The organism is Streptomyces violascens, from assembly GCF_014649955.1.
GTDB classification, from domain to species: domain Bacteria; phylum Actinomycetota; class Actinomycetes; order Streptomycetales; family Streptomycetaceae; genus Streptomyces; species Streptomyces violascens.
In genome coordinates, this window is the sequence record NZ_BMUA01000019.1 from 56,463 (window position 1) to 113,623 (window position 57,161).

A 57,161-nucleotide genomic window follows, 5' to 3' on the forward strand; every position below is an offset into this window, starting at 1 on the left:
GCTGCCCTTCACGATCAACGCCGAGGACGGCGTGAACGAGGAGCGGCGCCTGGAGTACCGCTTCCTGGACCTGCGCCGTGAGCGCATGCACCGCAACATCATGCTGCGCAGCGCCGTGATCGCCTCGATCCGCTCGAAGATGGTCGCGCTGGGCTTCAACGAGATGGCCACCCCGATCCTGGCGGCGACCTCCCCCGAGGGCGCGCGCGACTTCGTGGTGCCGTCCCGGCTGAACCCGGGCAAGTTCTACGCGCTGCCGCAGGCCCCGCAGCAGTTCAAGCAGCTCCTGATGATCTCCGGCTTCGACCGGTACTTCCAGATCGCGCCCTGCTTCCGCGACGAGGACGCCCGCGCCGACCGCTCGCCGGGCGAGTTCTACCAGCTCGACGTCGAGATGAGCTTCGTCGAGCAGGAGGACGTGTTCCAGCCCATCGAGAAGCTCATGACCGAGCTCTTCGAGGAGTTCGGGGGCGGCCGCCACGTCACGTCGCCGTTCCCGCGGATCCCGTTCCGCGAGTCGATGCTGAAGTACGGCAACGACAAGCCCGACCTGCGCGCCAAGCTCGAACTCGCCGACATCACCGACGTGTTCGAGGGCTCGGAGTTCAAGGCGTTCGCGGGCAAGCACGTGCGCGCCCTTCCGGTGCCGGACGTGGCGGGCCAGTCCCGCAAGTTCTTCGACGGGCTCGGCGAGTACGCCGTCTCGCTCGGCGCGCAGGGCCTGGCCTGGGTGCGGGTCGGCGAGGACGGTTCGCTGTCCGGCCCGATCGCGAAGTTCCTGACCGACGAGAACGTCAAGGTGCTCACCGAGCGCCTCGGCCTCGTCCCCGGGCACGCGGTGTTCTTCGGCGCGGGCGAGTTCGACGAGGTCTCCAAGATCATGTCGGGCGTACGGGTCGAGGCCGCCAAGCGCGCCGGGCACTTCGAGGAGGGCGTGTTCCGGTTCTGCTGGATCGTCGACTTCCCGATGTACGAGAAGGACGAGGAGACCGGCAAGATCGACTTCTCGCACAACCCGTTCTCGATGCCGCAGGGCGGTCTTGAGGCCCTGGAGAACCAGGACCCGCTGGACGTCCTGGGCTGGCAGTACGACATCGTCTGCAACGGCATCGAGCTGTCGTCGGGCGCGATCCGTAACCACGAGCCCGACATCATGTTCAAGGCGTTCGAGATCGCGGGGTACGACCGGGAGACCGTGGAGCGCGAGTTCGGCGGCATGCTCAAGGCGTTCCGCCTCGGCGCCCCGCCGCACGGCGGCATCGCGCCGGGCGTCGACCGCATGGTGATGCTGCTCGCGGACGAGCCGAACATCCGGGAGACCATCGCGTTCCCGCTGAACGGCAACGCGCAGGACCTGATGATGGGCGCGCCGACGGAGCTGGACGAGTCCCGCCTGCGCGAGCTGAACATCGCGCTGCGCAAGCCGGTGTCGGAGAAGTAAGGGGGCTTCCCCCCTTTCCAACCCCCTGGGCCGCGGCTCGGGGGGTTGGTTCGTCCGAGGCGTGCGGAGAGGGGGCGCCGGTTCCTCCCGGCACCCCCTTGCTCCCTCAGTTCTTCGAGCGGGCGAAGAACTCCACCTCCGCTATTGCTACTTGCTTGTCCTTCGCCGCGCCGAACGCCGAGCGCAGGATGATGCGGACCGAAGCCGCGTTGCGTACGCGGACGTCCACGCGCTGCACTCCGCCGTCGTTCAGGGTGCGGTGCGACGTGTGCTGCTTGCCGCTGGAGTCGGTCACCACCAGGTCGAACTCCTGGGGGCGGGCCTGTTCCGACTGCTGGCCCTGGCGCTTCGACGTGCCCGGGGTGATCAGCAGGGCCAGGAGGTCGGTCGGCTGGCCGAACGTCGCCTCCAGGTACGTGCCCGCCGCGTCCTCCGCGTAGCCCGTGCCCCACCACGTGTTGGAGTAACTGTCGCCCGCCAGGGCCGCCTTGTGGTTCGGGTCCTCATGGGAGGCCGTCCACAGCGTCGGGTGCACGGCCACGCGCTTCGCGAAGTGGTCCTGTACCGCCCTTGCCGCCGGGGGGCCGCCGATTACCCCTCCTACGACGACGGCCACGACTGCCGCTGCTATCAGCGCCCTTGCTATCCAGCGCTTCCTGTCCCTGTGCAGCGCGGGGCGCTGGCCCGCGTACGGGCCCGTCGCGTTGTCCTCGCGGCGCGGGGTCAGCGGGGTCGCGCAGCTTCGGCAGAAGTTGCGGTGCTGGTGGTTGGGGGTGCCGCAGGCGGGGCAGGGCGTGCCGTTTTCCGGGGCGGGGGTGTGGGGTGCCGTGCGGACCTTGGGACGGGCTGCCTCCGGGCGGCCGGGGAGCACCGATCCCGGGGCCTCGGGGGGCGGGGTCGCGCTCGGTGCCTGTACGGGTACGAGGAGGGCTCGCGCGGCGTCTGCCGCTGAGGTTGCCCGTGCCTCGGGGAGGGGGGTGGTGTCTCCCGCGCCGTCCGCCACGGCGGGGATGGGGGTCGTCACGGCTTCCGGGGTCGCGGGCGCGGCCGGGCCGGCGGGGTTCGCACCCGCCGCGGGAGCGGGCTCGGAGGGGTTGGCCGCGTCCCGTTCGGTGCGGTCGGGGGCGGTGTCCGGGGTTCCGGCGGGCGGGGTCGCGCCCTCCGCGGCGGCGGCGGGGCCCGCCGGGGCAGCGCTCGCAGCCGGGGCCGGCGAGCCGGAGCCCCCCGGGCCTTCCGGGGCGTCCGGGGCCGCGTCCCCCGAAGGGGTCCGGTCTGCCGAAGGCGTCGTCGGGGTCGTCGGGGCGCTCCAGCGGAGGAACGCTCCGCAGGAGTCGCAGAACGACTGGCCCGTGGCTCGGGCCGGGGTGCCGCAGTCGGGGCAGGGGACCATGGCCGGGGTGGACATGAAAGGTCAATTCCCTTCGTGGGTAAGGGTTTTCGCGGATACCTCGGCCGTGAAAGGGAGGTGGGCGGGTCGGGCCGCCGCCACCACCGCCTGCAGGCGGTGCGGGTCGACGGTGGACGGATCGGAGACGTGGAGGGTGACGCGGAGGGACGGCCTGGGGGCGCCCGGGAAAGGGCCCAGCGGGCGGGCCGACCACGTCGCCCCGCCGCTCTCGGTGATCTGGGGGCGTACCCCGAAGGCCAGTTGGACCGCCCGGGCCAGGCCCTGGGCCGTGCCCCGGACCCGGTGCAGGGACACCGCCGTCGCCACGGCATGACGCCGGATCTCCAGGGGCTCCGTGCCGTCGAGCTCCGTGCCGACCCAGCCCGTCAGCCAGTCCACGAAGTCCTCGGGGGCCAGCGCCGGGTCGAAGTACGCCTCCAGGCAGTCCAGGACGTTGAACAGCGGGGCCAGGACCACGTCCAGGCCCTCGACGAAACGCTGGGCGAAGTCGTCGTCCGCGTACACCGCGGGCAGCTCGGCGCCCAGCGGGTGCGACGAGCCGAGCCCCTCCACCGATCCCCGCGCACTCATCGCGCCTCGATCACGCGCACGCGGTGGTCGAAGGGGAAGAGGAGGGCCGAGGGGGAGAGTTCGATCCTGTCGGTGGCGTCGCCCCGGCGGCCTGTCAGGGGGTCTGCCGGGTGCAACAGCACCTCGTCCACCAGTTCCACGCCCGGGACCCTCTGCAGTGCCGCGAAGATCTCGCCCGCCCTCAGCGGGCGGCCGAACGGCCAGCCCGTGCCGTGGGCGCCGCCCGTCAGCGGGTCCAGGTAGGAGTACAGGGCGTTCAGCGCCTCGTCGCGTACGTGGTCCGCCTTCGCCGCGCGGAACGAGTGCAAGGTGGCCACCACGGTCACGCCCTGGTAGAACGGCGGGCCCACCGCCAGGCGGGTGCCCAGGGGGCGGCGGTCGTCCAGGAAGGTCGTCACGCGGCCCAACAGCTCGTCGCCGGGGACCAGTTGCTCGAAGCGCAGGCGTCCGCCCCGGTCGGGGACGGCCTGCGGGACGACCAGGACGCGTACCGCGTTGTCGCCCGACTCGGCCGCGTCAGCCGCCAGGCACGCGATGCGGGCGGTCTCGGGGGCGGCCCGGCGGGCCAGCTCCTCGTAGTCGCGGGCGGTCACCGCGCGCTCCTGGGCGCGCAGCGCGATCGGCGCGCGGGTCTTCGCCTCCTCGACGGTCTCGCCGTCGACGCCGCCGCGCGCCGCCTCCCGGTTCTCCACGCGGGAGATGTACGGAATCGAGCTGCGCAGGACCTGGATGGAACCCCGGGCGACGTTGCCGGATCGGCCGCCGCCGGTGCCGTAGCGGGAGGCGCGGATGGCGGCGCCCTTGATGGGGACGGCACCGAACTGCCGTACCGTGCCGTCCGGTTGGCGCACGGAGGGGCCGAAGGCGATCTCGCCCGTCGCCGCGTCCAGGGTGAAGTGGCGGTCGAAGGGACCGGAGGAGGCGAAGTCGTCCACGGCCTCCCACTCCTCCCAGCCCTCGCCCGCCGAGATCTCCAGGCGTGCGCCGCCGACGACGGGCGCGTTCGCCAGCATCAGCCGCTGGCCCGGGACGCCCTCGGAGTCGCCGAGGGACTCGTCCCGTACGGTCTCGGCGTGCGAGACCCGGGTGGTGCCGCCGATGGTGAACGCGGAGGCGCTGCGCACCGTCGGCGAGACGCTGTAGAACGGCTGGCCGGGGGCGGCCTCGACGACGCGGCAGCGCAGCCAGCCCGCGTCCAGGCGGCCCATCCGGGACACCGCGTGCGCGGCCGGCATGTGCAGGACGACCTCGCCGGGGCGGTTGAGACCACCCGTGGTGTCCTCGGCGACCTCGCACTCCGTCCAGCCGTCGGCCGTCCACGCCTCCCACACCAGGGGAGGCTGGCGCGGGTCGACACCGACACCGTCGACGCGGCTCTCCATGCGCACCGCGGCCGTGCAGTTGGGCAGGGCCGCCGACAGGCCGAAGAGCAGCACGTCGCCGGGGAGCGGGCTCGGGCTGAACACCGAGACGTCGGTGCCGCCGAGCACGTCCTGCGAGCAGTCCTCGGGTGCCGAGCCGGTGGGCTGGCGCAGTACGTGACTGAGGCTGCAGGGCACGATCGTGAGATCGTCCTCGGTCGCGAAGACCACCGCCTCCTCGGTCTCGGTGCGGCCGGTGGCGACCTCGGTGCCCCGGGGCAGCAGGACCGGCTCGGTCTGCGGCGCGGACAGCCAGAACGTCACCGACGCTTTGGCCGCCGACGGCGGGAACAGCGTCACGCCGAGCAGGTCGAGGAAGGCGAGCTGGTTCTTCTCGGGGACCCGGTTGAGCCGGTACACCAGCTGGTCAGCCATGTGCGCGACGGCTTCGATGAGGGTGACACCCGGGTCGGAGACGTTGTGGTCGCTCCACTCGGGGCAGCGCTGCTGGATGTAGCGCTTGGCGTCGTCGACGAACTGCTGGAAGCGGCGGTCGTCGAGATGGGGTGCGGGCAGGGCCATCAGTGTCGTTCGCTTTCGCGGGCCGTGGGGCCTGGCTGGTCGCCGCCCTCGGAGGGAATCACATAGAAGGGGAAGACGAGGCTGCGCGGGTTGTTGGTGCCGCGCACGGAGTACCGCACGTCGATGTGCAGCACGGTCGGCTCGTCGGGCGCCGGGGTCACCGTGACCTCCTCGACCTCGATCCTGGGCTCCCAGCGGTCGAGCGAGGTGCGCACCTCGTAGCGGATGCGCCCGGCGGTGGCGTCGTTGACGGGCGCGAACACCAGGTCGTGCACCGCGCAGCCGAACTCGGGACGCATGGGACGTTCGCCCGGCGCGGTGGCGAGCACCAGGCGCATGGACTCCTCGATCTCGCGGTCGCGCCGGGCCAGGGCGATGCCGCCGCCCGGGTCGGTGCGCATCGGGAACGCCCAGCCGGCCCCGACGAAGTGTTCGCTCATCTCAACTCTCCTAGATGATCGGCATGCCGTTGGACAGCGGGGCCGGAGACGTCAGCTCGATGGCGGCCGCTCCGCTGATGGCGACGGTCGCCGCGGTGATGCTGGCGTTCGCGATCGCGGTGATGGCCGCCTCGCCGGCCGCGTTCAGCGACACCGCGCCGCCCGCGACGACGGACGCCTCGCCGCCGGCCTTCACGTCGAAGGCGAGGCCCGCCTTGACGTTGATGGCCATGGCGGCGTCCATCTCGATGCCGGCGCCGGCCTTCAGGCTCAGCAGGCCGCCGGCCTTCAGGGACAGGTTGCCGCCCGCCTCGATGTCGACGCTGCGCGTCCCCTTGATCTCGACGCTGCCGTCGCTGCTGATGGTGAGGGAGGTGCGGGCCTCGTTCAGCTGGATGTGCAGCCGTCCCTTGCCCGTGCGAAGGCGGATGCCGCTGGAAAGCCGGGCCGCCCCGCCCTCTTCGAGCAGCTCGACGGTGTGGCCGCTGCGGGCGGTCAGGGAGCGCCAGTTGATCTGCCCGCTGGTCGGGTCGACGACGGGGATGTTGTCGGGCTCGCGGGTGTGCTTGTCGATGCCGTTGTAGAGCCCCGCGATGACGTACGGGTGCTCCAGGGAGCCCCGGTCGAAGGCGCAGAGCACCTCGTCGTTGACGTCGGGCAGGAGCAGCCCGCCGCCGCCCTTGCCGCCGAACTGGGCGACGCGGCACCAGTCGCTCTCGTACGTCTCGGACAGCCACGGGAAGCGCAGCCGGACCCGGCCGAGCCGCAGCGGGTCCTTGGTGTTGGTGACCAGGGCGATCGCGACGCCCGGCATCGGGGGCGCCTGGTCGGTGCCGCCCGAGGCGAGCCCGTACAGCGAACGGAACTGGCGGCCCGAGACGTTGAGCCAGGTCGTGTACTGCTCGCCGGACGCGAAGACATGGCGCACGCCGGTGGCCGTGTACTTGCCCTCGAAGGGGAAGCCGGCGCCCTTCACGGCGATGGGGGTGCCGGGCTTGAGGTCGGGGTTGCCGGTGACGGCGACCTCCAGCTCGGCGAACGCGCCGGTGACGTCGTCGGCCAGCGCCTTCGCGGCGCCTGTGACCTCGGACAGCGTGGTGTACGGGATCTGCGTGGCGGTCAGCTCGGCCGCGCCGAACGGGGTGGTCACCGCGGCCGGGGTGATGTCGGCGACGATGTCCTTGCTCGTGACGGCCGGTGCGGGCGCGGCGAGCTGGCGCTTGGTGCGCATGTCCCAGCCGCGCACGTTGACCTTCTTGACCTGCCCGGCCGACGTCATCGCGATCCGGCTGTGCAGGGTGTTCGTGCCGAAGTCGAGGACGTACGGGCTCTGCGCCGCCGGGGTCGTGTCGGAGGGCGCCCCGGAGGCGGGCTTCAGCTCGGCGAAGTTGAGCTTGCCCATGTTGTCGAAGGACAGCCGCACGTCGTTCTCGGCGGCCAGGCGGGACAGGAAGTCCCAGTCGGTGATGTTGGGCTGGGTCGCCAGGTCGTACACCGTCGGCGTCGAGTCGATCTTGCCGAGCGCGAGGCCGTTGAGGCCGGCGATGCGCCGCACGATGTCGGACGCGGTCATGCTCGGGTAGCCCGCGACGCGGCGGTTGCGCAGCAGCCGGTGGCCGGGGTCGTAGCCGCGCACGACGAGCTGGCGGCCGGTGCCGGGCTCGGCGTCGACCTCCAGGGCGGTGATCTCGCCGGTCAGCATCGGGTCGCCGCGCCGGCTGTCGGTGAACGGGCTGAGCACCACCTTCGCGCCGATCTTCAGCATCGGGTACTTGGTGGTGACGACGCCGTCCTTGTCGCTGAAGGTCAGCTGGAAGGCGGAGGGGACGTTGACGGACGCGTCCACCCAGCCCTCGATGAGGCGCACGGCCAGCGGGTCGGGCAGGACCGTCCCGTTGATCTGGACGTGCAGGACGGTGGTGAAGGTCTTCTCGCTCACGCGGCACCCTCCGAGGAAGCGGGCAGGAGCAGCTCGGTGCCGGGGCGCAGCCGCATCGGGTCGTCGATCTCGTTGGCCTCGGCGATGACCCGCCAGCGGGTGGCGTCGCCGTACTCGCGCCAGGCCAGCGAGGCCAGGGTGTCCCCGGCGACCGTGCGGTGCACGCGGCGCGCGGACAGGGCGCCCGAGGTCGGGTTCTGGCCCTTGGTGTTGGTCGCGACCTCGGTCAGCGAGAGCGTGCAAGTAGCCCGCAGCGGCATGCCGTTGGGGCTGAACAGGGTGTAGTTGGCGTTCACGCTGGTGACGTACGCGGTGAACTGGACGGTCGAGAACGAGCCCCAGCTGAACTTCACGAACGGCGGCGAAGGCGCCTTCGAAGCGATGCTCTGCGGGGTGACCTCGCAGCACGAGAGCAGCAGGTCGACCTGCTTCTGCACGGTGTTGGAGCTGGGCGTGCCCGACGCGTCGAGGAACACCTCCAGCTGGAGGGAGGCGGGCTGCGCGCCGGTGAACTTGGCCGGTGCGCCCCGGGTGTAGGCGATGGCCGGCATGACGACCCAGGTCGACGAGCGGCCCAGCTGCACCTGCGACGGGTTGAACTGGAACTTGACCTCGCCCATGAGCCCGCCCATCGCACCACCGAGGTCGGTGGGCGGCTGGTGGATGGCGAGGGTGGCGCGGGACAGACCCGCGGCCTTTCCTCCGGTCGGAGCGGCCATTGCTCACGCACCCCCTGCGTCGGTGAAACCGTGGTGGGCGATCTCCAGCGTCTCGGTGGCCACGCTCGGGCTCGCCGGGTCGAGGCTCGGGCCCGTCCAGCGCACCGGCAGCACCTCGATGAGGCCCCACTGCGCGACGATCGAGCCGTCCGCGCGCAGGGCCGCGATCTGAGCGGTGGGCCGGGTGATGCCGGAGGCGAGCGAGGAGATCCAGGACGCGACCTTGGAGGTGTCGGCGGTCAGCGGGCGGGTCAGCCGGATCGTGGAGAACGTGACCCGGGTGGGCAGCTGCCACACGAACCCGTTGTTGCCGCCCTCCTGGCGCTGCTCCACCTCGACCTCGGACGCGAGACCGTCACAGCCGTTGAACAGGCCGAGGTTCTGGCCGTCGATGGTCAGCTTGAAGAAGACGGTGGAGCCGGGGTCAAGGGTGGAGGGCATGGGGGTCTTCCGTCGGTAGGAGTTGTCAGGGGCTGTTTACGGGCGGGGGGCAGGTCAGCGGTCGCGCAGGCGGCCGATGCGTTCGCGGTCCCCGCGGAGTTCGGCGCGGAGCAGGCGCGAGAGCGGGGCGACCAGGCGTCGGGCCAGGGCGTCGATGTCGGGGGCCTGTTCGGCGGGCCCGGCCGCCGACTGGGGTGAGGTTGCCGGGGCGGCGGGCGTGGTGGCGGGCGGGGCCTGCGGGGTGGCCTTCCGTTGCACGGAGGGCTCGGGCTGCCGTTGTACGGGTTGCGGCGGGGCGGGTGCCGGGGCCGGTGCCGGGTTGTTCCGTCGTACGGGGACGACGGGCTGCGGGGTCGGCTTTGCGGCCCGCTGGACGGAGGGCTGAGCCATGCCGCGGGGGGCCGCGGGGCGGTGCAGGGGGACGACGACCTGGCGGGTGTCGGGGGTGGGGGATGCCTGCTTGAGGGGGGTGGGGGCGGCGGTGGGCGTACCCGGCGTCGTGCCGGCCGGACCGGCCGGAGCTGCTTGGTGCCGGGTTGTCAGGGGGCGGGACGAGGCGAGCGGGGGGCCCGCAACCGGCATGCGCTGCAAGGAGGTTGGACGGGGCAGCTGGACCTTGCGGAGAGGGGTGGGCGGGAGTGCGGGCGCCGCCGGGGCCGCCGGTTCGGCGGGAGGGGTGGCCGTGACGGCGCGCTGGACGGCGGGCTGTGCAGGGGCGGGCGCGGTGCCCGGGGTTGCGGCGAGAGGGTTTCGCTGCGCCGACCCCTCCCCGAGGTCTCGGCTCCGCTGGACCAGGGGAGCCCCCAGGGGCCCTGCGGAACGACTGCCGACAGCGGGGGTGCTGCCCGGCGCGGTCGCGCCCGGAGCGGCGCTCCGGGAGATGCTCGCAGGCGTACCCGGGGTGTTGTCCGGGGCGGCGGTGGGCGTGGTGTTCGGGGCTATCGGGGCGCCGATCAGGGGGCGGCGGCGGGCCGTGTCCGAGGCCGGGTTCTGGGTGCGGGTGACTCGGCGGACCATCGGCTTGCGCTGGACGGGGGGTGCCGCCGGGGGCGGGGTGGGGGTCCCCGCATCGGCGGGGGAAACCGACGCGGGGACGTTGGAGGGGCCGTCGGGGGCGACGGCGGGAGTGGGCGCGGATGCGGGCGCCTTGGAGGCCGGGCGCACCACGCCTACGGGGTCGAGGTGGTGGGAGGGGCGTACCGGGCGCGGGGCGGAGGTCAGGGAACGCCGGGTCGGCGCGGTGGCTGCGCGCTGAACCGGCATGGGAGCGGCGTCCGGGGCGGGGCGGCTCGGCGTGGCCCTGACTACGCGCGGCGCTGCGGGAGTTGCCCCGGATGCGGCACGGGGGGTTTCCGCCGAGCGGGGTCCCGTCGGGCCGGACGGGGGCACGACGGCACGCCGAGCCGATCCGGGTGCGTTCTCGGCGGGGCTGCCCGACGGGGCGCCCGGCGAGGTGACAGCCCGCTGTACGGGGGGAGTCGGGGCCGACACCGCATGCGTACGGGGCTGCTCCCCCGCCCCGTGCGAAGGTGCCGCGGCCCGCTGTACGGCGGGGGCGGCCGGGGCGGGGCCGTCGGCCGCGCCGGGCGGGGTCGCGGTGGCGCGCTGGATCGGGGGCCCGATGGGGGTGGCAGGGACGGGCTTGTCCGGGCGGGTGCGCGGCGGGGCGGCGGGTGCCGCCGGGGTGGGCGTGGCTCGCTGTACCGGGGGCGTGCGGGGGTTGTCCGCCGCCGAGGGGCTGGACGCGGTTGCCGCTGCCTGGCCGGGCTTGGGCGTTTCGCCGCGCACGGGCATGGCGGGAGGCGCTTCGGACTCGGGCGGGCTCACTGGTACGACTGCCCGCTGCACGGGGGCAGTCGCACCGGGAGCGCCCTGGCCGGCCGGTGCCGTGGCGGGGTTGTTGGCTGTGGGGCGCTCGGATGCGACCGCTCGCTGTACGGCGGGGGACGGCGCGGGGGTACCCGGGGTCGCCGGACTCTGCGTCGCACCCGGGCTGCTTGTCGTGCCGCGCACGGGCATGGCGGTGGGCGCGCCGGGCTCGGCCGCGCGCTGTGCGGGGGTAGCCGGTGCTGCGGGCGCTGTCGGCCCCGACGTCCGGGCGGGGTTTCGCGGCTCGGGGCGTGCGGGTGTGGTGGCCCGTTGCACGGCGGGGGGTGCGCTGGAGGCGGTCGAGCGTGCCGCTCCCGGAGCCGGGCCGGGGTTGGGCGTGGCCGGTTCTGACGGCGGGGCTGCGTTGTGCCCGCCCTTCCTCAAGGTCTCGGCTTCGCTCGGCCCGGGGAGACCTCGGTCGCCCTGCGGAGCGTCTGCCCGCAGCGGAGGTCGCGGTGTCGACTGACGGGGCTGCGCACGCTGCACGGCGGGAGCCGCGCTCGGCACGGCCGGGCTCTGCGGCGCCGAACCGGCCGCAGGCTCGACCGCCCGCCGCACGTCATCAGTTGAGCCGGGCGCGACCGGGGGCGGCGTCGCGGCGGGGTTTCCCGTCGGCGTACGCGGAGGCGTGACGGCGCGCTGCACGGCGGGAGCGGCACTGGACGCGGGCGGGTTGTTCGCAGGACCGGCCGCGGGCCTGACGGCCCGCTGCGCCGCAGGCGCGGCACTCGCCGGAGCCGAACCGACCGCCCCCGTAGCCGTACCCGGGTTGTTCGCCGGGCCGGCCGCAGGCTTGGCCGCTCGCGGTGCGGCGGGAGCCGCACTGGGGGTGGCCGAGGCCGCAGACCTCGCACCGGGGGTGGGCTCAGGAGCCCGCTGCGCAGCCGGAGCCGCCTCGGGCGCATCCGAACGCGCGGCAGGACCAACTGCCCGCCGTGCAGCGGGAGTTGACCCCATCGGACCCGGAGTCGGAGCCGACGTCGAAGCCGGGGCCGAACCGGCCGCCCGCGGCGCGGATCCGGATCCGCTCGCCGGAGCAACCGCCCGCTGCACCGGACCCGCAGCCGGGGCCGATGCAGGAGCCTGCGGCTGAACCGCGGCGGGGGCCGATGAGGAGGCCGCGCGCTGAATCGGGGCCGTGGCCGGAGCCGGGGAAGAGCCCGACCGCCGGCCCGGACCCGCAGTCGGGGCCGATGCGGAAGCCGCCCTCGGAACCGGGGCCGGAGCCGAACCCGTTTCCTCCGCGCCCGCCTCCGGCCCCCTCCCCGCCACCGGCAACCGCAGCAGCGGGAGCGGAAGCGGGGACGGGGAACCCGTGACCGGGGTCAGGGCGTTGTGGAGGACTCCGTGGGGGGCCGTGGGGGAGACCGCGTGGGTCAGGGGGCGGACCACCGAGAGGTCCTGGTGGGCGGCCAGGGTGGAGCCGAAGGCGCGCTCCGCCGTGAGGCGGGGGGCGGGCAGGGCGCGCTGCATCGGGGGTGCGGCGGCCCAGCCTCCGTCGCCCTGGGCGGGGGCGGGGGCAGGGGAGGGCGCGGGGCTCGCGGAGGCGGGGGCCGCAACCCCTTCGCCTTCCGCCGGCCGGTTACGCCGGCGCTTGAACAGGCCCATCCCCCGTCACCGCTCCCCTTCGCCTTGTTCCACCAGTGCCGCCACCCGCCGTACGTACGCCCGCCGGTCCGCATGCTCCAGGTCGAGGATGGAGTCCATGTCCCAGTGGAAGTGGTAGGCGAGGTACGCGGTCTCCTCCTCGATCCGGTCGGCCGCGTACGTCACGATTCCCCCAGGCGGCTCCCGGCCAGCTCGACCTCGAAGGACTGCTCGCAGTGCGGGCAGGCCACGGCCGCCCGGGTGTGCCCCTCGGCGTTGATCTGCCGGTAGAAGTCCTGGAGGAAGGCCAGGTCGGAGGCGAACATGTTCTCCACCGTGCCGTCGTGGACGTCACCGAGCGTGCCGAGCCGGGTGATGACCCGGCCGAGCAGGACCACCGACAGGTACGCCGGGTTCTCGCGGACCCGTACGTCCCGCAGCGGGACCAGCTCGTCGCGGGCCGTGGCGAGCCGCATGGCGCCGCGCCGGTGCACGGTGCCCGCGTCGTCCACGTACCCGCGCGGCAGCTCGAACTCGAACTCGGTGCGCAGGGTCTCCCGCACCCCGGACGCGACCGGGGTGTCCACCCCGGGCGCTCCGGCAACTCCAGGACCTTCGCGGCGCATTACTCGATGACCAGCTCTTCGAAGGTGATGGAGACCTGCTCCGTCATGGCGGAGGCGTCGCCGGCCTTGACCGAGCTGATCTCGACCTTGTTGCACCAGGCGTTGCGCAGGTGGTAGCGCTTCACCGGGTTGTCCATGTAGTCCATCATGATGATCGAGGCGTTCTTGCGGGCCGAGCCCATGTTGCCGTCGATGGACTGCTTGATCCACTCGGAGAACGTGGCGGACTGCGTGGCACCGCGCGTCACCGTGCACTCGCCGGCCTTCTTGACGCCGGGCAGCTTCTTGATGATCGGCTTGCCGTCGGCCGAGACCTGCTGGTACTCGATGACGTCCTGCTCCATCGAGAGGCTGCTGACCTCCTGCAGGTACTCGACCATGACGCCGTCGATCTGCAGGCCGAAGTTGTGTGTGGTGAGCGCATCACCGGGCTGAAGCGACATGCTGGGTTACTCCTGTTCGGGCGAAATCGGCAAAAACACAAGCGAGTTGAGGCGGACCTACTCCTCCAGCTCGCCGCCGCCGCCCGAGAACTGGGCGAGCCGGAACACGACGAACTCGGCGGGCTTGACGGGCGCGATGCCGATCTCGCAGACCACGCGGCCGAGGTCGACCGACTCCGGCGGGTTGGTCTCCTCGTCGCACTTCACGTAGAAGGCGTCCTCGGGGCGCTGGCCGAACAGGGCGCCGTTGCGCCACTCATTGACCAGGAAGGCGGAGATGTTGCGGCGGATCCGGGCCCACAGCGCGTGGTCGTTCGGCTCGAACACGACCCACTGGGTGCCGATCAGGATCGACTCTTCCAGGTAGTTGAAGTACCGGCGCACGTTCAGGTAGCGCCAGGCCGGGTCCGAGGCAAGGGTGCGCGCGCCCCAGACGCGGATGCCGCGGCCCGGGAAGGCGCGGATGCAGTTCACGCCGATCGGGTTGAGCAGGTCCTGCTCGCCGCGGGTGATCTGGAGTTCCAGGTCGACGGCGCCGCGCACGATCTCGTTCGCGGGGGCCTTGTGGACGCCGCGCTCGGCGTCGTTGCGGGCCCAGATGCCGGCCATGTGCCCGGACGGCGGCACGATCTTGGTCTGGCCGGTGGACGGGTCGAACGACTTGATCCAGGGGTAGTACAGGGCGGCGTACCGGGAGTCGTAACCGGCGCCCTCCATCCGCCACTTGCGGATGTCGCGGGCGTTGAGCCCGGGCGGCGGGTCGAGGACGGCCATGCGGTCGCCCATCAGCTCGCAGTGCGCGACCAGGCCGAGCTGGACGGCCTTGACCTGCTCCAGGTCGATCAGGCCCTGCTGGTAGGCGGCCATCAGGTCGGGCACCGCGACCATGTTGATCTCGTCGAGGGCCTCCAGGCCGCCGAAGCCGGTGCGGTCGGCGGAGTCGCCGATGAACTGGCCGGACTCGATCCGGGCGAGGGTGCCACCGGCGGGGACCGGGGCGGGGGCGGCGGCCGGCGGGGCCAGGGTGACGGCCTGCGCGTCCGGCTTGGCCAGCTGGCCACCGGCCACGGCCTCCTCGACGGTGATCGTCTTGGAGCGCTGCTTGACCTGGGTCACGACGAAGTTGCGCGCCGACTTCTTCGCGCTGACGTCGAAGTTCTCGACGACGGTGTCGCCGTCCTTGACGACCAGCTTGAAGCGGTCGCCATTGGCCTCGCCCTCGGCGTCCTGCACCTCGACGGTCAGCGCGCCGCCGTTGGAGCCCGCCGTGATCGCGGAGACCTTGAACGTGCCGATCGCCACGGCCTCACCGGCGGTGATCGCCTGCGGCGCGGCGGCTGCCGCGGCCTGCGGGGCAGCCTGCCCGGCGCCGTTCTCGGTGCCGCCGACACGCACGACGTAGGCGGCCGTACCGCCGTTGTTGAAGAAGCCGTAGACGGAGTGCGCCAGGTAGTACCCGTCCGTGAACTCGCCGAACTCGGCGACGTACTGGGACCAGTTGGTCACCAGCGTCGGCTCGTTGAGCGGCCCCACGGGCGCGAGCCCGACGAAGGCGGCCACCGAGGTGCCGACCCCTTCGATGGGGCGGGATCCGCTGGCGACTTCCTCGACGTAGACGCCGGGGGACAGGTAGTTGGGCACGGGAAGCTGCTCCTTGTTACTGGGTGTACGGAGATATGGGCCAGCGCCCGGAGACCGCGGGGCCCCAGATCCGCCGGACAGGCTCTAGCTGAGCGCGGGGCGGACGGCTCACTCCGAATCCGAGCTGCATGCGGTTGTCCCGCCCCCCGAAACGCTGCTACCGGCCAATTACCCCTCAAGCCTCGCGCGGCCCGGCCCGCGCGGGGAGGGGAGAAGGTGCGTGGGCGAGGGCAGCACAAGCTGCCCTTCCGGTCATCGGCGCGGGTTCTCCCGGCCGGATCGGGTACGGCAGCCGTCGTACCCGGGCCCGGGGCCCGAACGCGGAAGGTTCGGAAGGGGACGGGTCAGGCCTCGTCCTCGTCCTCGGCCGGCGAGACCGACCCCGGCGGCGGGCAGGGCCGGCCGGTGCTCAGCCGGTTCGCCTCGCGCACCTTCTCCAACAGCTCCTCCCTCCGCCGGGCGTCCTCGGCCGCCTGCTGTTCCGCACTGCTGTCACCCATGGCGCGCACCCCCTAGGCACGTATGCCGACTCCCGTCCACGCCGCCCCAGTCCGTGATCGTGCAGTAGCTGTCCGTACATCCAGCAGCGTGCTCCCCCGACGGCTAGCCTGAACAGTGGGCGCGGCTCTCCAACTCCTTTGTACGGAAGCGCCGTTGGACGGATGTGTACGGAAGGGGGTGCTTTCGGTGGCCGGTCGGGGACGTGCCGAGCAGGTTCAGTCGCCGCGCGAGTTCTACGGCGAGGAGCTGCGGCTGCGCCGCGAGGCCGCGGGTCTGACCCAGAGCGAGCTCGGCGAGCGCGTCATCTGCTCCGGCTCGCTGATCGCGCACTTCGAGGCGGGCCGGCGCAAGCCGCGCCCGGATTTGGCGGAGCGCCTCGACGCGGCGCTCGGCACCGAGGGCTTCTTCGTGCGGATGCTGCGCACCCTGGACACGTTCCGCTTCGCCGACCACTTCGCGGCCGCCGCCGATGCCGAGCAACTGGCCACCGTCATCGAGGAGTACGCCCCGATCCTGGTGCCCGGCATCCTCCAGACGGAGGCGTACGCGCGCGCCGTCTTCCGCGCCTATCAGCCGCAGGCCCACCCCGACGAGCTGGAGACCAAGGTCGTCAACCGGCTGCGCCGGGCCGACATCCTGGCCGACCACGCCAGTCCCCACGTGTGGGTGATCCTTGGCGAAAACGTTCTGGGCACGGCGGTCGGCGGCCCGGCCGTGATGGCCGAACAGCTGCGGCACGTGGCCGCCCTGGGGCGCTCGGGCCGGGTCCTGACGCAGGTCGTGCCGCGTTCGGTGGGCGCGCACGGGGCCATGGGCAGCATGCTCAGCCTGATGCGCTTCGCGGACGAACCGGACCTCGCCTATGTCGAGGGCACCCACACCGGGGTGCTGCACGACGATCCGGCGGCGGTCGGCCGCTGCCGGTACGCCTACGATCTGGCACGGGCCGCCGCGTTGCCGCCGGAGGCGTCCCTGGCTCTGCTCGAAACGGCGGCGGAGGAATACGACCATGAGCACTGAGCGCACCCCGGACCCGGCCCCAGCCGCCGCCGGCTCCAACGGCTGGCGGAAGTCGAGCCACAGCGCGGGTGACAACGGCAGCTGCCTGGAGGTCGCCGAGTCCGGCTTCTCCTCCCGCCTCCTCGTCCCCGTACGCGACAGCAAGCGGCCGGGCGGCCCGGCCCTGTTCTTCCCGGCGCGGGCCTGGACGGCGTTCATCGAGGGGGTCAAGGGCTGAACTCCCCTACCGCGCGGCCGTGTCGGGCCCGGCCGGCGGGCGGCCGACCCGCAGCGTCATGGGGTTGTTGAAGAAGCCCGAGGCCGCCTGCTGCTCGTGGAAGCTCTCGCCGGGGCCGCCGCCGTAGACGCGGAAGAACCAGGAGCGGCAGGTGTGGTCCTCGAAGTCCTTCTGCAACTGGATGGAGGCCTGCCCCCGGCCCCGTTCGGCGGCCGGGGCGAACAGCTGGGCCACCGCGGCGTCTCCCGCGGTGCGGTGAATCCGGGCGAGTGCGGACTCACGCCGCGCCGCGCCGCCCGCCGGAGTGCCCGGGCGTCGCTCGGCGTGCTGTTCCTGCGTGACCCGCACGGTAGGTGCACTCCCCTCGTTCGCTGCCTCGCGATTCTCGACACCTCCGATACGGAACGCAGGAGGCATAGGGCCCGTCTTGGGGGCAGGGAGGGTGCCCTTTCGACCGGTTACTCGCGGGATACAGGGGTGAGTTCAAGCCAACTCCGTTTGCGACAGATGTGCTGATGGGGGCCCGCGGAAGGTCCTGGCGTAGCGTTTCAGTGGGCCGGACGAACAGAATCCGGTGGGCCGAAAGGGCAACGTCGGGGGACGGATCGGCCGGGCGTAGTTGAGGGGAAGAGGCGGCGGCGCGTGACGGAATCCGGCGGAACGGGCGACGGCGGCACGACGGGCGGCATAGGCAGCGTGGCGACCGGGCTGCGGTTCCGGATGCTCGGGCCGGTCGAGGGCGACCTCGGCGGCCGGCCCCTGCGGCTCGGCCCGCCCCAGCAGCGGGCCCTGCTCGCCGTGCTGCTTCTGCGCGAGGGCCGGCCGGTCTCCATGCCGGAGCTCCTCGACGCGATCTGGGGCGACCGGCTGCCCCCGCGCGGGGTCGGCACCCTGCGTACGTACGTGTCCCGCCTGCGCACTCTGCTGGAGCCGTCCCGCCCCGCCCGCACCCCGGCCAGGCTCCTCGTCTCGGCCGACGACGGATACGCCCTGCGAGTGCCCTCCGCCGCGCTCGACACCGCGGTCTTCGAGGCGCGCCTGGCCGAGGCCGCCCGGCTGCGCGGTGCGGGCGACACCGCGGCCGCCCACCGCGAACTGACCGGGGCGCTCGCCCTGTGGGGCGGCAGCCCGCTGGCCGGCCTGCCCGGCCCGCACGCCGAGCGCCAGCGCGACCGCCTCACCGAACTGTGGCTGTCCGCCCGGGAAGACCACTTCCACGCCGCCCTGGCCCTGAACCGCCACGCAGCCGTGATCGCCTCACTCCGCTCCTTCGCCGCGGAACACCCCCTGCGCGAACGAACCCAGGCCCTGTTGATGCTGGCCCTCCACAGAGCAGGCCGCCAAGCAGACGCGTTCGCGGTCTACGAAACCACCCGCCGCACGCTGGACACAGAACTGGGCGTCCCCCCGGGCCCAGAACTGACGGCCTTGCACACACGCCTGCTGACCCGCCCCGTGCAGGAGCCCCCGGTCCAGGAAACCCCTTCTCATCACGCTGTGGGCAATCGTTCCGCAGGGCGCTTGGGGTCTCCCCCGGTCGGGCGAAGCCGAGACCTTGGGGAAGGGCGGGCACAGCGGACGCCGCCCGCCGCAACCCCCGTAACCGCCCCCACCCCGCCGCAGCCGACCCTCGCACCCACCCCCGCGCAGGGGGCCGAGGGGGCTGAGCCCACGACCCCGGCTCCGCCCCACTCACCACCCCGCACAAAAAACCGACCCACCCAACTCCCGCCCCCCATAAGCGACTTCACGGGCCGAGAGGCCCCCCTCAAAGAGCTGACCACCCTCCTGAGGGAAGCCGGAGACGCCCAGGCCATGGGCGTAGCAGTCCTCACCGGCCTGGGCGGCGCAGGCAAGACCGCCCTGGCCGTAACCGCAGCCCACCGCACCCGAAAGTCCTTCCCCGACGGCCAGCTCTACGCAGACCTCCGCGGCAACGACCCGGACTCCGCGGACAGCGCGGACGTCCTGATCCACCTCCTGCGCTCCATGGGCGTACCCGAGGGCGCGATCCCCGACGACGCCGGCCAGCGCGGAGCCCTCTACCGCTCCCAGCTCGCGGGCAAGCGCGTACTCGTCCTCCTGGACAACGCCCACGACACCGCCCAGATCCGCCCGCTCCTCCCCGGCACCCCGGGCAGCGCCGTCCTCGTCACCAGCCGCACCCGCATCGTCGGCCTCCCCGGAGCCCGCCTGCTCGACGTGGAGGCGATGACCGAGCAGGACGCGCTGGCCATGCTGGAGACGATCGTGGGCGGCGAGCGCGTCCAGGCCGAGCCGGAGGCGGCCCACCAACTCGTCAATGCCTGCGGCCGGTTGCCGCTCGCCGTCCGTATCGCCGCCGCCCGCCTCACCGCCCGCTCCGACTGGGCCCTGGCCGATCTGACGGCCCGGCTGCGCGACGAGCGGCACCGCCTGGACGAGCTGGAGGCCGACGGCCTGGGCGTGGACGCGGCCTTCCGGCTCAGCTACGAAGGCCTCGACGCGGACGCCGCCCGCGCCTTCCGCCTGGCGTCCGCCGCCGCCGTGCCCGTCTTCGGCAGGGCCACCGCGGCCGCCCTGCTCGGCGTGGACGAGTGCAGCGCCGAGGGCGCCCTGGAGGCGCTGGTCGACGCCGGTCTCATCGAGGCCTGCGGCGTGGACCGCTACCGCTTCCACGACCTCGTACGGATCTTCGCCCGCCGGGTCCTCGACGACTCGCCGGACGCGGCCGAGCGGCCCGCCGCCCAGCGCAGGCTGCTCGACCACGTCCTGGCCACCGTCCGCAACGCCGTCCGCCGCCTTCGTCCGCTCAGCGGCGTACCCGATCTGCTGCACGCCCCGCAGGCGCCCGGGTACCGGCCGGCCGACGCCGAGGCGGCCCGCGCCTGGCTCCAGGAGTCCCACCAGCTGATCCTGGCCACCGCTGAGCAGGCACTCGGCAAGGGACCCTGGGAGGACCTGGGGGCGGAGGCGGTGCGGCCCGCCGTCGACCTCCTGACCGGCTGGGCCCACCTCGTCCTCGGCACCGCACGGCGCCGCGAACTGGGCGGCCCGGCCCGTCTCGCCCTGTCCGTGGCGCACTGCCACGGCGACTCCCGCTCGGCGGGCCGCGCGCTGCGCCTGATCGCCGCCGTACCGCAGCAGGGCACCGACACCTACCCGCGCATCGAACGCGCCCTGCGCCAGGCCCTGCGGTTCGCGGCACTGGCCCGTGACCCGCTCACCGAGTCGGAGGCGGCGCACGAACTCGCCACGATCCTGGCCGCGATGGGCCGCCCCGCCGAGGCGCTGCCCCTGTTCGAGCAGGCGTACGCGCGGTTCGTGGAACTGGACAGCCGGGGCGACGCGGTGCGCGTCCTCGCCCATGTCGTACGCGCCCACATGCTGCTCGGCCACAAGGAGCGCGCCGAGGCCGCGGCCGACGAAGTCCTGCGCACAGCAAGGGAGTTGGGCGACCGGGGTACGCTCGGGCATGTGCTGTACCAGATCGGCTGCGCCCTGCTCGCGGGCGGCCGTCCGGTACGGGCCGCCGCCCATCTGCGGGAGTCGCGCCAGCACCACCAGTGGGTCGGCGACCTGCGCTGGGAGGCGTTGGCCTGGGCGCGGCTCGCACACTGCGCGCTGGCCCGGGAGCGCCCCGGGGAGGCCGCGGCCTGCGCCACACAGGCCCTGTCCATCGAGGGCGACCTCGGCGACCCGTTCTGCCGCGGCCTCGCGCTCGCGGCACGCGGCCGGGCACTGCTCACGCTCGGCGAGACCCCGGCGCTGTCCGCCCTTGCCTCGCTGCGCACCGCGCACCGGCTGCTCAGCGCCCGCGGCGCGGCGGAGGCCGACGAGCTCACCTCGCTGATGTCGACGGCGTCCACGGTGCCGAGGCAGCCGACCGGCCCGCCGGGCAGCCCGGCCGCCGGGGCTCCGAGTGCAGCCGGGGCTGCCCTCTGCCAGAGCCTTTTGGGCAGGGGATAGCCCGGCGCGCCCCCTAGCCTTCGATCATGACCATGTGGACGTCTCTGGACCCGGCCGCCGTCGCCGTAGATCCCGGTGGGCGGACCACCGCACGGCTGCGGGTGCGCAACACCGGGGACACGGTCGAGGAGTACCGCCTCTCGGTGGTCGGCGCGCCCGCGGGCTGGGCCCGGGTGGAACCCGACACCCTGCGCCTCTACCCCGGCAGCGAGGGCACCGCGGAGATCTCCTTCGCGCCGCCCCGCTCGCCGGACGCCCCGGCGGGCCCGGCCCCGTACGGCATCCGCGTGGAGCCCCGCGAGCACCCCGACCTGCGGGACGTGCTCGAAGGGCAGGTCACGGTCGCGCCCTTCACCGAGGTGCGTGCCGAACTGCTTCCGCCGAGTCTGGTGGGCCGGTTCCGCGGGCGGGCCTCGGTGGCTGTCGACAACCTCGGCAACACCCCGCTCACGGCATCGCTGACCCTGCGCGACGAGACCAACCGGCTCACCTACGACATGGCGCCGAACTCGGTGCAGATCGCGCCCGGCCGGGCCGCGTTCGCCAAGCTCAACGTCCGCCCGCAGCACGTCCGTTGGACGGGCAGGGCCGAGCAGCACCGCATCACGGTCGCGGTGCGCCGCTCCGGTGACGACACCGGTCTCGAACTCATCGGCACCTTCGACCAGCGTCCGGTGCTGCCGCGCTGGCTGATGGTCGCGGGCAGCGCGATGGTGACGGCGGCCGTCGCGTTCGTGGTCCTTTGGCTGGCCTTCCAGCCGAAGGTGACCACCGCGTCCGGCGAGCTCCAGGCCGGGTCCAGTGCGCAGCCGGTGCCGCAGGGCGCCGAATCCCCGCTCCCCTCGGCGCCCGTGTCCGCCCCGCCCGCGGCCCCGCCCGGCGGCGCGCCTACCCCGGCCGGTGACGGTTCGGGGGGCGGTGGTGGAGGCGGCGGTGGCGGTGACGCGGACGCCTCGGAACTCGGCAGTGGGCCGCCTGTCGTGCCGCCTCCGCCGAAGCAGGCCAAGCCCGCACCGAACGCGCCTCAGGGCCCGGTCTGGGACATGGGCTACAAGCCGGACGAGATCGTCACGTTCGCGCAGTACCGCCTGGCCACCCTCGGCAACGAGAACGAGTGCACCCTGAAGCCCGGCTGGACCGCCGGGATCATCGACAAGGCCACCCAGACCTCCCTGGCCTGCTATCAGGCGCACGTCATGCGGGACAAGAAGAGCAGCATGCAGCTGACGGCCACCGACAAGAAGCCGGGCACCCTCGGCCGGGCCACCCTCACCTCGATGTGGGCGCAGGGCATCCGCGTGGAGAACGTCAAGAGCGGTGTGCAGCACTACGACGTCACGAAGCTGGCGGCGGCGCTGTGGTGGGCCAACCAGTCCTCGATCTCCGACGCCGACCTCAATCACGACCGCGACTTCGCCAGGAAGGGCATCGACTACTTCAAGGCGGGCCAGAAGAACGGCTATGCCATGAAGTCGGACGCGGGTCTCGCGCAGGCGATCAAGGATTACCAGGTGCACGTCGGCCTCAAGGCAACCGGTGTGGCCGACGCGCAGACCATCAACTGGCTGATCGGCGGTGATGTCAAGGACCGCGGCAAGCCGGGCCGTTAGCGCGGGCGTTAGCGGACGTTAGGCGCTGCTGATCGCGGCCTGAGAGGCTGCTCGCATCCACAGACTCCCGGGCGGTTGTTCCCCCGCAACCGCCCGGGTTCCCTTCCTCGGGCCGCCCCCCCTCGGCGGGCCGCCCGACTAGGGGTGATGGCCGCTCGGGCAGCGGGTCCTGCCCCCGGAACTGCCCTTTCCGGCCCTGTACTTCGTCCTCGGCCGGAATTAACTCGTGGGGTGAGTATGTGGACTGCCCTGGAGCCCCCCGCCACCACCGTTGCCCCCGGTGACAGCGCCGTCGTACGACTGCGGGTGCGCAATACGGGCGACACCGTCGAGGAGTACCGGTTCACGCCGGTCGGGGACGCCGCAGGCTGGGCGCACGTCGAGCCGGCCACGCTGCGTCTCTATCCCGGGGCGGAAGGGGTCAGCGAGATCACCTTCGCGCCGCCGCGCACCTCGGACGCCGTGGCGGGCCAGAGTCCCTTCGGCATCCGGGTCGAGCCGCGCGAGCACCCGGGCGAGGCCGATGTCGTCGAGGGCCGGCTCACGATCACCCCGTTCGCCGAGATGCGTGCCGAGCTGGTCCCGCGCACCGTGAAGGGCAGGCGCCGGGCACGTGGCCGGGTGGCCGTCGACAACCTGGGCAACCAGCCGCTGACCGCGTCCTTCTCCACCCGGGACAACGGCGACAGCCTCACTGTCGAGGCCAACCCCACCGCGGTCCAGGTCGACCCGGGCCGGGCCGGATTCGCCGAGGTGCAGCTCACCTCGGCGAACGTGAGCTGGTTCGGCGGGATCCGCCAGCACCAGTTCACCGTCTCGGTGCTGAGGTCGGGCGATCCCGCCCCGCAGGAGCTGCGCGGCACCTACGTGCAGCCGTCCGTGTTCCCGCGCTGGGTGCTCGCGGTCGGGTCGGTCCTGGTGGCGGCGGCCGTCGCGTTCGCGCTGATCTGGTTCCAGCACGACGTGGGCGTCAAGAGCCAGGCCTCCGAGAAGGCGCCCTCCAAGGAGGAGCCGCTTCCGCAGGGCTCCAACACGCCGCTGCCTTCCGCCCCGCCGGCGCCCTCCAAGCAGCCCCCGCCGCCCTCCGTGCCGGCGCCGCCCCCGCCCCCGCCCGCCGCCGACCAGCCGAAGCCGAAGGATCCCGGTGGCGGGGGCAGCGGAGGCGGCGGTGGGAACAACGCTCCCAAGCCGCCCCAGTACGACCCGAACAAGCTGGTGCGGATCCAGTCCGGGCTCGGATACCTCCTCGTCTCGCCGACCGACCAGAAGCCGGAGGGCCGGTACGTCTACACGGCGCCGACGAGCTTGAACAAGCCCCCCTGGGACCAGTTCTGGCACGTACACCCGCTGCCCAACAACGAGTTCGCCTTCACCTCGTCGTCCGAGCCGTGGGCTGTCGCGGACAACACCCGGGAGGGGAACCAGATCCAGATGTGGGGCGCGTCGGGCGGCGAGGCGAGCCTGTCCAACGGGTCGATGACTGCCAACCAGAAGTGGTCGATCCAGCCGATCAGCGGCGGTGACGGTTTTGTACGGCTGGTGAGCCGGGACGACAATTGGTGCCTGTCGGATCTGACGCCCAACGACCGGCAGCACCTTCAGGTGGCCGAGGTCCGCCCCTGCGGGGCCCTCCCGGCCGACCAGCAGCGCTGGAAGATCCTCCAGTAGCCTCCGGTCCGGAGCACCCTGGGGCTCCGGACCAGGCCCCGTATCGCGCCTGAAGGGCGCTCGTCCTCAAACGCCGGACGGGCTGAAATACCCCAGTGCGGGCCAGCATCAACCCAGCCAGGGGCGCGGGGAACTGCGCAAACCAGCCCCCGCCCCCAGGGGGCTACGGGGCCCAGGCCATGCCCGTGCCCGGCACAAGTCGCCCGGACTTCACGTACTCCCGCCGCGCCCCGGCACGGACATCCTCCGAGGTCACCGGAGAACCCCGCCCCGCCGCGAGATACCCCGCCGTCACCGCCGCGGAGCGAATCGCACCCCCGGCGAGCTCGAACTCCTTCGCGCACGCGTCGAGTTCGGCCGCCAGGCCCTCTTCCTGCGGCACCCCCGCCAGGCAGCTCCGCCACAGCGCCGCGCGCAGCGCGACATCCGGGAAGGGGAAGTCGACCACCAGGTCGAGCCGTCGCGTGAACGCCTCGTCGATGTTCGCCCGCAGATTCGTGGTCAGCACCGCGATCCCGTCGAACGCCTCGAGCCGCTGCAACAGATACGCACTCTCCAGGTTCGCGTACCGGTCGTGCGAGCTCTTCACCTCCGACCGCTTGCCGAACACCGCGTCCGCCTCGTCGAAGAGCAGCACCGAGTCGGTACGGTCCGCCTCGACGAAGATCTTTTCCAGGTTCTTCTCGGTCTCGCCGACGTATTTGTCGACCACCGAGGAGAGGTCCACCACGTACATGTCCAGGCCCAGCTCGCCCGCCACGACCTCCGCCGCCAGCGTCTTGCCCGTGCCGGAGTCGCCCGCGAACAGCGCGACCACGCCCCGTCCGCGCCCGCCGCCCGTCCGCAGCCGCCACTCCCCGAGTACCCGGTCCCGGTGCCTGGCGCGTCCCGCGAGCTCGTGCAGCATCGCGAGCGGCTCCTCGGGCAGGACCAGGTCCGCGAACCCCACGGCGGGCCGCACCCGGCGCGCATGCCGGTCGAGCAGCGGAGCCGAGAGCTGCCGGGCGCTCTTCTGCACGTGCCCGAGCCCCACCGGCACCCCTTCGAACCCCGCCAAGGCCAGCGCCCCCCGCGCGGCCCGCCGCACCTGCCCCGCGCCAAGGCGGTAGGGCCCGACCGCCTCCGCCAAGTCGCCGTCGTACGAGGGGAGTTCCTCGGTCCAGGCCGTCAGCGGGTCGGTCTCGGCGGACGTGTCCTCCAGGGCGAGAAGTGCCGCGCCGGGCGCCCACGTGGGATCGTACGGGTCGGTCCCGGCGAACACCACGGTCACGTCCGGTATCGCCAGCTCCCGCACCAGTGCGCCCGGTTCGGAATCCGGAAGCTCGACCACGATCGCCGTGCCCGACCCGCGCAGCCTCGCCTCGCGCAGCAGTGCGCGGGCCGCGGCCCGGTCGGTGGCCTCGGGGTGGTGGCGCAGCACGGCCCGCCCGGCGCCGCGCAGGGCCGCCGTCACCGCGTCCGCCCCGCTTCCCGCCCTGCGCTCGCGCAGATGGACGGCGACCGGGCTCGGCGCGAGCGCGATCCGCGCCGCGAGCCCTTCGTCCGGGGCACTCCCGCCCGGCGGGAGCAACTCGACACGCGCAGCCAGGAGTTGACCGTCCAGGGTGTCATCCCCCAGGAGGTGCGCCACCACCCGCTCCGGGACCCGCAGCGCGCGCCCCGGCAGCGGCCGGTCCTCGTCCTCCAGAACCACAAGGCCGCCCGTGATCAGCGGCGCCGACGGGTGGAGCCGGCCGCGCGCGTCGGGGTCGTACGGTCCGGTCCCGGCGAGTTCCAGGGCGAGCGCCACCGAGGCCCGGCGGCGGCCCACGTCGTCGTTGAGGTAGCCGTACAGCGGCTCGAAGCGCCGGTCCACATCGGGGGCGAGCGCCGCGACGAGCAGCAGCTCGTCGACCGGGCCGAGCCCGAAGTTCCGCGCGAGTGCGGTGAGCCGGTCGCCGGGCGCCGGTATGAACTCACTGTCAGGAGAGGGGAGTTCAAGGGGTGCGACCCCATCCGCGCCGGCCAGTCGGGCCGCCGTCTCGGCCGAGACGTACAGGCCACGCAGCGGGTCCTGGGCGGTCGGGTCATCGGCGGAACGGGCCGCGACCAGTGCCGCGACCGTGGTCCGCAGATGGTCGAGCCGGAGCAGCAGGGCACGAGCGGCCACGTTCACCGGGCGCCGCCGTCCTGCGAGGTGCCCTTGCGCGCCCCACGGTTCGACGCGCCGCCGTCCCGCGTGCCGGCGTCCAGCACGCCTCCGCCCCGTGAGCCCCGCATGATCCGCGGCTTCGCGTCGTCCGGCACGCCGTCCCGGCCGCGCACCGTGATCACGCCCTCCGTGACCGGCGGCGCCACGTCGTACACCGGCGTGACCGGGAACGGCGTCGTGATCACCACGTCGAGCGACGGCTTCAGCTCACCGCCGAGCGCCGACCAGATGTCGGCCAGCGAGCGCGACTCGGCCGGGGGCACCCCGACCGTCAGCGGCAGGGACACGTTGTACGCGTCGAGCGCCCGCGGAACGTATTCCTCCGGCAGCATCTCGTGCGGCAGCAGACACGCCAACGCGCCGGACAATAGGCGGTGTTCGTCCTCGGGACGGCTGGTCCACGCGGTCAGGAGGTAGGAGAGGCGGTACCAGCGGGGCGGCTGGCGGCGGCGCAGGACGATGCCGTTGGCGTCCCGTTCCGCGTACGAACCGCGCTCGCGGCGGGCCACGTCCTCGCGGATGTCGTACAGGTAGGCGTTCAGGGTGGGGGTGTTGCGCCGGGCCGCCCAGTCGCGGGTGGGCGCCTCGAAGACGACGTCCCCCGTTCCCTCGGGCAGCGCCCCGCCGCGCAGAATGCGCCGCAGCGCCTCGTCGATTTCGTGGATCATTGAGCCAATTTCCCGAGGTGTCGGATGCCGTCGAAGTCCGCTTGCACCGACGGCTGTTGAGCCGATGGGGCCGACAGGTGGACCCGGGTCGGCTAGATGTAACCCTCCCGCAGCGCATACGCCACCGCATGCGCGCGGTTGGTGAGCTGGAGGCGGGTCATGAGGGCGTGCAGGATGTTCTTGACAGTGCGTTCCGAGTAGGCGAGCTTCTCGGAGATCTGCCGGGTGTCGAGGCCCTCGGCGACCAGGCGCAGGACGTCCACCTCGCGCGGTGCCATGCCGAAGAGCGGCGCGGTCGAGGAGGACCCGGCCGACGCGGACGTGGTCTCCGAGCGGCGAAGGCGGCCGACCTGCACGAGGAGTCTGCTGATCAGGTCGGGCGGCAGCTCGCCCTCGCCGCGCGCCGCGCTGTGCACGGCCTTCAACAGGCGCTGTTCGGTGGCCTGATGGCGCCACAGGATGGCGCGCACCCCGTACTCGACCACGGTCAGCAGATCGGGCTCGCGCAGTTCGCGGGCTATGAGTACGACGCGCTGCTCGCCGCCGCGCACGACGCGGCGCAGCTCGGCGGAGGCCGAGTCGTCGACCTGGTCGACGAGCATGACGGCGACCGCGGGGTCGGCCTGACGGCCGTCCGTCTCGCGGGTCTCCCGGGTGTCGCGCAGGACTTCGACGGTGGGCTGGTGCTGCAGGTGGCTGATGACCCCGGCCCGGCTCAGCGGATCGGAGGCGTGAACGGTCACCGTGACACGATTCGCGAGCAATGGCATTTCCCTGTCCTTTCCCTCTCCCCGTTGCGTATCGACCGGCCCACTCTGGTCGGGCCCGATCAACAGCGAATCAACAACCGTTGAATGAGCCACCAATCCGGCCACGAGCGGTCGAAGTCGTCAGGAAAAGAGGTCGGGAGAGGATCGGGAAAGGATCGGGAAAGGGGTGCGGGGCCCGGGATCACCAGACCCCGGGCCCCGCACCGTACGTACATCGACGTACGGACGACAACTCCCTTACGCGGGCTTCTCCTCCAGGCGCGGGAAGAGCACCGCACCCTTGGTGACCTTCGCGCCGGCGGGCAGCAGGCCCCACGTGCCGGCGTCCTGGACGCGCTGCTCGGCGAGCGAGCCGAGCGGAGCCTCCGCGCCGAGCGAGTCCCACAGCTGCTGCGAGGTGTCCGGCATCACGGAGTTGAGCAGGACGGCGACACCGCGCAGGGATTCGGCCGCGGTGTACAGGATCGTCGCGAGGCGGGCCCTGCCCTCGGGCGTCTCGTCCTTGGCGACCTTCCACGGCTCCTGCTCCGTGAGGTAGCCGTTGACCTGCTTGACGAAGTCGAAGACGGCCAGGATGCCGCCCTGGAAGTCGAGTTCGTCGCCGATGCGCCGGTCGGCCTCGGTGACGGCGTTGGCCAGACCGTCCTGGACGGCCTTCTCGGCGTCGCCGTCGGCGATCGCCGCGGGCAGCTCGCCGCCGAAGTACTTGCCGACCATGGCGGCCACCCGGGACGCCAAGTTGCCGTAGTCGTTGGCGAGTTCGGAGGTGTAGCGGGCGGTGAAGTCCTCCCAGGAGAACGAGCCGTCCTGGCCGAAGGCGATGGCCCGCAGGAAGTACCAGCGGTAGGCGTCGACGCCGAAGTGCGCGGTCAGGTCCTGCGGCTTGATGCCGGTCAGGTTCGACTTCGACATCTTCTCGCCGCCGACCATCAGCCAGCCGTTGGCCGCGACCTTCCCCGGCACGGGCAGCCCGTTGGCCATCAGCATCGCGGGCCAGATGATCGCGTGGAAGCGCAGGATGTCCTTGCCCACGAGGTGCACGTCGGCCGGGAAGATCTCCTCGAACCGGGCCTGGTCGGCGCCGTACCCGACGGCCGTCGCGTAGTTGAGCAGCGCGTCCACCCACACGTAGATGACGTGCTCGGTGTCCCACGGCACCGGCACGCCCCAGTCGAAGGTCGACCGCGAGATGGACAGGTCCTGGAGGCCCTTGCGCACGAAGTTGAGCACCTCGTTGCGGGCCGACTCGGGCTGGATGAAGCCCGGATTCGCCTCGTAGAACTCAAGGAGCTTCGGACCGTACTCGCTCAGCTTGAAGAAGTAGTTCTCCTCCTTGAGGAGCTCCACCGGCTTCTTGTGGATGGCGCACAGCTCGCTGCCGTCCTCGGCCTTGATCAGGTCGCCGGGGAGCTTGTACTCCTCGCAGCCCACGCAGTACGGGCCCTCGTAGCCGCCCTTGTAGATCTCGCCCTTGTCGTACAGGTCCTGGACGAACTCCTGCACCCGGTCGGTGTGCCGCTTCTGGGTGGTGCGGATGAAGTCGTCGTTCTTGATGTTCAGGTGCTCCCACAGGGGCTGCCACGCCTCGCCGACGAGCTTGTCGCACCACTCCTGGGGCGTGACGCCGTTCGCCTCGGCCGTACGCATGATCTTCTGGCCGTGCTCGTCCGTGCCCGTCAGGTACCAGACCTTCTCGCCGCGCTGGCGGTGCCAGCGGGTGAGCACGTCACCGGCGACGGTGGTGTAGGCGTGGCCCAGGTGCGGGGCATCGTTGACGTAGTAGATGGGCGTCGAAACGTAGTACGTCGGCGAAGGCATGCGCGGAATCCTATCGGCCGGCGTCACCGTGCCCGCCCGGGATGTCCGGATGGCGGACGTCTGCGAGGGCGCGGAGAGGTTTGCGAAACACCCGTTGCCGTAGCAAGGACGCATCCTGGGACGGAAGGGGGCACGTGCGCACGAAGGACGAGAACATGCGGGTACTGGTCGCCGAGGACGAGGAGGTCCTCGCCGAGCTCGTCGCCACCGGACTGCGGCGGGCCGGCTTCGCCGTGGACACGGTCTACAGCGGGGACGCGGCCCTCGCGTACCTGGGCCTTCACGACTACGACGTGGTGGTGCTGGACCGGGACCTGCCGCGCGTGCACGGCGACGAGGTGGCGCGACGCCTGGTCGCGGACGCCTCCCGTACCCGCATCCTGATGCTGACCGCGTCCGCGTCCATGGAGGACCGGGTCCAGGGCCTCGACCTCGGCGCGGACGACTATCTGGGCAAGCCCTTCGAGTTCCCCGAGCTGGTCTCGCGGGTCCGCGCGCTCAGGCGGCGCAGCGCCCGTCCGGTGCCGCCGGTCCTGGAGCGGCACGGGCTGCGCCTGGACACCGTGCGGCGCACCGCCCACCGCGACGGCCAGGAGCTCGACCTCTCGCCCAAGGAGTTCGCGGTGCTCCAGATCCTCCTGGAGGCGGACGGCGCGACCGTCTCGGCCGAGGAGCTCCTGGAGCGCGCGTGGGACGCCAACGCGGACCCGTTCACGGGCGCGGTACGCGTCGCGATGAGCAAGCTGCGCGGAAAGCTCGGCGAGCCCGCGCTGATCCGTACCGTCCAGGGCGTGGGGTACGCACTGTGAGGGGCCGGGCCCGGTGATCAGGACCCGTATAGCGCTGATCTTCGGCGGCGTCTTCCTGGTGCTCGGCGCGGCGCTGCTCGCCGTCGTGAACCTGCTCTCGCGGGCCGGCACCCAGGAAGAGGCGACCGCGATCGCGACCAGAGCGACCACCCTCCATGTCCCCGGGGCGCCCGCCTACAAGGGCCAGGCCGTGCCCCTCGAACCGCTGACCGTCTACCGGGTCACCTCCGACGTCAGCGACGCCGCGTCCAGCCAGACCGCCCTGTGGTCCACCCTCGCGCTGGTCGCGATCGCACTGCTCGCGGTCGTGGTGGGCTGGTGGACGGCGGGCCGACTGCTTCGTCCCGTACACGTCATGACGGCACGGGCCCGCAAGCTGACCGCGAGCAACCTGCACGAGAGGGTCGGAGCAGCCGGACCGGACGACGAGCTGAAGGAACTCGGCGACACGATCGACGACCTCCTCGGCCGTCTCGAAGCCGCCTTCGACAGCCAGCGCCGCTTCATCGCCAACGCCTCGCACGAACTGCGCACCCCGCTCGCCACCCAGCGCGCCGCGATCCAGATCGGCCTCGACGGCGAGCCGGGCCCCGACGACATCGAGCGCACCCGCAGCACCCTGCTCGACAACAACCGCCGCAGCGAGCAGCTCATCGAGGGGCTTTTGATGCTGGCCCGCAGCGAGCGGGGCCTGGAAGAGCGCGAGGAGGTGGACCTCGCGGAGGTCGTACGGGAGGAGGCGGCGCGCTACGACACGGTCGAGGTCGATGCGGCGCCCGCTGTGGTGCGGGGCAACCGGGCGCTGCTCGCCCGCCTGACCGCGAACCTCCTCGCCAACGCGGTCACCTACAACGAACCGGGCGGGGCGGTGGAGGTCACGGTGTACGGCGGCCGTCTGGTGGTGGCCAACCCCACCGGCCCGGCGGTCGCCGAGGACGAGATCCCGGCCCTGTTCGAGCCCTTCCGGCGGGGCGAGGGCCGCGACCGGATGGGCCCGGGGGCGGGCCTGGGCCTGTCCATCGTGCGCTCGATCGCGCTGGCGCACGGGGGGACGGCCACGGCGGAGCCGGGCACCGAGGGCGGCCTGACCGTAACGGTCTCCCTCCCCAGGGCACCCGGCCCGCCGGACAGGCCCTAGGGGTCAGGGCTGGGGGCGGAACGAGCTCAGCAGCCCCTGGTAGACCTCGGCGTCGCTGAGCTCACGGGGAGCGGGCCCGGCGTGGAAGAACCCGACGTGCTCGTGCTCTCCCTCCGCACTGCGCAGAAAATCGAACGCCTTGGAGTCATCCTCACCGAAGGCGACGAACTGCCAGTAGAGGGGCTTGTCGGCGACGTCGGCGAGGGCCTGGCGGGCGGGGAGCTTGGCGTCGGGGGCGCCGTCGGTCTGGAACACGACGAGCACGGGCCCCTCGTACCCCGCCTTCTCGACGTGCTCGACGACCTCCTCGACACCCCGGTGATAACTGGTCCGCCCGAGCCGCCCGAGCGCGGCGTGGGTCGTGTCGACGAGGCTTTCGTAGGAGTCGAGGGTGAGGTCGACGACCCCGTCGACATCGGTCGAGAAGAACACGGTGTGCACGGTGGCGTCCTCGTCGAGGTGCGCGGCGAGCGCGAGCACCTGCTCGGCGAGCCCCTGCGCGCTGCCGTCCTTGTAGTAGGGCCGCATGGACCCGGACCGGTCGAGCACGAGGTACACCTTGGCGCGGGCACCGCTGATCCCGGCCTTCTTGAGCGCGGCCCCGGCAGCCTTGTAGGCCCCGGAGAGCCCGGGAGCCCGGGACCTGACCTTGGCGGGGGAGAGGGCGGGCTTGGGGGCAGGATCCTGGGCGGGCTCCGGCTCCAGTTCGGCTCCGGCTTCGGCGTGGGCGGGCTCGGGCTCGGCTTCCGGCTGTACGGGCTCGGGGTCCGGCTCGGCTTCGGCTTGAACGGGCTGGGGCGCGGCCTCGGCCTTCGCGGGCTCGGGCTCGGCGACGGGCTCGGCCGGAATGGGCTCGGCTTCGGCCTGAGCGGGCTCTGCCTCTGCCTCTGCCTCCGCCTCCGCCTTCGCGGGCTCGGGCTCGATGACAGGCTCCGCCTGTACGGGCTCCGGCGTGGGCTCGGGGTCGGGCTCCGGCTCGGCGATGGGGGCAACGTGGGCCTCCGCCTCCACCGAAGAGGGCTCGACCGAAACGGGCTCGGCTTCCGCCTGTACGGGCTCGGGCTCGGGGGCGCCGGCCTCCGGCTCCTCGACCGGCACGGGCTCGATGACCGGCCGAGTCTCAGCCACCGGCTCGGGCTTCGCCTCCGTACGGGGCTGAGGCAGCTCGACGACGGCGTTCGAGGAACTGGGGGAACCGGCAGTGTCGGACGCGGACCCGGACGCGGACCCAGAGTCGGACTCAGCCCCCGTGTCGGAGCCGGACTCGGACTCGGGGTCTGAGTCGGAGTCGGACGAGGACGCAGGCGGGCGAGGCCCGTCGAAGGCGGCGGCGACGAGTTCCTCCGCCGAGGACAGGACGACTTCTTCCGCCGGGGCGGGAATGGAAGGCGCGGCAGCGTCGGTGGTGACCGGTGCCTCGACGGCCTCCGGGGTGCGTTCGGCCTGGGGCGGTACGGAAGCCGCCGTCGGCTCGGCGCGCTCCGCGCGATCGCGTCCGAACACCTTGCGCAGCAAGCTCCGAATGCCCATGGGCGAGGCCTTTCGCATGAGTTGGGTGCGATAAGTACCGTGCTGCGCCACAGTTCCGGGATCAGATCCCTGGCCAGCACGGACACGTAAGGTTAGCGACCCGGAGGACGGTTTCCCGGAAGGGGCCGGTTCCGCGTCCCCGAGGGGAGCGGTCCCGTGACGTTGCAAGGCTCCACCACACGGACGCCCGAGTCGGCGCCGGGCGCCCTACAGGGGCGCGGGGAACCGCGCGACCAGCCCCCACCGGGCCCGCACCCGAAATGCGAGCCCCCTCACCCCACCGGGCGCACCCGAAACGCGAGCCCCCGGCTCTCAAGCCCCACCCTGCCCGCGCCAGCGGACGATCTGAGAAGCCGGATCCCCCGTATAGACCCAGGGCACCAACGCAACCCGCTCCCCCAGCAACCCCACCAACGCCGCCCCCTCACGCGTGAGCCCCGCACAACACGCAGCATGGGCGAGGTAGTTGAGCTCGGCCGCTTCGGAGGCGTGGATGGGCCCCGGGGGCCGCCCCCCGAGCCAGCGGTCATACGTACGCCGAAGCTCGGTCACGGCAAGCTCGTGGTTCCAGTGCTGCCCGAACCCCCGGACAGGCCGCCCCTTCGCCGCATCGGAGACGTACCGGAACTCCTCCACCCGGGCGATCTGCACCAGCACAGGAAGCGGAGACCCGGCCGGAGCCGCCCCCGCCGCGTCCCGGGCGAAGTCGTACATCGAGCCGTGCGTCCCGTGCCAGCGCGCGGAGAAGTACCGCAGCATCTGGACGTGCCCTTCGAAGTGGTACGGGTCGCGCCGCCGCAACTCGTCCCACCAACCGCGCAGTTCACGCCGCGCGACCCCGCCCTCGTACAGCCGCACCACGGTGAGCAGCGAGGCCCAGGGGGTCGGGTCGGCGGGCCGGGCGTCGGCCGCGCCGAGGCAGGCCATGACGGCGACGTCGATGCGGTCGCGGTCGGTCCCGGCGCCGCGCCCGGCCGCGATGGCGCCGTTGAAGACGCGGGTCACCTCGGTGGCCGCCCGCAGCACCGCCGCGTCCGGGCTGTCGGGTTCGGCGGCCCGCCAGGCCTCGACGACGGTCGACCCGGCGGCGGCGTTGGCGAGCGCCCGGATCCGGTGCGTCCGCAGCGCCCAGTCGTCGCCGGTGGCCCGCAGCAGATCGCGTACGCCCTGCCAGCGACCGATGACGATGTCGTGCCGGGCGGCGGTGAGCGCGCGGTCGCCCAGGTCGGCGTCGAAGCGTATGGCCGCCTTCCGGTAGGCCCGGCGGCGCAGTGCTGCCATGCGCGTACCGCCTCTCAGAAGTCGGTGGGATGCCCAGCCTGGACGTACCTGGGTGCCTTTGTCCGGGAGTTGGGGAACCCGGTACCCACTTCGAATGAACGGGCCGCGTCCAGTCGGGCGGGACGGTAGTACGCGCTGCCCCGCCGCCAGTACCAGAGCATGGGGACGAGCCCCGCGAGCAGGCTGCCGATGCCGATCGCGACGGCGGCGCCGCTCAGCCGGGTCAGAGACGCGCCGAACACGCAGAACATGAAGACCGAGCCGAGCAGCGGCCAGGCCCCGCCGAGCAGGAAGGAGCTGACGGATTCGGTGAGCGTCCGGCGGTAGGCGACGACCGCCGCGAGGCCGGCGAGGCCGTAGTACAGGGTGGTCTGGAGGCCGATCGCGGCGAGCGCGTCGGACATGATGTCCTGCACGGAGCCGAGCGCGTTGGAGGCGACGAACAGCAGCAGCGCCACCGTGCCGACCACCACGATGGCCACCCAGGGCGTGTTCCACCGCCGGTGTACGGAGCCGAGCCCGCCCGGCATCGTCCGGTCGCGGCCCATCGCGAACAGGGAGCGGGTGACCTGGATGAGGGTGGTCTCCAGGGTGGCGATGGTGGAGAGGACCGCGGCGAGCACCATGAGCCTGCCGCCGACGCCGGGCCAGATGTGTTCGCCGAGCAGGGCGAGCACGTTGGACTGCCCGGCCTCGATCTCGCCGCTGGTGAGCAGCACGTTCACGGCGACGGTGAAGGCGACGAACAGCGCGAAGACGATGCCGACCCCGACCAGGGCCGCGAGCCCGGCGGTGCGGCGGCTGTCGCGGGTCTCCTCGCTGAGGTTGCTGGTGACGTCCCAGCCCCAGTAGTAGAACGCGGCGATCAGGGTGCCCGCGGCGAACCCGGACACCCCGTCGAAGTGCCCGAACCCGAGCCACCCCCAGTCGAACGGAACGACCCCGCCGCCCTCGCCGACCCGAACGAGCGCCCCGACGGAGAACCCGCCGAGAATCACCAACTCGACGCCGGAGATGACGAGTTGGGCCTTGGCCGACAGCCGGGCACCCCCCAGCACCACCCCCAGCATCAACAAGAACCACCCGGCACCCGTAGCGGTGGCGAGAGCGGTGTTGCGCGCGAGGGCGGGATCGAAGAGGCCCAGGGTCATCTGCCCGGCGGGCAGGGAGCCGGCCACCATGAACAGGGTGGCGGCGACGACGAGGGCCCACCCGCTGATGAACCCGAGAAAGGGATGCAGGGTGCGCCCGACCCAGGAGTAGGCGGCTCCCGCGTTGACATCGATCCGCCCGAGCCGCCCGAAGGCGAGCACGATGCCGAGCATGGGGATCGCGCAGTAGAGCAGCGCAGCCGGACTGGCGAGCCCGACCGCACCCACGAGCACGGAGGTGGTGGCGGCGAGCGAATAGGCGGGCGCGCTGCCCGCGACCGCCATGACAACGGTGTCGAACGTGGACAGAACATTGGGCTGAAGCCCTCTGCCACCGGTGCTGCTGCTCATGGACCGAACATCCTTTGACGGCGCGACATATGGCGGTATGTCAAAAACTCCGGGCTTTGCAGTACGTCAACTGGCTTTGCAGTACTCCAGCAACCCGAAGTCGACCGCATCGTAGTCGCCGGCGCGGGCCCCACGGCCATCACGGCCGGGGAGCGGACGTCCGCCGGGCGGACGCCCTGACGTTCATGACTGTCGGCCCCGCTCCTCCAGCCATGCCCGGTACGCGGGTGAGTGGGAGGCGGCCTCCCAGTACGCGGACTCCAAATCCGTTCCCACCCCGGCCAGTTCACCTCCGTACGCCCCGCTGCGGACCGCCAGGAGCAGCCGTACTCCCAGCGGGTCGTCCCGCAGGGGGCGTACGGCCATGTCGGAGCGGGGGCGGGAGGTGGGCTGGCACAGGGTGACGACCTCGCCCGTGGCGACCAGGCCCGCCGCCGTCAGGTAGTCGCCGTGCAGGACCCGGGGGTTGAGGCCCGCCGCGTTGAGGACGCGGCGCAGGCCCTCCCATTCGCCGTCCACGCTGGGGTCGACCATCCACTGGTCGGCGGCCAGGTCGGCCAGGTCCACGAGGGTCTTGTGTGCCGCCGGGTGGTCGACCGCCAGGCACACGAACTGGGGCTCGCGCTCCACGAGCGTACGGATGTCGAGTCCCGGCGGGATCCGCAGCGGGCAGCCCTCCACTTCGTGGACGAACGCCACGTCCAGCTCGCCCGCCGCGACTTGGCGGAGCAAAGCGGTGGCCGAAACCGCCACCTGGAGTTCCGTCTCCGTGCCGGGAAGCCGCTCCCGCAGGCGGCGCAGCCAGCCGGGGATCGCGCGGCTCGCGGTGGAGCCGATGCGCAGCCGGTCGCCTTCGGCGGCGCGGGCGGCCGCGGCCCGGGTGTCGGCGACCAGCGCGCTCAGCGAGGCGAGCAGCGGACGGGCCCGGCCGACCACACCCCGGCCCAGAACCGTGGGCACACAGCCGGTTCGCTCGCGCGAGAAGAGCCGACCGCCCAACGTGTTCTCGATGCGCTTCAGTTGGGTCGTCAGGGCGGGCTGGCTCGTGCCGAGCGCCCGCGCGGCGCCGTGCAGACTGCCGGCGTCGGCGATGGCGCACAGCACCCGCAGATGTCTCACCTCCAGCTCCATGGGCTGAGGTTAGGGCGTACTAAGTGATCGCACCAGATGTCCAAAACCCCACTGATACGCGGGAGTTATCGCAGATCGGCATCATTCCCGTACGCCGCTGTGGCCTCCACAATCACCAATCACCGGGGCGGCGCCACAGTGCGTCACCCGGGCACCGATCAGCAGAATCCCCACCCGCGGCCGGCCCACCCAGCCGGGCGCGGATCCCCGACGGATTGGTAACCCCCCATGAGACACCCCCGCACGTTTGCCGTGACCGCCGCGCTGGGTCTGGCCCTCGCGGGCTTCGGCGCGATCCCCGCGACCGCCGCCACCCCCTCGTCCGCCCCTGCCTCGGCCGCGCACTACACCGCCGCGGGCAAGCACTCCGCCGCCAACGACCAGGCGTTCTACGACGCGGTCATGAAGTCGGTCGCCAAGAAGCGCGCCGCCAACCCGCTGGCCGCCTCGGTCACCGTGTACTACAGCACCGCCAACGCCCCCAGCTTCACCTCCCAGATATCGCAGGCCGCGCAGATCTGGAACTCCTCCGTCCAGAACGTCCGGCTCGCGCAGAGCAACTCCGGCGCGGACTTCCAGTACTACGAGGGCGACGACCCCCAGAACGGTTCGTACGCCTCGACCGACGGGCACGGCAACGGCTACATCTTCCTGGACTACAGCCAGAACCAGCAGTACTACTCGGTGCGGGTCGTCGCGCACGAGACCGGGCACGTGCTCGGGCTTCCCGACCACTACTCGGGGCCGTGCAGTGAGCTCATGTCCGGCGGTGGGCCCGGCACGTCGTGCCGCAACGCGTACCCGAACAGCACGGAGAAGTCCCGGGTGAACAGCCTGTGGCGCAACGGGCTCGCCTCGGCGGTCAAGCCGGCCGCGTAGGCCTCTGGCAGCATGGGGGGATGCCCAGCGTCTCTCCCCGCCGATCTTGCCCGTCCTGCGGCCGTGCCGTTGCCGTGGTGGCGGGCAAGTTCGTGCGCCACGATCCCCGCACGCGGGAGTGGTCCGGCGAGCTGACACTCTGCCCCGGCTCCAAGCGCCGGGCCCCCGCGGACGCGACCCAACAAACCCTGGACGGCTTCGAACTCCCCCCGTTCCCGAACAGCACGGAGAAGTCCCGGGTGAACAGCCTGTGGCGCAACGGGTTCGCCTCGGCGGTCAAGCCGGCCGCGTAGGCCTCTGGCAGCATGGGGGGATGCCCAGCGTCTCTCCCCGCCGATCTTGCCCGTCCTGCGGCCGTGCCGTTGCCGTGGTGGCGGGCAAGTTCGTGCGCCACGATCCCCGTACGCGGGAGTGGTCCGGCGAGCTGACACTCTGCCCCGGCTCCAAGCGCCGGGCCCCCGCGGACGCGACCCAACAAACCCTGGACGGCTTCGAACTCCCCCCGTTCCCGGGCCAGTTGCCGCTCTTCTGAACGGTTGCCCCGCGGGGCTTGGGGGACGGGGTGCGGTTCGGCGGGGTGCGCCGGGGCTCCGCCCCGGACCCCGGGAGCCCCCGCCCCACCCCTTCCCGAAACCCTCCGGGGGGAGTGGTTCGACTGCGGACCGTGCGTGATTGCTCGCGCAGTTCCCCGCGCCCCTCAACAGCATCGGGGCTGGCCGGCACCGAGCATCTTCAGCCCGTCATGGGGGTCCCCCCTGGCCCTTGAGGTCTTGGGGGAGTTTGAGGACGAGCGCCCTTCAGGCGCGATACGGGGTCTGGGGCGGAGCCCCAGAAGCTCTTTCCACCCCCGGCGGGTTTCGGGAAGGGGCGGGGAGGGGCATCCCGGGGTCTGGGGCGCAGCCCCAGGGCTTAAGGGGTGGGGGACGCGATGGCCCGGGCGGCTCGCACCTCCTGCCTCAGCGGGGCCAGCACGGATTCCTCGTCCCCCGAGAGCTCCGCCCGCACCTCCACCAGCGTCACGCTGGAGCGCAACCCCTGCGCCAGCTCACGAAGCTGAACCGCGATCTCCCTCGCCTCGCCCGCCGCAGGCGAGGCCGCCCCGTGATTCACCCGCACCCGCGCCGCCGTGGTGGCGTCCACGATCCGCTCGACGGCGACGACGAGGGGCCACCACGCCGCCGCACGGGGACCCGTCGGCGGCGGCTCGGTCAACGCCCGCTGGAATTCGCTCCGTACGGTCGAGAGATCCCGGTACAGGCGGCGCCGGCGCCGGACCCGCTCCGCGCGGTCGTCCTCGGAGGAGAACGCGTACTCCACGTACTCCGCCGTCGCCGCCACCGCGTCCGCGAGCCGCGCCCCGATGCGGGTGTGCCAGCTCTCGGGCCACAGCAGATAGCCCGCGACCAGCGTGATCGCGCAGCCGATGAGGCTGTCCCACAGGCGGGGCATGACCAGGTTGAAGCCCTGGTGGTTGAGGACGTCCGAGAGGAGCAGGATCACCGGGGTGATGGCGGCCGTCTGGAAGGCGTACCCCTTCGCGGAGAAGGCGGGGATCAGCGCCGCGAGCAGCATCATCACCGGCACGTCCCACCACCCGCGCGGCACCTCCGCGAGGACGGCCGCCGCGATGACGAGCCCGCCCGCCGTGCCGACCGCCCGCATCAGGGCCCGCGCGAAGACCGAGCCGAAGTCGGGCTTGAGGACGAAGACGATAGTCAGGGCGACCCAGTACGAGCGTTCCACCGGGACCACCGAGACCAGGGCCTGGGCGAGCCCGATGCACAGGGCGAGGCGGAGTCCGTAGCGCCAGGAGGCACCGGAGAGCAGGACGTTGCGGGCCGCGCGGCGGAACCGGATGCGCAGGGCGGCCGGGCGGCCGAGGCGGTCGTCGATGTTGGTGTGGTCGACGTCGGGGTTGTGCACCACGGCGAAGGCGTGCCGCAGCGCGGTGTCCAGGGCCCGCTCGGCCGGGGTCGCGGGCGCGGGCAGGTCCGGTTCGACCGCGCCGGTGCGGCCCTCGTCGACCGCGTCCGCCAACTGCCGTACGGCGGTGGGGATCGCGGCGTCCACGCCCCAGCCGCGCAGGTGCACGGCGGGTGCCGCCTCGACGATCGGGATGACGACGTTGAGCTGCGCGAGCAGGCGCACCAGCTCCTCGCGGCGGCCGTGTTCGCGGGCCCGGCGGGCGAGGACCAGGTCGTAGGCGGTGTTGAGGGCCTGGGTGACGGCCTGGCGTCTGGTGTCGTACGCGTCCGTCGTGGCGGCCTCGATCGCTTCGGCGACCGCGCGATAGGTCCCGGCGACGGCGTCCCGTTCGGGTTCGGTACGCCGCAGGGGCCAGCCGAGCAGGCTCAGGAGCAGCACGAACAGGCTGCCGAGGCTGAGCAGCAGCGGCGCCTTCCACCAGGGTCCCGGCATGGGCAGGCCCGCGCCGACGACGGCGTTGAGGAGGAGCAGGAGACCGGAGACCGAGGCCACCGCGCCGATCGTGGAGATCATCCCGGAGGCGAGCGCGACCAGTGTCAGCGCGGCGACCGCGAGCCAGCCGTGCCCGAAGACGAGGCTGCCGACGGTCACGCCGAGCGCGCCGAACAGCTGCGGCACGGCGATGTTGAAGATCCGCATCCGGTACGCGTCCGCGGTGTCGCCGATGACCCCGCTGAGCGCGCCCATGGAGGCGAGCGCGCCGTACGCGCTCTGCCCGGTCGCCATCCCCACGGCCAGCGGCGCGGCCATCGCGATCGCGGCGCGGGCGACGGCCGGCCAGGGGATGGGGGTGGGGGCGGGCCGCAGCCCTGCGATGAGCCATTCCGGCGGCGCGAGCCGCCCCTGCCGTACGCCGTCCCCCGCCCGCTTCTGATCAGCCATGACCACACGACACCGTAAAAAGATCACTTGGTGCAAACAGGGCGGCCAACAGAATCGTAAATGTTGTCCACAGCCTGTGGATAATTATTTCGAATCCGACCCTTCCGAATCCGGCCGTCCCGGTGTGCCGCCGCTTCCGGATCATTCCCGAAACCGTCGCCCGCCCGGGCTCCCTACGATGCTGACCCGCCGGGACGGGGCCCGCATGTCGGCGCCGCTGCCGTCCCGTCCGGGCGGATGGGTCAGCCGCCGTACAGGCTGAGCCCCACGAGCAGCGCGCGGTGGTCGGTGCCGCGCAGTTTCAGGAAACGCGCGGACGTCGCCTTGAAGGAGTCGCCGTTCACCAGGACGTGGTCGATCTGGGTGCGCAGCGGGGTGGTGCGGTCGGCGGGCCAGGACCAGGTGCGCGACTGTCCGATGAGGCGGGCGCTGTCGTGCAGGGCGCCGTCGTCGAGCACGGAACGGAACAGGGCGTGGTCCTGGGTGGCGTTGAAGTCCCCGGCCAGGATGACCGGCTGCCCCTTCGCCGACTTCGCGAACTCCCTTACTCTGCCCAGCTCTTGATGCCATTTTCCGTCGTCGCCGGGCAGCGGCGGCGAGGGGTGCGCGAGCTGGAGCCGTACGTCGCGCCCGCCGATGGTGGCCACCGCGCCGGGCATCGCCATCACCGACTCGATGGGCTCGGCCGGCTTCAGCGGAAACCGGCTCAGGATCGCCGATCCCGCGGAACCGTCCTCGCGTACGACATCGCGGTACGGGTAGTCGGCCTTCGGCAGGTCCGCGGCGAGCGCGTCGGAGCAGCGGAAGCTGCACTCCTCGACGAACACGACGTCGGGCTTCTCGCGCTTGACGGTGGCGATCAGATCGTCCGTCGCCCAGCCGAACTCGGTGTTGGACGTGAGGACGGTGAACTCCGCCAGGATCGGGCCCTTCGGCCGGGTCGTGTCGGCGCCGTACGGCTGGGTGTACCAGCCGGTGACCGCGAGGACCGCCACGCCCCACACCATGCCGGTACGCCACCGCCCCAGCGCCGCGAGCACGAGCCCCGCGCCGCCCGGCACGAGCAGCCAGGGCAGGAAGGCGAGGGCCTGCGGCACGGGCGTGACCCCGTCCGAATCGGCGGCCCGGCACCCGACCACAGCGCTGACCCCGGCCAGGAGGAGCGCCCCGGCAAGCGCGGACACCACCCGCCAGGGATGCCGTCGCCGTACCTCGGACGCCGCCGCCAACGCCGGTACGGTCCCGGTGCCCAAGGTGTCCAAGGCGGCCTGCCTCCCGCTAGCCGGTCACAGCGTTCGCATCCTCCCCCAAAGACGGCCCGGCACCCGGCACGGTTGCTCAAGCCTTTGCCCGCGCCGCCACCCGGTCGAGGAGCCCGCGCAGGGCCGCGTCGAAGACGGCGGGCTGTTCGAGATTGGGCATGTGGGCGGCCGACTCGACGACGGTGAGCGTCGAGCCGGGGATCGCCGCGTGCATGGCCTCGGCGTCCGCGACCGGCGTGTACGTGTCGTCGCGGCCCACGACCACCAGGGTGGGGACGTCGACGGTCGTCAACAGGGCCTGGTAGTCCCGGCGTTGTGCCCGTCCGCGCAGGGCCGCCGCCGCGCCCTCGGGGCGGGTGGAGGTCATCATCCGATGCACATGGACCCGTACGGACTCCTCCGCGTACGGCGCGACCATCTTGTCCAGGACCTCGTCCGCGTAGCCCTTCATGCCCTCGCGCAGGAGTCGGTCGGCCATCGCGTCGCGGGCGGCCCTGCCCTCGGGGGTCTCGGCGGCCGGGAAGGTGTCCGCGAGGACGAGGCCGTCGATCCGCTCCGGGAAGAGCCGGTAGCACTCCATGACGATCTGGCCGCCCATGGAAAGCCCGCCGAGCGTGAACCGCTCGATGCCGAGCGCGTCGGCCAGCGCCCGGACGTCCTCGGCGAAGTCGCCGAGCAGCGTGGCGCGGGTCCCGGCGGCGATGGGCGCGCTGCCGTAGCCGCGCAGGTCCGGGGCGACGACCCGGTGCGTACGCGAGAACTCCGCGATCTGCGGGGCCCACATGCTGCGGTCGAAAGGGTGGCCGTGGACGAGCAACAGGGCGTCGCCCGTGCCCTCGTCGGTGTAGGTGCGGGACATGGTGAGGAGGCTAGGCGGGGGCAACTCCTCGGTGCAATAGGCTCTTTGCTCTCGGTGCAATCGAGGCTTTACGCAGGTGAAGGGGGCGGGGCGTGGATTACCGCAGGGTGGCCGACGAGGTCGCGGGGGAGATCGAGTCCGGGGTGCTCAGGCCGGGCGACCGGCTGTCGGCCCAGCGGGCCTTCGCGCGCCGCCGCCGCATCGCCGTCTCCACCGCGATCCGGGTGTACGGGGAACTCGGCCGCCGAGGCCTGGTGGTGGGGGAGGTGGGGCGCGGCACGTTCGTACGGGCCGCCCCGCCGCACCCGGGCTCGGTCCTCGCGGAGGACAGCGGGCGCACACCGGTGAACCTGGAGCTCAACTACCCGGTGGTGGAAGGGCAGTCGGAGCTGATGACCCGATCGCTCGGGGGTCTGTTGCGGCCGGACGTCCTCACGGAGGCCACCCGCCCCGCGGCCGCCGACGGTACGGCTCGGGCGCGCGAGGCCGCGGCCGGGTTGCTGGCCCGGCCGGGCTGGCGGCCGCACCCCGACCGCGTCCTGTTCGCCGGGAACGGCCGCCAGGCGATTGCCGCCGCGCTGTCCGCACTGGTCCGCCCGGGTGCCCGGCTGGGCGTGGAAGAGCTGACGTATCCGCTGGTCAAGGCAGTCGCCGAACAACTCGGCATCGTGCTGGTGCCGCTGGCCATGGACACCCAGGGCGTGCTCCCCGAGGCGCTCGCGGCGGCCCATCGCCGCACCTCGCTGTCCGCGGTCTACCTCCAGCCCACGCTGCACAACCCGCTCACTCTGACGATGGGCTGGGAGCGGAGAGCTCAACTGGCCGTGCTATTGGGCGAGTTGGGGCTGATGGCGATCGAGGACACGACGTGGGCGTTCCTGGCGCCGACGACGGGTGGCGAGCGGGATGCAGCCCCGGGCACCCCGCAGGGCGGCGCCCCCGGCCCGCCGAGCGACAGCACCCCGCCCGGCGCCACCCCGGGAACCTCGCAGGGTGCGCCTCCGCCACCCCTGGCCGCATACGCACCCGCCCGCACCGTCCTCATCGACAGCCTCTCCAAGCGGCTCGCTCCCGGCCTGACCACGGGTTTCCTCGTGGTGCCCGAACCCCACACCGACGCCCTCGCCCAGGCCCTGCGGTCCGGGGCCTGGACGGCGGGCCGGTTCAATCTGGAGGCGGCCGTGCGGTGGGCCGGGGACGGGACCGTCGAGGCGGTCGGAGCCGCCAAGCGGGCCGACGCGGCCGCCCGGCACGCGCTGGTGCGGACGCACCTCGGCAGCTTCCGGGTGCGCAGCGACCCCGCCGCGTATTACTGCTGGTGGGAGCTGCCCGCACCGTGGCGGGCCGAGACGTTCGCGGCGGCCGCGGCCGAGCGGCTCGGGGTCGCGGTGACGCCGGGTACGGCGTTCGCGGTGGGCGGCCGGGTGCCCACCGCGGTCAGGATTGGTCTGGCGACCCCGCCCGTACCGGTCCTGGCCGGGGCCCTTCGGCGGCTGGCCGACCTCGCTTCCACAGTCGGCCCGTGAGCCAGGCCCCGAGCGCGAGCGCGAGCCCGAACGCGAGGACGGCCCAGGCCGCCGTGCTCAGGAAGTCGGTGAGCGCGTCGTAGACCGCCCCGGCTGCCGACGGATCGGAGTCCGCCGGGAGCCCGTCCAGCGTGAGCGACCTGCCGACGGCGACCAGGATGTGCAGAACCGCCGCGCCCACGGCCAGCCCGGTCCCCACCCCGATGAGGGCGCGGCGGTGGCGTACCGCGACGGCCACCGCCCCGCTCGCCGCCGCCAGACAGACGACCGCACCCCAGACGCCGACGCGCCTCAGCCACCGGAAGACGGTGCGGACCGGCCCGAGTTTCGTCGACTCGACGACGGTCAGGTCGGTGTGTTCCACGGGAATCTCGTTCGCGAACGGCACGCCGCGCACCTCCAGTTCGGTCTTGATCTGCCGGATCGCCGGGGCCAGGTCGATGCGAACGTCGTTGCCGTCGCCGTTGTGGGTGAGGGCGGAGAGGACGCTCGCGTGCGCGGCCCGGTTGGCGGTGTTCCACACGTCCTGGAAGGCGGAGGTGGTGGTGAAGGACCGCACGGCCCCGCCGATCAGCGAGGCGACCGGGGCCTGGAGCGGCCCGGCGTCGATGTTCCGCACGATCGCGTCGGTGACCTTGGCGGCCACCTCGCCGCGCACGGCCCGGTTCCCGGCGAGCGGTGCCATGGCGGCGACGTAACGGTCGCTGCTGCCGATCTTCGTCTTCGCCCAGGCGGCGATCGCGCCCAGCGGGACGAGGACGGCCGCAAGCACGATCAGCACCGCCGACAGGAAGCTGCGCACCCGTCCACGAAATCCCGGGTTGCCCATCGGCGCGCGCGGGTGTGGGCTATATGGGGGACGCACACAGTGCCCCGGGCAAGCGGAAGGAGTGCTGCCATGGCCGCACACGCTTCGGTACCCGCCACGAGCCACCGCGCGAACCGCCGTACGGCTCCCCATCTGAGCAGGGCCGTCCTCGCGATCCCCGTCGTCCTGGGGGTGATGTACGGGCTGTACACCTTCGCCAACCAGCGCGGCGGCGGTGCGATCACCGGCGGCCAGATCGTCCTCGGCGTCGTGTCGGGCCTGGCCGTGATCGGCCTGGGCATCGGCCTCCTCAGCATCCAGTCCGCCCTGCCCCGCGAGCTCCGCGCGGCGGCGTACGGCACGCTGTTCGGCGCGGCGATGGGCTTCCTGTACAGCCTGTCCGACCACAGCGTGCTGAAGTCGTCGGGCATGGGGGCGATCTTCGGCGGCGTGATGTTCCTGGTGTCGTTCTACTGGTTCTACACACACGAGGACTGACCAGCCATCGGTCCTCCCGGCCCCGGGCGGCCTCCCCCGTACCCTGGAACGCACCAGTACGGGACGGAGGAGGCGACCGGTGGCCGACAGCGAGAAGAGCCAGGAGCGCAGCATTGCCCTGCGCGCGGGCTTCTACATCTTCGGCACCCATGTCTTCGCCGGCTTCGTGTGGCTGCTGTTCTACGTGGGCGGCCACGCCCACAAGTAGGGCGGCTAAACGGGCCCCCGCCACGTGTGGGCTCCGCCCACAGGCCCGGGCCACATGGAGCCCCGGCACATAGCCCCCGGCCACATAGGTGCTCTGCCCATGGCGCCCACCCACATATGGCCCCCACCCGTGTGCAGCCCGCCCACAAGTAGCCCCGGATACCCCCAACAACTAGTCCCCGCAGGGGAGTTCGGGATTCCGAATCTGCTGTTAACCTCCCGGCTACTCGCATGCTGGGCCCGAGCCGGGCGGCTTCTCTATCCTCGCGCGGCATGCACGCGCGGCTTCGCGTACCCCGCATGCTTCCCACGCATGAGGCGGAGTACTTGTGGCAGAGAACAGGCACGCCCGACGGAGCACGCTGCTGCGCAGGGTGCTGAGCACGACGCTGACGTCCGGACTCGCCCTCGGCGCGCTCGGCGCCCTCGGTACGACCGGCGCCGAGGCCAGCCCCGGACCTCACCCGGCCATCGAGACCGACCATTGGGGCGCGCCGTACGCGCTCACCGACGGCACCACGATCCAGACGCTGATCGACACCAGAACGACCAAGGACGGCACGGTGGTCGCCCTGTGGTCCAGACTCGCGGCCAACCGCTCGCAGCGCGATCTCCTGGTGGCGATGCGCCCGGCGGGGACCACCAAGTGGGGGCCCGTGCGCACGCTGGTGAGCTCCACGTACGACACGTCCTCGCCCGTCGACGCGCACCTCCTCGCCGCGCCGGACGGCTCGGTCACCGTGGCCTGGGTCGACGTGGCCGCCACCGGCGCCGTGCTGAGCACCTCGGCGCTGCCCGCCGGGGCCACGTCCTGGTCGTCCCCGGTGCAGATAGCCGCGGCCGACCGCATCCAGGACATACAGCTCGCGGGCACACCCTCGGGCCGCACTGTTGTGGTGTGGGCACATGGCGTCGACCCGCAGTACGAGGTGTTCGCGGCCGAGCGCACCGGGGCGGGCGGCACCTGGTCGGCGCCGGCCCGGCTCGACGCCACGGGCGCCGGGGCGCAGGACGCGTACCCGCAGGTCGCGGTGGCCGCGGACGGCTCGGTGAACGTCGTGTGGACCGAGTACGGGTCCACGGGCGCGGCCTTCAAATCGGCCGAACAGGGTGCGTCGACCGCCACCTGGAGCGCCCCGCACGACACCTTCCCCACTCCGGTCCCGGCCGCCGAGGCCCGCCTGGCGACGGGCCCGGGCGGAGCCCTCGCGCTGACGTGGCTCGCGGGCGGCGCCCTCAACTACGCGCAGAGACCGGCCGCGACCGGCACCTGGGGCCCGGTCGAGAGCGCCGCGAGCACGGACAGCTTCGGCGACGCCGTGCCGTACCCCCTGACCGGCCCGAACGGTGACGTCACCCTCGTCTGGTCCGACTACCAGTCGGGTACGGACGGCTTCTACATCCGCACCTCGACCCGGGCCGCCGCCACCGGCACCTGGTCGGCGGTGCAGACCCTGTCGGCGCAGTACGCGGGCATGACGCCCTTCGGCGCGGACATCGCGGCCGACGGCACCGTGCAGGCCGGGTGGAGCCAGCCCGCCGACGACGGCAACTCCGACCGCTTCGTCGTGGCCACCCGCATGGCCGGCGCCTGGAGCACGCCCAAGGAGCTCAGCGCCAACACGTCCGGGTATGCGCGGGGCGGCATATCCGTGGGCGGTCCGGACAACCGCCCGACCGCCCTGTGGGAGGACCCCACCGGCGCCTCCACCGCCCGCCTGATGACCGCCACGACCGCCCCGGGCCCCGCCACCTGGCGCGACTACAACGGCGACGGCCGGGGCGACCTCCTCGCCCTCACCCCCGGCGGCACCCTCACCATCCGCACCGGCAACGGCAGTGGCGACGTCACCCCCGGCCCCTCCGCGCCGGGCTGGCCCACCACCTCCCGCTACGTCCCGGCGGGCGACCTCACCAACGACGGCAACAACGACCTCCTCGTACGCGACGCCTCCGGGCAGCTCACCCGCTACGACGGCGCAACGAACAAGCCCTTCGCCCCGAGCGGCCCGCACCTCGCGCTCGGCGCGGGCTGGAACGCGTACGACCAGCTCACCGTCCCCGGCGACCTGACCGGCGACACCCGCCCCGATCTCCTGGCCCGCACCCCCTCGGGCGACCTGTACATGTACGCCGACAACGGCGCGGGCCAGTTCAAGGACCCCGTCAAGATCGGCTTCGGCTGGGGGATCTACAACACGGTCGTCGGAGCCGGTGACCTCAATGGCGACGGCTTCGGCGACCTGCTCGCGCGGGACACGTCCGGAGTGCTGTGGCGCTACGACGGCAACGGCAGGGGCACCTTCGGCGACCGGGTCCGCCTGGGCGCGGGCTGGGGCATCTACAACGCGCTCGCCGGAGTCGGCGACATCACCGGCGACGGCAAGGCGGACCTCGTGGCCCGCGACACCGACGGCGTCCTGTGGCGCTACCCCGGAAACGGCGCGGGCGCCTACACCGACCGCGTGCGGATCGGCGCCGGCTGGCAGACGTATCTGAACCTGTACTGACCCCGGGCTGGGCTCTGCGCGGCGCGTGCCGAAAGACCCTGGGCACGCGCCGTGGCGCCGGGCTATGGTGAACCCATGTCGTCCGCGTCGCAGTGCCGTACTCACCTCTGCTGGTGGCGCTCCTCCTAGGAGCGGCCACTACTCACACGCGCGACATCGTCAGCGGGCCGTTCATCACTGGACGGCCCTTTTTGCTGCCCTCGCTGGATCCCGCAGTGGGCGCCGTCCAGGCCCGCCCCACCCCACTGCCCCACGAGGAGCCCACGATGACCACCCCGGCTACCACCACCGACCGCATCCTGACCGGCGACCGCCCCACCGGCCCCCTGCACCTGGGCCACTACTTCGGCACGCTCCAGAACCGGGTCCGGCTCCAGAACGAGGGCGTTGACCTGTTCCTCGTCATCCCGGACTACCAGGTGCTGACCGACAGAGACGTGGCGGAGCGGCTGACCGAGAACGTGGAGGACGTGGTCCTGGACTATCTGGGAGCGGGCGTGGACCCGACACGGTCGACCGTCTTCACCCACAGCGCGATCCCGGCCCTGAACCAACTCCTGCTCCCCTTCCTGAGTTTGGTGTCGGTGGCCGAGTTGAGCCGCAACCCGACCGTCAAGGACGAGATCGCACACTCCCGCCAGGCGGCCGTCTCGGGCCTGATGTACACCTACCCCGCCCATCAGGCCGCCGACATCCTGTTCTGCAAGGCGAACCTGGTCCCGGTCGGCAAGGACCAGGTCCCGCACCTGGAGCTGACCCGCACGATCGCCCGCCGCTTCAACGAGCGGTACGGCCCGGTCTTCCCGGAACCGCGCACCTTGCTCTCGGAGGCGCCCCTCCTCCTCGGAACGGACGGCATGAAAATGAGCAAGAGCCGGTCCAACTCCATTGCCCTGAAGGCGAGTTCGGACGAGACGGCCCGCCTGATCCGGGGCGCGAAAACGGACGCGATCCGCACGATCTCCTACGATCCGGAGCACCGCCCCGAAGTGAGCAACCTGGTCCTGCTCGCGGCCCTCTGCCAGGGCCGCGACCCGCACGAGGTGGCCTCCGAGCTCGGCGACGGAGGCTCGGCCGCCCTGAAGGCGACGGTGACGGAGGCCGTCAACACCTACTTCGCCCCGCTGCGGGCCCGGCGCGCCGAGTGCGCCCAAGACATGGACTACGTGAGGAAGCTGATCGCGGAGGGCAACGAGCGGGCGAACGCGATCGCCGAGACCACCCTGGACGAGGTGAGGGAGGCGATGGGAACGTTCCGGATGAGCTAGCCGCGGGCTTCGCCTGCGGCTCCGGCGGGGCCTGATCGCGCAGTTCCCCGCGCCCCTAGTTGGTTGGCCGGCGTTGCGCGTTCGCCGCCCGCGCCTCGCAAAGCCGGCCGGCTTTCAAGGGGCGCGGGGAACTGCGCGATCAGCCACGGACGGCCCGCACTCGAAGCACAAGGCGCGGAAGCGATACGCGGCTACGCCGGAGAGTGCAGCCACCCCTCGCTCCGGGCCGTCTCCGACGCCGTCCGCAGCAGCTGGGCGACGGCGGGCCGCCGACCCCGGCCCCGGGTCAGCAGGTGCAGCTCGATCGTGGAGGTCGGCCGCAGCGGGCGCCACACCAGAGTGCCGGGAAGGCCGTCCACCGCCGACTCTCCCAGGATGGAGATCGCCTCACCCCGCGCCACCGGGGTGTGCGCCGCATCGAACGACAGCTGGCGGAGCAGGAGTTGGGGCGCGAGCCCCGCCCCCTCGAAGATCCCCAGAATCGCGTCGAAGTGCCCCGGGTTCGCCTCGCGCGGGTGGACGAGGAGCCGCTCGCCCGCGAGCGAGGCGACCTCGACCGAATCCCGCGTGGCCAGCGCATGGGACGCCGGGAGCAGCACTCCCTGCGGTTCGAGGCGGACGACCGTGCGGACCAGCTCCGGGGTCGGGGGCGGGCACCTGACCAGGCCCGCGTCCAGCGTGCCGTCGGTCACCCCGGACACGATGTCGGCGGTGGGCAGGAGCCGCGTGGTCACCGCGAGGTGAGGGTGGGCCGAGGCGAGGGCCGCGAGCAGGGCGGGCGCGGTCCCGTACCCCGTACTCGTGCTGTACCCCAGAGTCAGCGCGTCCCGCTCGGACTCGGCGAAGCCGCGCACGTCACGCCACAGCCGGTCCGCCGACTCGCAGAGCTCCGCCCCGCGCTCCATCAGCAGACGCCCCGCTTCCGTCGGCTCGACGGAGTGCGTCGTGCGGTCCAGGAGGCGCACCCCGAGCTCCTGTTCCAGCTGGCGGATCTGGCGGCTGAGCGCGGGCTGGGCGATGTGCAGACGTTCGGCGGCGCGCGTGAAGTTCCGCTCCTCGGCGACGGCCAGGAAGTAGCGCAGGCGACGGAGTTCGGACATGCCGAGCAGCTTACGACCGCAGGTGACCAGCCGTTATGCCGGTACGGCATGGGGCCGTCCCGAACAGGTCTTTCCCTCCGCACACGCCCCCTTCCTAGTGTTCAGGTGTCGGAACGAGACACCCCGGAAACCCGCCGGGCACCCTCCGGCCCCCACCCCGAGGAGCAGGAAATGACCACCTCGACCACCACCCCCGCGCACACCCTCACCAGCACCACCGAGGCCAGCCGCGCCTTGGTCCTCAACTACATGGACACCCTCACCACCGGCGACTTCGACGCCCTGCGCGAGTTCTTCGCGCCGGACGTGACCTGGACGCTCGCCGGTGACCTGCCCCTTTCGGGGACCTGGGTCGGCCCCAGCGCGATCCTCGACGAGTTCGTCCCGGCGATGGTCGAGCACTTCGTACCCGGGACGATGGAGCTCGAATTCGAGGGTGTCTTGGCCGACGGCGAGCGGGTCCTCGCCGAGTGGAACACGCGGGCCCTCGCGAAGTCGGGCCTGCCCTACGACCAGCACTGCCTGGCCATTTTCACCGTCCGGGACGGGCGGATCGTCGAGGTGCGCGAGTACTTCGACACCCTGCACGCCAAGAGCGTCGTCTTCGTCTGAGCGCCGCCCGCCCCTGAGAGCCCGAGCCCCCGAAAGGAAAACGCCATGAAGGCCCTACTGCCCGGCTCGCCCCACGACGCCGACAAGCCCGTCGTCCTCGGCGAGGCACCCGAACCCGCCCCCGCCGAAGACGAGTTGGTGGTCTCCGTCGAGGCGTATTCGGTCAACCGGGGAGAGACCTTCCAACTCGACGGGCAGCTCGACCGTACGTGGCCGGGCTGGCGGCCCGGCAAGGACGTGGCCGGTACGGTCGTACGCCCCGCCGCCGACGGGAGCGGCCCCGCCGTGGGCACCCGGGTGGTGGCGCACCCGCCCGCGTTCGGATGGGCCGAGCGGGTCGCGGTGGCGAGCGCGAGTGTCGCCCAACTCCCCGACAGCGTGGACGCCGTGACCGCCGCGGCTCTGCCGCTCGCGGGCATCACCGCACTGCGACTGCTCCGCGCGGCAGGCCCCGTCGCCGGCCGCCGCATCCTGATCACCGGCGCGAGCGGCGGAGTCGGCCACTATGTGACCGAGCTCGCCGCATCGTCCGGCGCGGCCGTCACCGCGGTCGCCGCAACGCCCGAACGAGGCGCCCGGTTGGTCGAGTTGGGCGCAGCCGAGCTGGTCACGTCCGTCGCCGACGCCGAGGGCCCGTACGACGTCGTTCTCGAATCGGTCGGCGGTGACTCCCTCCCCGCCGCGCTCTCCCGCCTCGCCCCCGGCGGACTGCTCGTCTGGTTCGGCCAGGCCAGCCGCACCCCCGTGACCCTGGACTTCTTCGACTTCTTCAAGGGCCCGAACCAGGCCCGCATCGCTCACTTCGACTACACCTCCTCCGACACGTCGTACGCCTTCGACCTCGCCGCGCTCATCCGCCTGGTCGAAGCCGGGCGGCTGCACCCCGAGATCGGTACGGTCCGCGACTGGTCCCGCACGGCCGAGGTCATCGCCGACCTGCGGGCCCGCAAGGTGCGCGGAAATGCCGTACTCACCTTGTCCTGAACGGTATGCGACCCGCCGCCGCAGCGGCTCCCCCGCGTGGGGGAGAGGGATGGCTCGCCCGGGGGATGGAACGCGCCGTGCCGTGCGGGAGCCTGAAAGGGCACGGGGGAGCGGACGGGGGAGTGGCGGCGACAGGGGCCCGTAGGCCCCGGCTCGCCGCCACTCGCATCCCACACCTCCCACGCTCCAACACGGCCTGGGGGAAGGCGAGTTGAGCAGTTGCAGCAGCAGTTACGCAGGGTCTACAGCGCCACTACGCTCGGCAATCAACCGAACGTACGCGCGAAGCCGCGTGAGCCCGGAGGTGCCCGCCATGACCAACATCCGACACCCGCCCGAGTCATGGAGGAGCGCTATGGCGACCAACCAGACCCTGACGGGCGCACGGTGGCGTAAGTCTTCGCACAGCGGTGACACCGGAGGGCAGTGCATCGAATGTGCCCCCCTCGGCGGAGCCGCCTGGCAGAAGTCGTCCTACAGCGGCAACACAGGCGGTGACTGCGTAGAAATAGCAACCCACCCCTGTCGCATAGCCATCCGGGACTCCAAGGACCCGGAAGGCGCGGCCTTCGTCACCACCCCCGCCGTGTTCGGGGCGTTCGTGACGGCAGCCCGTGAGGGCATGTTCGGCTGAGCCGGGTCGGCTACGACGCGGGTGAGTCGGTGACGGGGCGCTGGTGGTTCCACTGGGCGTACTGGCCGGGACGGGCGAACTCCTGGTCGGTGACGTCGACCCGGCAGCGGGTACCGGGCGCGCTCAGCACCACCCGGAAGGCCGGGGCGTGGCTGTGCATGACGACATGACCGCCCGCGGCCTGCACGTTCGACCTCATGGTCCCGGCGGCGCCGGGACCGAGACCCAGCCGCATCATCATGGCACCCGCCGGCCTGCCCGCCAGGAGAGTGCTGATGTGTTCTCGGGGCAGAGTCAATGCCCAAGAGAAGTCCACGGTCCCCACCGTGCCTTGTTTTCGCACGGACAAAGAGAGGGTGCGTGTTCTCGGCATGGCGCACAGCGGGTCCGCCCGGTCCGCACGCGCGAGAGCAATTGACGTCATGCTATTGAGCCGCTTCGGGCGACCACTTCCTAGACTGGGCTTTCCCGGACCGGGTACGACGGACCCGGACCCGACGGACAGGGCGACGATGGCTGAACAGGGCAGGCGGGGCAGGCGTGCCCAGTGGTTGATACTTCCGGTAGCCGCGCTGGTCGGCTGGGGGTGCGTACACGCCGGGCTGCTGGGCTCGGATTCGGGGAGCCCGGCGCCTGCGCCGTCGCCCGTGGCGTCCTCGTCCGCGAAGCCGTCGGCCGCTCCGTCGTCGCCCAGCGGTTCGTACGACCCCGCCGACTACGCACCCCAGGTCCGCACGTACGCCAAGAAGGCGGGCATCAGTGCGCAGCTCCTGATGGCGATCCTCTACAACGAGGACTACAAGCCGCACGACGCGGCCTTCGAGCGGAGCTGGCAGAAGTACAAGCCGGACGCGGCGTTCGGCATCGCGAACATGCACCGGGCCGCGTTCGACCAGACGAAGCACGGGCGGGACTTCGCGTCGCGCAAGTGGGAGGAGCTGCCGGACGACCGGGCGCTCGCGGTGGAGGCGGCGGCCTGGTACCTGCACGACATGTCCGCCGAACTCCCCTCGCACTGGGCGGGTTCGTACACGCGGGAGGAGCTGATGGCGCTCGGGTACAACGCGGGCGGCGGCAACATGGCGGCGTTCGCGCGGGGCGCGAAGGTGGGGAGCCAGGCGTCGGACTACCTGACGCGGCTGCGGGACAACTGGAAGAAGGCCGGGGCGGCCGTCGGGGGTTAGGTTCCCTCGGCTCCGTCGCCGGACAGCGGGGGCGAGTGGCGGGGCCGAGCGGTGTCCGTGTCGGTCACCAGGCGCGCTTCGTGACGGTCTCCACCGCGCCGTTGATGATGCGCACCCACCCTTCGTCGTGGACGTCCTTGCCCCGCCACGCGGTGAAGGCCTGCGCGACCTGGTCGGCCTTCTTCCTGGTCTCCGCGTCCACGTTCGGGGCTTCCAGGTGCGGGTCGTAGTCCGTGAGGACGTGTGCCTCCCTGTCGCCGCCCGGGCAGTCGCGGAGCTTCGCGTCCTTGACGTGGCCGGCCAGGGCGGCGGAGCCCGATGCCTGCAAGTGGCCGCGGAATTCGGTGAGTACGGGTTTCCAGGGCCCGGCCCCGCCCTGTTCGGCCTCGTCGCACGTACCGGATCCCGCGGCGGCGGGAGGCTCCTCCGGCTCCTCCGCCCGGCCGGTGCCGTCGCCGCAGGCCCCCAGGGCCAGCAGGCAGCCGAGTGCCATGCCGGACAGTGCGGTCGCGCGGCCGTACGTCGTCATCTGCATCGTCGTCCAATCCGGGCGGCATCCGGGCACCGGGCGCCCCGGGCTGACACTCGGGATCGTGGGGCGCGGATGCACATGATCGCACCGCATCGGTTCTAGCCCCGCGGCACATCCCCCGTGCACAGCATGTGGTGGTCGACCTCCGCGCACGCCTCGGCCTGCCGCGGGTCGGGGGCCACCAGCATCGGGCTCTCGGTGTCCGCGCCGGTCGAGCTGTTGCGCACCTCGGACCAGATGGTGTCGCAGGACGGGCTGTAGCGGAGCTTCACCGCGTACGAGGCCGTGGTCAGGGCGCTCTGGGTGCGGGCGTCGGCGCGGCAGGGGGAGGCGGAGGGGGCGTCGCCCTGGCAGCTCGCGCCCTGGCAGGCGGTCGGCGCGGGGGCGCCCGGGGCCGACTCGTGCGGGTGCGGCAGTGCGGCCCAGGCGGCGCTGGTGACCAGCGCGAGCGCGGCGGCGACGGTGATCGTACGGCGGTGGGGGCGGCGGGCGGACGGCCCCTCGGGCAGCTCCGGCTCCGGTTGCGGCGAGACCGTGGGCCGAGGGGGTCGTACCGCGCGTTCCCAGAGTTCGAGGAGGCGCGCGTGGTGCTCGGCGCCGCCGAGGGCACCGAAGGCGTCGACCGCGTCGCGCGGCGGGAGGTTGTCGCCGTTGAGATAGCGGTGCCAGGCGGATTTGCTGTACGAGGTGCGGGTGGCCAGACCGGCCAGGCTCAGGCCGGAGGTCTGTTTGAGGTGCCTCAACTCTTCGACGAGGAGCCGGAGTTCGGGTCGGGTCGACTCGGGCAGCTGTCGCCACTGGGCCACGCGGTCCCTCCCAAAAGTCCACAACATCCTGTTCCGGGGGCATCTGTACCCCAGAGGGGCCGGAGTCAAGCTCCGGCCCCCGGGCGAACGGGCGAGGTGGTGAATCGGGCCCCGGCCGCAAGTCCCCGGTGGCCAGGGCCCGACCGTCAGGTATCCGTGCTCAGCACCACGGCAGGTTGGCCCTGGCCGGGACCCGTACGTAATAGGCGGAGACGTAACGGCCGTGGTGCCCGGCCAGGCGGTACCAGACGCGGTTGCCGTGCACCGTGGTGCCGTTCTTCTTGCAGGTCAGATACACCTTGCGCCCCGAGCGGAGGGTGCCGGTGGTCCGATAGGAGGTGCCGGCGCCGGAGCGGATGTGCAGCCGGTGGCCGTACGCGGTGACCACCACACCACGGGCGTGGATCCTGTGCTGGTGGTGATGGGTGGTGGCGACGGTCGCCATCGCCGGGGCGGCAGGAGCGGCCGTGGGGGTCGCGGCCATCGCGGTGGCCGGGAACAGGGCGAGCAGGGCGGCGACGGCGACGACGCCGCTCCGTACGGTGCTTCGGTTCATGTGTGTCTCTCCAAAGTGCGGGGCCCCCGAGTAAGTGACCCTCTGTCAGCAAGCGTGTCCGGGGAGCGACGGCCGAATTCGTCCCAGCCGTGCCTGGGACGAATAGGGACGGTGCTCCTGGGGCCGGGCCCGGCACGGCAGGCGCGTACGGGCGCCCGCGGGGCCCGCGTTCACTCGCGTGGCGGAACGCCTGGGCCTCACTTAGCGTGAGGAAGGGGCCGCTCGCCGACCGGTTGCCGCCCTCCGGAAAGCCGACCGGTTGCCGTCCTCCGGGAAGCCGTCCTCCGGGAAGGGGGGCGGTGACAGGGCCCGGCCGCAGAGGACCGGCCGCGGGAGACCACCTACTGGAGCCCAGCCACAGAACGCCGGGCGCAGAAGACCGGGCGCAGAAGACCGGACGCAGAAGACCGGACGCAGAACACCGGCCGCCGGAGACCGGCCGCACAGGAGACCACCGAGGCGACCACCGAGGAGACCGGCACATGGGCCGTCACACCAAGGACTCTGTCGAGGTAGGACGCGCCGAGCGCATAGCGGCCGCGTCGGAGCGGGCGACTGCTCTCGGCACCGCCCCGCCGCCGGGCGTCGCCTACGCCCGAGAGGGCGTGCCGCCGCCCCTCGCCCCGCACGCCGGGGCCAGGCACGAGCACCGCTGGCTCGTCCTCGGCGTGATCGCGCTCGCCCAGCTCATGGTCGTCCTCGACGCGACCATCGTGAACATCGCGCTGCCCTCCGCGCAGCGCGATCTCGGCTTCACCGACGGAAACCGCCAGTGGATCGTCACGGCGTACGCGCTCGCCTTCGGCTCGCTGCTGCTGCTCGGCGGACGGATCGCCGACCTCGTCGGACGCAAGGTCGTCTTCCTGACCGGCCTCGTCGGCTTCGCCGTCGCCTCCGCGATCGGCGGCGCGGCGCCCAACTTCGAGGTCCTGGTCACGGCCCGGGCCCTGCAAGGTGTGTTCGGCGCGCTGCTCGCACCGGCGGCCCTCTCCCTCCTGACCACGACATTCACCGATCCGAAGGAACGCGCGAAGGCGTTCGGCATCTACGGCGCGGTCGCGGGTACGGGCGGCGCGGTGGGACTGCTGCTCGGCGGAGTGCTCACCGAGTATCTCGACTGGCGCTGGTGCCTGTACGTCAACCTCATCTTCGCGGCGCTTGCCTTCCTCGGCGCGCTGCGCCTGCTGCACCCCGGAGCC

General features: G+C 72.5%; 52 protein-coding genes (2 of these 52 cut by a window edge). 21 read left to right on the forward strand and 31 right to left on the reverse strand.

Annotated features, from left to right (window positions below):
• Positions 1–1,441: the 3' portion of an aspartate--tRNA ligase gene (aspS, locus tag IE206_RS29635; protein ID WP_189967588.1), read on the forward strand. It extends 326 nt beyond the left edge of the window; the window shows 1,441 of its 1,767 coding nt (coding positions 327–1,767); its start codon lies off the left edge, out of view; its stop codon occupies positions 1,439–1,441.
• 106 nt (positions 1,442–1,547) lie between these two features.
• Here aspS and IE206_RS29640 read toward each other — a convergent pair whose 3' ends face one another.
• From IE206_RS29640 to IE206_RS29700, 13 genes are all read right to left on the reverse strand, one after another.
• Complete coding sequence (locus IE206_RS29640) at positions 1,548–2,846, reverse strand: NADase-type glycan-binding domain-containing protein (RefSeq protein WP_189967429.1); 1,299 nt, start codon at positions 2,844–2,846, stop codon at positions 1,548–1,550.
• A gap of 6 nt (positions 2,847–2,852) precedes the next feature.
• A complete protein-coding gene (locus tag IE206_RS29645) occupies positions 2,853–3,419 on the reverse strand; it encodes a phage tail protein (protein ID WP_189967431.1) in 567 nt (188 codons plus the stop codon).
• Entirely contained in the window at positions 3,416–5,362 is a 1,947-nt protein-coding gene (locus IE206_RS29650; RefSeq protein ID WP_189967433.1) for a putative baseplate assembly protein, read from the reverse strand. Before IE206_RS29650 ends, IE206_RS29645 begins: the two co-directional genes overlap by 4 nt.
• Positions 5,362–5,802, reverse strand: a complete 441-nt coding sequence (locus tag IE206_RS29655) for a GPW/gp25 family protein (protein ID WP_189967435.1) — start codon at positions 5,800–5,802, stop codon at positions 5,362–5,364. The genes IE206_RS29650 and IE206_RS29655 overlap by 1 nt, the downstream gene beginning before the upstream one ends.
• 10 nt (positions 5,803–5,812) lie before the next feature.
• Entirely contained in the window at positions 5,813–7,741 is a 1,929-nt protein-coding gene (locus IE206_RS29660; protein ID WP_189967438.1) for a VgrG-related protein, read from the reverse strand.
• Positions 7,738–8,460 carry a CIS tube protein gene (locus IE206_RS29665; protein WP_189967440.1) on the reverse strand — a complete coding sequence of 241 codons (723 nt, stop codon included), beginning with the start codon at positions 8,458–8,460 and terminating at the stop codon, positions 7,738–7,740. The genes IE206_RS29660 and IE206_RS29665 overlap by 4 nt, the downstream gene beginning before the upstream one ends.
• 3 nt (positions 8,461–8,463) lie before the next feature.
• Positions 8,464–8,901: a phage tail protein gene (locus IE206_RS29670; RefSeq protein ID WP_053724988.1), complete on the reverse strand. Its 438-nt coding sequence runs from the start codon at positions 8,899–8,901 to the stop codon at positions 8,464–8,466.
• 54 nt (positions 8,902–8,955) lie between these two features.
• A complete protein-coding gene (locus IE206_RS29675) occupies positions 8,956–10,164 on the reverse strand; it encodes a hypothetical protein (protein WP_189967442.1) in 1,209 nt (402 codons plus the stop codon).
• Between the two features lie 2,220 nt (positions 10,165–12,384).
• Positions 12,385–12,543 carry a DUF6760 family protein gene (locus IE206_RS29680; RefSeq protein ID WP_162952566.1) on the reverse strand — a complete coding sequence of 53 codons (159 nt, stop codon included), beginning with the start codon at positions 12,541–12,543 and terminating at the stop codon, positions 12,385–12,387.
• Complete coding sequence (locus tag IE206_RS29685; RefSeq protein ID WP_189967444.1) at positions 12,540–12,983, reverse strand: hypothetical protein; 444 nt, start codon at positions 12,981–12,983, stop codon at positions 12,540–12,542. The genes IE206_RS29680 and IE206_RS29685 overlap by 4 nt, the downstream gene beginning before the upstream one ends.
• Positions 12,983–13,426 (reverse strand): phage tail protein, encoded by a 444-nt coding sequence (locus IE206_RS29690; RefSeq protein WP_189967446.1) that lies wholly within the window; start codon positions 13,424–13,426, stop codon positions 12,983–12,985. The genes IE206_RS29685 and IE206_RS29690 overlap by 1 nt, the downstream gene beginning before the upstream one ends.
• A 57-nt stretch (positions 13,427–13,483) precedes the next feature.
• A complete protein-coding gene (locus IE206_RS29695) occupies positions 13,484–15,067 on the reverse strand; it encodes a phage tail sheath family protein (protein ID WP_189967448.1) in 1,584 nt (527 codons plus the stop codon).
• 344 nt (positions 15,068–15,411) lie between these two features.
• A complete protein-coding gene (locus tag IE206_RS29700) occupies positions 15,412–15,567 on the reverse strand; it encodes a hypothetical protein (protein ID WP_189967450.1) in 156 nt (51 codons plus the stop codon).
• A 187-nt stretch (positions 15,568–15,754) separates the two neighbouring features.
• On the opposite strand from IE206_RS29700, the gene IE206_RS29705 reads away from it, so the two are divergent.
• A complete protein-coding gene (locus tag IE206_RS29705; RefSeq protein ID WP_189967452.1) occupies positions 15,755–16,588 on the forward strand; it encodes a helix-turn-helix domain-containing protein in 834 nt (277 codons plus the stop codon).
• Entirely contained in the window at positions 16,578–16,805 is a 228-nt protein-coding gene (locus IE206_RS29710; RefSeq protein ID WP_189967454.1) for a DUF397 domain-containing protein, read from the forward strand. The genes IE206_RS29705 and IE206_RS29710 overlap by 11 nt, the downstream gene beginning before the upstream one ends.
• Before the next feature lie 6 nt (positions 16,806–16,811).
• Here IE206_RS29710 and IE206_RS29715 read toward each other — a convergent pair whose 3' ends face one another.
• Positions 16,812–17,153, reverse strand: a complete 342-nt coding sequence (locus IE206_RS29715; protein WP_189967456.1) for a hypothetical protein — start codon at positions 17,151–17,153, stop codon at positions 16,812–16,814.
• A gap of 294 nt (positions 17,154–17,447) precedes the next feature.
• Here IE206_RS29715 and IE206_RS29720 point away from each other — a divergent pair, with 294 nt between their 5' ends.
• From IE206_RS29720 to IE206_RS29730, 3 genes are all read left to right on the forward strand, one after another.
• Positions 17,448–20,753: an AfsR/SARP family transcriptional regulator gene (locus tag IE206_RS29720; RefSeq protein WP_189967458.1), complete on the forward strand. Its 3,306-nt coding sequence runs from the start codon at positions 17,448–17,450 to the stop codon at positions 20,751–20,753.
• A gap of 26 nt (positions 20,754–20,779) precedes the next feature.
• Positions 20,780–22,363 (forward strand): peptidoglycan-binding domain-containing protein, encoded by a 1,584-nt coding sequence (locus tag IE206_RS29725; protein ID WP_189967459.1) that lies wholly within the window; start codon positions 20,780–20,782, stop codon positions 22,361–22,363.
• A gap of 231 nt (positions 22,364–22,594) precedes the next feature.
• A complete protein-coding gene (locus tag IE206_RS29730) occupies positions 22,595–24,031 on the forward strand; it encodes a DUF4232 domain-containing protein (RefSeq protein ID WP_189967461.1) in 1,437 nt (478 codons plus the stop codon).
• Positions 24,032–24,194: 163 nt separating this feature from the next.
• Here the strand turns inward: IE206_RS29730 and IE206_RS29735 are convergent, their stop codons facing one another.
• The 4 genes from IE206_RS29735 to metG all read right to left on the reverse strand — a co-directional run bounded on the left by IE206_RS29735 (position 24,195) and on the right by metG (position 29,478).
• Positions 24,195–26,186 carry an ATP-binding protein gene (locus IE206_RS29735; protein ID WP_189967463.1) on the reverse strand — a complete coding sequence of 664 codons (1,992 nt, stop codon included), beginning with the start codon at positions 26,184–26,186 and terminating at the stop codon, positions 24,195–24,197.
• Entirely contained in the window at positions 26,183–26,890 is a 708-nt protein-coding gene (locus IE206_RS29740) for a Pvc16 family protein (RefSeq protein ID WP_189967465.1), read from the reverse strand. Before IE206_RS29740 ends, IE206_RS29735 begins: the two co-directional genes overlap by 4 nt.
• A 92-nt stretch (positions 26,891–26,982) precedes the next feature.
• Positions 26,983–27,660: a helix-turn-helix transcriptional regulator gene (locus IE206_RS29745; protein WP_189967466.1), complete on the reverse strand. Its 678-nt coding sequence runs from the start codon at positions 27,658–27,660 to the stop codon at positions 26,983–26,985.
• A gap of 237 nt (positions 27,661–27,897) precedes the next feature.
• Positions 27,898–29,478, reverse strand: coding sequence for a methionine--tRNA ligase (gene metG / locus IE206_RS29750; RefSeq protein ID WP_189967468.1), 1,581 nt, complete (start codon positions 29,476–29,478; stop codon positions 27,898–27,900).
• Positions 29,479–29,633: 155 nt separating this feature from the next.
• Between metG and IE206_RS29755 the strand changes: the two genes are divergently transcribed.
• A complete protein-coding gene (locus tag IE206_RS29755) occupies positions 29,634–30,287 on the forward strand; it encodes a response regulator transcription factor (protein WP_189967590.1) in 654 nt (217 codons plus the stop codon).
• A 13-nt stretch (positions 30,288–30,300) separates the two neighbouring features.
• Positions 30,301–31,425 carry a sensor histidine kinase gene (locus tag IE206_RS29760; protein ID WP_189967471.1) on the forward strand — a complete coding sequence of 375 codons (1,125 nt, stop codon included), beginning with the start codon at positions 30,301–30,303 and terminating at the stop codon, positions 31,423–31,425.
• A 3-nt stretch (positions 31,426–31,428) separates the two neighbouring features.
• On the opposite strand, the gene IE206_RS29765 is transcribed toward IE206_RS29760, so the two are convergent.
• From IE206_RS29765 to IE206_RS29780, 4 genes are all read right to left on the reverse strand, one after another.
• Positions 31,429–32,955: a VWA domain-containing protein gene (locus IE206_RS29765; protein WP_189967473.1), complete on the reverse strand. Its 1,527-nt coding sequence runs from the start codon at positions 32,953–32,955 to the stop codon at positions 31,429–31,431.
• Between the two features lie 312 nt (positions 32,956–33,267).
• On the reverse strand, positions 33,268–34,236 hold the full coding sequence (locus IE206_RS29770; protein WP_189967475.1) for a hypothetical protein: 969 nt from the start codon (positions 34,234–34,236) through the stop codon (positions 33,268–33,270).
• A gap of 14 nt (positions 34,237–34,250) precedes the next feature.
• A complete protein-coding gene (locus IE206_RS29775; RefSeq protein ID WP_189967477.1) occupies positions 34,251–35,738 on the reverse strand; it encodes an APC family permease in 1,488 nt (495 codons plus the stop codon).
• A gap of 183 nt (positions 35,739–35,921) precedes the next feature.
• On the reverse strand, positions 35,922–36,869 hold the full coding sequence (locus tag IE206_RS29780) for a LysR family transcriptional regulator (RefSeq protein ID WP_189967479.1): 948 nt from the start codon (positions 36,867–36,869) through the stop codon (positions 35,922–35,924).
• A 228-nt stretch (positions 36,870–37,097) separates the two neighbouring features.
• On the opposite strand from IE206_RS29780, the gene snpA reads away from it, so the two are divergent.
• From snpA to IE206_RS29795, 3 genes are read left to right on the forward strand one after another with little or no spacing between them, the layout of a single operon-like run.
• The gene (gene snpA / locus IE206_RS29785) at positions 37,098–37,748 is read left to right on the forward strand and encodes a snapalysin (protein WP_189967481.1); all 651 of its coding nucleotides are present in this window, start codon (positions 37,098–37,100) and stop codon (positions 37,746–37,748) included.
• Between the two features lie 20 nt (positions 37,749–37,768).
• Positions 37,769–38,041 (forward strand): hypothetical protein, encoded by a 273-nt coding sequence (locus IE206_RS29790; protein WP_308433960.1) that lies wholly within the window; start codon positions 37,769–37,771, stop codon positions 38,039–38,041.
• Between the two features lie 20 nt (positions 38,042–38,061).
• On the forward strand, positions 38,062–38,280 hold the full coding sequence (locus IE206_RS29795; protein ID WP_189967483.1) for a hypothetical protein: 219 nt from the start codon (positions 38,062–38,064) through the stop codon (positions 38,278–38,280).
• 377 nt (positions 38,281–38,657) lie between these two features.
• Here the strand turns inward: IE206_RS29795 and IE206_RS29800 are convergent, their stop codons facing one another.
• The 3 genes from IE206_RS29800 to IE206_RS29810 all read right to left on the reverse strand — a co-directional run bounded on the left by IE206_RS29800 (position 38,658) and on the right by IE206_RS29810 (position 42,737).
• A complete protein-coding gene (locus IE206_RS29800; RefSeq protein ID WP_189967485.1) occupies positions 38,658–40,616 on the reverse strand; it encodes an FUSC family protein in 1,959 nt (652 codons plus the stop codon).
• Positions 40,617–40,858: 242 nt separating this feature from the next.
• On the reverse strand, positions 40,859–41,878 hold the full coding sequence (locus IE206_RS29805; protein WP_226598912.1) for an endonuclease/exonuclease/phosphatase family protein: 1,020 nt from the start codon (positions 41,876–41,878) through the stop codon (positions 40,859–40,861).
• A 76-nt stretch (positions 41,879–41,954) separates the two neighbouring features.
• Entirely contained in the window at positions 41,955–42,737 is a 783-nt protein-coding gene (locus tag IE206_RS29810; protein WP_189967487.1) for an alpha/beta fold hydrolase, read from the reverse strand.
• Positions 42,738–42,829: 92 nt separating this feature from the next.
• Between IE206_RS29810 and IE206_RS29815 the strand changes: the two genes are divergently transcribed.
• Positions 42,830–44,263, forward strand: coding sequence for an aminotransferase-like domain-containing protein (locus IE206_RS29815; RefSeq protein ID WP_189967489.1), 1,434 nt, complete (start codon positions 42,830–42,832; stop codon positions 44,261–44,263).
• Here IE206_RS29815 and IE206_RS29820 read toward each other — a convergent pair.
• The gene (locus IE206_RS29820) at positions 44,175–45,065 is read right to left on the reverse strand and encodes a hypothetical protein (RefSeq protein WP_226598911.1); all 891 of its coding nucleotides are present in this window, start codon (positions 45,063–45,065) and stop codon (positions 44,175–44,177) included. The genes IE206_RS29815 and IE206_RS29820 overlap by 89 nt on opposite strands.
• A gap of 96 nt (positions 45,066–45,161) precedes the next feature.
• Here IE206_RS29820 and IE206_RS29825 point away from each other — a divergent pair, with 96 nt between their 5' ends.
• From IE206_RS29825 to trpS, 4 genes are all read left to right on the forward strand, one after another.
• Positions 45,162–45,569, forward strand: coding sequence for a hypothetical protein (locus IE206_RS29825; protein ID WP_189967494.1), 408 nt, complete (start codon positions 45,162–45,164; stop codon positions 45,567–45,569).
• 79 nt (positions 45,570–45,648) lie between these two features.
• Positions 45,649–45,777, forward strand: coding sequence for a DUF6126 family protein (locus tag IE206_RS42685; protein WP_226598910.1), 129 nt, complete (start codon positions 45,649–45,651; stop codon positions 45,775–45,777).
• Between the two features lie 328 nt (positions 45,778–46,105).
• Positions 46,106–48,286 carry an FG-GAP repeat domain-containing protein gene (locus tag IE206_RS29830; RefSeq protein ID WP_189967496.1) on the forward strand — a complete coding sequence of 727 codons (2,181 nt, stop codon included), beginning with the start codon at positions 46,106–46,108 and terminating at the stop codon, positions 48,284–48,286.
• A 266-nt stretch (positions 48,287–48,552) separates the two neighbouring features.
• Positions 48,553–49,554: a tryptophan--tRNA ligase gene (trpS, locus tag IE206_RS29835; RefSeq protein WP_189967499.1), complete on the forward strand. Its 1,002-nt coding sequence runs from the start codon at positions 48,553–48,555 to the stop codon at positions 49,552–49,554.
• A gap of 191 nt (positions 49,555–49,745) precedes the next feature.
• Here trpS and IE206_RS29840 read toward each other — a convergent pair whose 3' ends face one another.
• Positions 49,746–50,654 carry a LysR family transcriptional regulator gene (locus tag IE206_RS29840; RefSeq protein ID WP_189967501.1) on the reverse strand — a complete coding sequence of 303 codons (909 nt, stop codon included), beginning with the start codon at positions 50,652–50,654 and terminating at the stop codon, positions 49,746–49,748.
• A gap of 171 nt (positions 50,655–50,825) precedes the next feature.
• Between IE206_RS29840 and IE206_RS29845 the strand changes: the two genes are divergently transcribed.
• From IE206_RS29845 to IE206_RS29855, 3 genes are all read left to right on the forward strand, one after another.
• Positions 50,826–51,266, forward strand: coding sequence for a nuclear transport factor 2 family protein (locus IE206_RS29845; protein ID WP_189967503.1), 441 nt, complete (start codon positions 50,826–50,828; stop codon positions 51,264–51,266).
• A 45-nt stretch (positions 51,267–51,311) separates the two neighbouring features.
• Positions 51,312–52,250 (forward strand): zinc-binding dehydrogenase, encoded by a 939-nt coding sequence (locus IE206_RS29850; protein WP_189967505.1) that lies wholly within the window; start codon positions 51,312–51,314, stop codon positions 52,248–52,250.
• Between the two features lie 355 nt (positions 52,251–52,605).
• Positions 52,606–52,884 (forward strand): DUF397 domain-containing protein, encoded by a 279-nt coding sequence (locus tag IE206_RS29855; protein WP_189967506.1) that lies wholly within the window; start codon positions 52,606–52,608, stop codon positions 52,882–52,884.
• Positions 52,885–52,894: 10 nt separating this feature from the next.
• Here the strand turns inward: IE206_RS29855 and IE206_RS29860 are convergent, their stop codons facing one another.
• Positions 52,895–53,182, reverse strand: coding sequence for a hypothetical protein (locus tag IE206_RS29860; RefSeq protein WP_189967508.1), 288 nt, complete (start codon positions 53,180–53,182; stop codon positions 52,895–52,897).
• A gap of 349 nt (positions 53,183–53,531) precedes the next feature.
• Here IE206_RS29860 and IE206_RS29865 point away from each other — a divergent pair, with 349 nt between their 5' ends.
• Positions 53,532–54,068 carry a transglycosylase SLT domain-containing protein gene (locus IE206_RS29865; protein WP_308433961.1) on the forward strand — a complete coding sequence of 179 codons (537 nt, stop codon included), beginning with the start codon at positions 53,532–53,534 and terminating at the stop codon, positions 54,066–54,068.
• A gap of 64 nt (positions 54,069–54,132) precedes the next feature.
• Here IE206_RS29865 and IE206_RS29870 read toward each other — a convergent pair whose 3' ends face one another.
• The 3 genes from IE206_RS29870 to IE206_RS29880 form a co-directional block, all read right to left on the reverse strand.
• Positions 54,133–54,603 carry a hypothetical protein gene (locus IE206_RS29870; RefSeq protein ID WP_189967513.1) on the reverse strand — a complete coding sequence of 157 codons (471 nt, stop codon included), beginning with the start codon at positions 54,601–54,603 and terminating at the stop codon, positions 54,133–54,135.
• 95 nt (positions 54,604–54,698) lie between these two features.
• Positions 54,699–55,406: a helix-turn-helix domain-containing protein gene (locus IE206_RS29875; protein WP_226598909.1), complete on the reverse strand. Its 708-nt coding sequence runs from the start codon at positions 55,404–55,406 to the stop codon at positions 54,699–54,701.
• A 160-nt stretch (positions 55,407–55,566) separates the two neighbouring features.
• Entirely contained in the window at positions 55,567–55,962 is a 396-nt protein-coding gene (locus tag IE206_RS29880; RefSeq protein ID WP_189967517.1) for an SH3 domain-containing protein, read from the reverse strand.
• A 689-nt stretch (positions 55,963–56,651) separates the two neighbouring features.
• On the opposite strand from IE206_RS29880, the gene IE206_RS29885 reads away from it, so the two are divergent.
• On the forward strand, positions 56,652–57,161 hold the start of the coding sequence (locus IE206_RS29885; RefSeq protein ID WP_373301003.1) for an MFS transporter. 882 nt of this gene lie beyond the right edge of the window; 510 of the gene's 1,392 nt are visible here — the first part of the coding sequence; the start codon lies at positions 56,652–56,654; its stop codon lies off the right edge, out of view.

Coding starts and splice junctions, on each gene's coding strand:
- IE206_RS29790 (WP_308433960.1), top strand. CDS start 37,769: ATGCCCAGCGTCTCTCCCCGCCGATCTTGCCCGTCCTGCGGCCGTGCC.
- IE206_RS29745 (WP_189967466.1), bottom strand. CDS start 27,660: ATGCCATTGCTCGCGAATCGTGTCACGGTGACCGTTCACGCCTCCGAT.
- IE206_RS29795 (WP_189967483.1), top strand. CDS start 38,062: ATGCCCAGCGTCTCTCCCCGCCGATCTTGCCCGTCCTGCGGCCGTGCC.
- IE206_RS29690 (WP_189967446.1), bottom strand. CDS start 13,426: ATGTCGCTTCAGCCCGGTGATGCGCTCACCACACACAACTTCGGCCTG.
- IE206_RS29650 (WP_189967433.1), bottom strand. CDS start 5,362: ATGGCCCTGCCCGCACCCCATCTCGACGACCGCCGCTTCCAGCAGTTC.
- IE206_RS29845 (WP_189967503.1), top strand. CDS start 50,826: ATGACCACCTCGACCACCACCCCCGCGCACACCCTCACCAGCACCACC.
- snpA (WP_189967481.1), top strand. CDS start 37,098: ATGAGACACCCCCGCACGTTTGCCGTGACCGCCGCGCTGGGTCTGGCC.
- metG (WP_189967468.1), bottom strand. CDS start 29,478: ATGCCTTCGCCGACGTACTACGTTTCGACGCCCATCTACTACGTCAAC.
- IE206_RS29670 (WP_053724988.1), bottom strand. CDS start 8,901: ATGCCCTCCACCCTTGACCCCGGCTCCACCGTCTTCTTCAAGCTGACC.
- IE206_RS29675 (WP_189967442.1), bottom strand. CDS start 10,164: ATGCCGGTTCAGCGCGCAGCCACCGCGCCGACCCGGCGTTCCCTGACC.
- IE206_RS29665 (WP_189967440.1), bottom strand. CDS start 8,460: ATGGCCGCTCCGACCGGAGGAAAGGCCGCGGGTCTGTCCCGCGCCACC.
- IE206_RS29710 (WP_189967454.1), top strand. CDS start 16,578: ATGAGCACTGAGCGCACCCCGGACCCGGCCCCAGCCGCCGCCGGCTCC.
- IE206_RS29825 (WP_189967494.1), top strand. CDS start 45,162: ATGGCCGCACACGCTTCGGTACCCGCCACGAGCCACCGCGCGAACCGC.
- IE206_RS29870 (WP_189967513.1), bottom strand. CDS start 54,603: ATGCAGATGACGACGTACGGCCGCGCGACCGCACTGTCCGGCATGGCA.
- IE206_RS29655 (WP_189967435.1), bottom strand. CDS start 5,802: ATGAGCGAACACTTCGTCGGGGCCGGCTGGGCGTTCCCGATGCGCACC.
- IE206_RS29700 (WP_189967450.1), bottom strand. CDS start 15,567: ATGGGTGACAGCAGTGCGGAACAGCAGGCGGCCGAGGACGCCCGGCGG.
- IE206_RS29685 (WP_189967444.1), bottom strand. CDS start 12,983: ATGCGCCGCGAAGGTCCTGGAGTTGCCGGAGCGCCCGGGGTGGACACC.
- IE206_RS29645 (WP_189967431.1), bottom strand. CDS start 3,419: ATGAGTGCGCGGGGATCGGTGGAGGGGCTCGGCTCGTCGCACCCGCTG.
- IE206_RS29800 (WP_189967485.1), bottom strand. CDS start 40,616: ATGGCTGATCAGAAGCGGGCGGGGGACGGCGTACGGCAGGGGCGGCTC.
- IE206_RS29780 (WP_189967479.1), bottom strand. CDS start 36,869: ATGGAGCTGGAGGTGAGACATCTGCGGGTGCTGTGCGCCATCGCCGAC.
- IE206_RS29810 (WP_189967487.1), bottom strand. CDS start 42,737: ATGTCCCGCACCTACACCGACGAGGGCACGGGCGACGCCCTGTTGCTC.
- trpS (WP_189967499.1), top strand. CDS start 48,553: ATGACCACCCCGGCTACCACCACCGACCGCATCCTGACCGGCGACCGC.
- IE206_RS29640 (WP_189967429.1), bottom strand. CDS start 2,846: ATGTCCACCCCGGCCATGGTCCCCTGCCCCGACTGCGGCACCCCGGCC.
- IE206_RS29740 (WP_189967465.1), bottom strand. CDS start 26,890: ATGATCCACGAAATCGACGAGGCGCTGCGGCGCATTCTGCGCGGCGGG.
- IE206_RS29880 (WP_189967517.1), bottom strand. CDS start 55,962: ATGAACCGAAGCACCGTACGGAGCGGCGTCGTCGCCGTCGCCGCCCTG.
- IE206_RS29765 (WP_189967473.1), bottom strand. CDS start 32,955: ATGGGCATTCGGAGCTTGCTGCGCAAGGTGTTCGGACGCGATCGCGCG.
- IE206_RS29755 (WP_189967590.1), top strand. CDS start 29,634: ATGCGGGTACTGGTCGCCGAGGACGAGGAGGTCCTCGCCGAGCTCGTC.
- IE206_RS29775 (WP_189967477.1), bottom strand. CDS start 35,738: ATGAGCAGCAGCACCGGTGGCAGAGGGCTTCAGCCCAATGTTCTGTCC.
- IE206_RS29850 (WP_189967505.1), top strand. CDS start 51,312: ATGAAGGCCCTACTGCCCGGCTCGCCCCACGACGCCGACAAGCCCGTC.
- IE206_RS29770 (WP_189967475.1), bottom strand. CDS start 34,236: ATGGCAGCACTGCGCCGCCGGGCCTACCGGAAGGCGGCCATACGCTTC.
- IE206_RS29725 (WP_189967459.1), top strand. CDS start 20,780: ATGACCATGTGGACGTCTCTGGACCCGGCCGCCGTCGCCGTAGATCCC.
- IE206_RS29840 (WP_189967501.1), bottom strand. CDS start 50,654: ATGTCCGAACTCCGTCGCCTGCGCTACTTCCTGGCCGTCGCCGAGGAG.
- IE206_RS29855 (WP_189967506.1), top strand. CDS start 52,606: ATGGCGACCAACCAGACCCTGACGGGCGCACGGTGGCGTAAGTCTTCG.